Here is a 56,071-nt window from a genome sequence, read left to right on the forward strand (position 1 = left end):
TTTTGATTGATGTCACACCTGTTATCTAGTTTTGAGAGAACACTCTCAATTTGTTTGGTGGCGATAGCGAAGAGGTCACACCCGTTCCCATACCGAACACGGAAGTTAAGCTCTTCAGCGCCGATGGTAGTCGGGGGTTTCCCCCTGTGAGAGTAGGACGCCGCCAAGCAATTGCACGTTAGTGCAATTATGGAGGATTAGCTCAGCTGGGAGAGCATCTGCCTTACAAGCAGAGGGTCGGCGGTTCGAGCCCGTCATCCTCCACCATTCTTCATTATACATATCGGTTTACATATATGCCGGTGTAGCTCAATTGGTAGAGCAACTGACTTGTAATCAGTAGGTTGGGGGTTCAAGTCCTCTTGCCGGCACCACTTTTATATGGTATAATATTTAAGTCTATTGTAAGAAGAGCCATTAGCTCAGTTGGTAGAGCATCTGACTTTTAATCAGAGGGTCGAAGGTTCGAGTCCTTCATGGCTCACCATTTACATGTTGCGGATGTGGCGGAATTGGCAGACGCGCTAGAATCAGGCTCTAGTGTCTTTACAGACGTGGGGGTTCAAGTCCCTTCATCCGCACCATTTCTGCGGAAGTAGTTCAGTGGTAGAACACCACCTTGCCAAGGTGGGGGTCGCGGGTTCGAATCCCGTCTTCCGCTCCAACTATACCATCCACGCCGGGGTGGTGGAATTGGCAGACACACAGGACTTAAAATCCTGCGGTAGGTGACTACCGTGCCGGTTCAAGTCCGGCCCTCGGCATTAAGTTTTGCGCCCGTAGCTCAATTGGATAGAGCGTTTGACTACGGATCAAAAGGTTAGGGGTTCGACTCCTCTCGGGCGCGCCATGATCTACATGAAATCGGGAAGTAGCTCAGCTTGGTAGAGCACATGGTTTGGGACCATGGGGTCGCAGGTTCGAATCCTGTCTTCCCGACCATTCTTGGGGCCTTAGCTCAGCTGGGAGAGCGCCTGCTTTGCACGCAGGAGGTCAGCGGTTCGATCCCGCTAGGCTCCACTTGGTTTCTAAAAATATTTGGCGGTGTAGCTCAGCTGGCTAGAGCGTACGGTTCATACCCGTGAGGTCGGGGGTTCGATCCCCTCCGCCGCTACCAATGGACCTTTAGCTCAGTTGGTTAGAGCAGACGGCTCATAACCGTCCGGTCGTAGGTTCGAGTCCTACAAGGTCCACCACTATACGGAGGAATACCCAAGTCTGGCTGAAGGGATCGGTCTTGAAAACCGACAGGGGTGTCAAAGCCCGCGGGGGTTCGAATCCCTCTTCCTCCGCCATACATATTCCCAATCATCGCGGGGTGGAGCAGTTCGGTAGCTCGTCGGGCTCATAACCCGAAGGTCGCAGGTTCAAATCCTGCCCCCGCAACCAAATTTTAAAATGGTCCGGTAGTTCAGTTGGTTAGAATGCCTGCCTGTCACGCAGGAGGTCGCGGGTTCGAGTCCCGTCCGGACCGCCATTTAAATACTTAGGCTCGGTAGCTCAGTTGGTAGAGCAACGGACTGAAAATCCGTGTGTCGGCGGTTCGATTCCGTCCCGAGCCACCATTTATCAATATATATTTTGGCGGTTGTGGCGAAGTGGTTAACGCACCAGATTGTGGCTCTGGCATTCGTGGGTTCGATTCCCATCAATCGCCCCAAATAAAAATTGCGGGTGTAGTTTAGTGGTAAAACCTCAGCCTTCCAAGCTGATGTCGTGGGTTCGATTCCCATCACCCGCTCCATTTCTATATCGTCATGGGCCTGTAGCTCAGCTGGTTAGAGCGCACGCCTGATAAGCGTGAGGTCGATGGTTCGAGTCCATTCAGGCCCACCATGACTTTTATATTCCACAGTAGCTCAGTGGTAGAGCTATCGGCTGTTAACCGATCGGTCGCAGGTTCGAATCCTGCCTGTGGAGCCAAATGGAGAAGTACTCAAGTGGCTGAAGAGGCGCCCCTGCTAAGGGTGTAGGTCGTGTAAGCGGCGCGAGGGTTCAAATCCCTCCTTCTCCGCCATATGATTTCAGATATAAATTATAATTGTCGGCCCGTTGGTCAAGCGGTTAAGACACCGCCCTTTCACGGCGGTAACACGGGTTCGAATCCCGTACGGGTCATCCAGAAGCCTTGCATATCCTGCAAGGCTTTTTTGTTTTTATAAATCATGGATATGCCATAGGCTTCGTTCTTTATTTTAAAACAGGCAACAAAAATCTCCATATATTTCGTTTTTCTTCAGAAATTGAAGTTAATTGTCTATAAGTATAAGCGCTTTCAGGAAAGGGCTTTTTTTTATTTCTTCGAATAAATACTATAAATGAAAACTATGATGTCAGAAAGGATGATTACATGGCCGCTGCCAGCCCTACAGCACATGATGTTTATCTTTTTCACGAAGGCAGTCTGTTTAAAAGCTATCAGCTGTTTGGCTCGCATTTTCGTGAGCTGAATGGCACAAGCGGATATGAATTCTGTGTGTGGGCGCCTCATGCGTCGGAAGTACGAGTGGCTGGGGATTTTAACAGCTGGTCGGGAGAACAGCATGTGATGCACAGAGTGAATGATAATGGCATTTGGACGTTATTTATTCCGGGTTTAGGAGAAAAGGAACGATATAAATATGAAATCGTGACGAATTGCGGTGAGATCAGGCTGAAGGCAGATCCATACGCCATTTATTCAGAAGTCAGACCAAACACAGCGTCACTTACTTACGATTTGGAAGGGTACAGCTGGCAAGATCAAAAATGGCAAAAGAAACAGAAGACTAAGACGCTGTATGAGAAACCTGTTTTCATTTATGAACTGCATCTCGGGTCTTGGAAGAAGCATTCTGATGGCAGGCATTACTCCTATAAAGAATTAAGTCAGACGCTTATTCCGTATATCAAAGAGCATGGGTTTACCCATATTGAACTGCTTCCGGTGTATGAGCATCCATATGATCGTTCCTGGGGGTACCAAGGAACGGGGTATTACAGCCCGACAAGCAGGTTTGGCACACCGCACGATCTGATGAGGTTTGTTGATGAATGTCATCAACAAAATATCGGAGTCATTCTAGATTGGGTCCCTGGACATTTTTGTAAAGATGCACATGGCCTTTATATGTTTGATGGAGAACCGCTTTATGAATACAAAGAAGAACGTGATCGGGAGAACTGGTTATGGGGTACGGCAAATTTTGACCTGGGAAAACCAGAAGTTCATAGTTTTTTAATTTCGAATGCGTTGTACTGGGCGGAATTCTATCATATAGATGGATTTAGGGTTGATGCAGTGGCTAATATCTTGTATTGGCCAAATCAGGATGAACGCCACACGAATCCCTATGCTGTTGAATTTTTAAAAAAACTCAATCAAACCATGAGAGAGGCATATCCACAGGTGATGATGATCGCGGAAGATTCTACAGAATGGCCTCAAGTGACAGGTGCCGTTGAGGAAGGGGGGCTTGGTTTTCATTATAAATGGAATATGGGATGGATGAATGACGTACTGAAATACATGGAGACGCCGCCCGAAGAAAGGCGGCATTGTCATCAGCTTATCTCTTTTTCATTACTGTATGCGTTTAGTGAACATTTTGTGTTGCCGTTTTCTCATGATGAAGTCGTATACGGAAAAAAATCACTTCTTAATAAAATGCCTGGCGACTACTGGCAGAAATTTGCCCAGTATCGGCTTTTGCTGGGCTATATGACAGTGCATCCCGGAAAGAAATTGATCTTTATGGGATCAGAGTATGCCCAATTTGATGAATGGAAAGATACAGAACAGCTTGATTGGTTTTTGGACTCCTTCCCCATGCATCAGAAAGCCAGCGTTTTTACGAAAGATCTTCTCCGCTTTTACCAAAAAAGCAAAATCCTTTATGAACATGACCATCGTGCACAATCGTTTGAATGGATTGATGTCCATAATGAAGAACAATCAATCTTTTCTTTTATTCGTTATGGCAAAAAGCACGGTGAGGCGCTTGTCATCATTTGTAATTTTACACCCGTGGTCTATCATCAATATGATGTTGGAGTTCCTTTTTTTACTCAATACATCGAAGTGCTTAACAGTGACAGTGAAACATATGGAGGCTCAGGACAAATCAATAAAAAGCCGTTATCGGCCAAAAAGGGAGCTCTTCATCATAAACCGTGTTATATCACGATGACCATCCCCCCTTACGGCATCTCAATTTTACGGGCGGTTAAAAAAAGAGGAGAGATTAAAAGATGAAAAAACAATGTGTAGCCATGCTCCTTGCCGGCGGGAAGGGCAGCCGTCTCAGCGGATTAACAAAAAATATGGCCAAACCGGCTGTATCTTTCGGGGGAAAATACAGGATTATTGATTTTACTCTAAGCAACTGCTCCAATTCAGGCATAGACACAGTCGGGATTTTAACGCAATATCAGCCGCTTGAGCTGAATTCCTATATTGGAATCGGCAGTGCATGGGATCTTGATAGATATAATGGCGGAGTGACGGTTTTACCCCCTTATGCCGAGTCATCAGAAGTCAAATGGTATAAAGGGACGGCAAGCGCCATTTATGAAAATCTCAATTATTTGAATCAGTATGATCCTGAGTATGTACTGATTTTATCAGGGGATCACATATACAAAATGGATTACGGCAAAATGCTTGATTTTCACATTGAAAAGAAAGCAGATGTGACCATTTCTGTCATCGAAGTGGGCTGGGAGGAAGCAAGCCGGTTTGGGATCATGAAGGCCAATGCAGATGGAACGATCACACAATTTGATGAAAAGCCCAAGTTCCCTAAGAGCAATCTTGCCTCAATGGGAATTTATATCTTCAATTGGCCGCTTTTGAAACAGTATCTTGAGATGGACGATCAGAACCCTTATTCTAGCCACGACTTCGGCAAGGACATTATTCCTCTGCTTTTGGAGGAGAAAAAGAAGCTTTCCGCTTATCCGTTCAAAGGATATTGGAAGGATGTCGGAACAGTGCAGAGCTTGTGGGAAGCCAACATGGATTTGTTAAAAGAGGACTCGGAGCTGAAGCTGTTTGAACGCAAATGGAAAATTTACTCCGTCAATCCAAATCAGCCCCCGCAATTTATTTCATCTGATGCGCAGGTTCAAGATTCGCTTGTGAACGAAGGTTGTGTTGTTTATGGAAATGTGTCTCACTCCGTTCTTTTTCAAGGTGTGACTGTCGGTAAGCATGCGACTGTCAAATCATCCGTCATAATGCCGGATGTGACGATTGGGGAGCATGTAGTGATTGAAAATGCCATCGTTCCTAAGGGGATGGTGATCCCGGATGGCGCAGTGATTCGCTCCGAAAAAGATATTGAAGAGGTGCTGCTCGTTTCAGAGGAATTTGTAGAAAAAGAATTGATTTAATTACTGAACAGGGGGCAGAATCAGTGTTCAATAATCAAATGTTAGGTGTTATAGATGAAACCACATATAAGCATTCTCTTCAGGATTTAACAGCACAGCGGTCGCTTGGGGCGATCCCTTTTGCCGGCAGATACCGTCTGATTGATTTTATGCTATCCAATATGGTGAATGCGGATATTAGGAGTGTTGCAATTTTTCCGAAGTATCGTTACCGTTCGCTCATGGATCACCTTGGGGCAGGTAAGGAATGGGATTTGCATCGGAAAAAGGACGGTCTCTTTTTTTTCCCGTCTCCCCATCTTCATCACGAATACGATGAATTCGGTTCCTTTCGCCAGTTTTCGGACCATCTAGATTACTTCCACAGAAGCACGCAGCAATATGCTGTTATCTCCAACAGCCATACCGTATGCAACATTCAATTTCAATATGTGCTGAAACGCCATCAGGAGGTTGGCTGCGATGTCACCGAGGTATTTCAGGACGGCCAGTCGCTGCAAATTTATATCATGTCTACAACACTTTTAAAGGATCTGATCTACGGACACAGCGAAAAAGGCTATAAAACCATTCAAGAGGCTGTTGAAAAGGAAGCGTCCGCCTTGACCATTTGCCCTTATGAATATTCCGGTTATGCCGCTGTTATTGATTCGGTGGAAAAATATTATACCCACAGTATGGAACTCATTCAGCCTCGTTTTTGGCAGCAGGTGTTTTTGCCGCAGCAGCCGATCTACACAAAAGTGAAGGATGAACCGCCGACAAAATACGGAAAATACAGCACTGTCAAAAATTCTTTGGTGGCAAACGGCTGTGTGCTTGAAGGAGAGGTTGAAAACTGCATTTTGTTCAGGGCGGTCCATGTCGGAAAGGGAACGAAGCTGAAAAACTGCATTATTATGCAAAAAACGCAGATTGGCGAGGATTGTCTTCTTGAGCAGGTCATTTCTGATAAGGACGTTAAAATCGGCAAGGCGACGGAAGCTGCTGGAACAGCTGACCAGCCGCTTGTATTAAGAAAAGGTTTGGTGCAAGGAGAGCTGATGAATTCTTGAAGATATTATTTGCTGTGTCTGAATGCACCCCATTTGTTAAATCCGGAGGTCTTGCCGATGTAGCAGGTGCTCTTCCGAAGGCGCTTGCGAGATTAGGCAATGAGGTATATGTGATGCTGCCGAAGTACAGCCAAATACCTGAGCCATGGAAAAAGCGTATGAAAAAAAAGGCTGAGTGTACCGTAGCTGTCGGCTGGCGCCAGCAATATTGCGGAATTGAACATGTGGCAGAGGATGATGTGAATTATTACTTCATCGACAATGAGTACTATTTCAACAGGGATTCGTTGTACGGGCATTATGATGATGGTGAGAGGTTTGCCTTTTTTTCAAGAGCTGTACTGGAGGCTGCCAAAGTTGTGAATGTTCCAGCCGATATTGTTCATACTCACGATTGGCATACAGCGATGGTCAATTATTTGCTGAAAGAGGAGTATAGAAAGCATCCTTTTTATGAACGGATGAAAAGCGTACTCACGATCCACAACCTGCAGTTTCAAGGCATATTTCCTCCTGATGTCACACATGACTTGCTGGGTCTTGAGATGGATCATTTTCATTATGAAAGGTTAGAATGCAACGGTTTTGTTAATTTTATGAAGGCGGGCATCATTGCGGCTGATCATGTGACGACTGTGAGCCCTACTTACAGAAATGAAATCTTGACGCCGTATTATGGTGAGCAGCTGGAGCAGGTTTTGCAATATAGGGAAAATGATGTAACGGGCATATTAAACGGCATTGATGATACGTTCTATCAGCCAAAAAGCGATCCTTATATAGAGGCGCAGTACGACTCGGAGCAGCTTGCATGCAAGCTGGAAAACAAAACGAAGCTTCAGCGGCGGATGGGGCTTCCAGAGAAAAACGATATTCCGCTGATCAGTATGGTGACAAGGCTCACTAAACAAAAGGGGCTTGATCTTGTCCGCAGAATTATGCACGAGCTACTTGAGGAGCAAGACATACAGCTGGTTGTGCTGGGTACAGGAGAACGTGAATTCGAAGATTATTTTCGGTATGCAGAATTTGCTTTTCATGAGAAGTGCCGAGCTTATATTGGGTTTGATGAGCCGCTTGCCCACCAAATTTATGCGGGCTCTGATATGTTTTTGATGCCGTCGAAATTTGAGCCGTGCGGCTTAGGGCAGCTCATTGCTCTTCAATATGGCGCCATTCCGATTGTCAGGGAAACGGGCGGACTTTACGACACTGTCCGTTCCTATCAGGAGGAAGAGGGAACGGGCAATGGTTTTACATTTTCCGCCTTCAATGCGCATGACCTGAAATTTACGATTGAAAGGGCGCTGTCGTTTTATCGGCAACAGGATGTATGGCAGAGCATCATGAAGACCGCAATGAATGCAGATTACAGCTGGGGGAAGTCGGCTAAAGAGTATCAGCGCATTTTCGAGCATGTGACAAGGAGTGGACGGGATGTTCTCGAGTAAAGAACGCTTTGCAGATTTATTTTTAAAGCGGCTGGAAATGACGTGCGGAAAAAGCTTTAAAGATTCTGCCAAGCTGGATCAATATAAAACGTTGGGCAATATGGTCAGAGAGTATATCAGCGCAGATTGGATCAAGACGAATGAAAAAAGCAGATCCAATTCCGGGAAGCAGACATATTATCTATCAATCGAATTTCTGCTCGGTCAGCTCCTTGAACAAAACTTAATGAATCTTGGTGTTCGTGATGTTGTAGAAGCTGGTTTAAAGGAAATCGGCATCAATTTAGAGGAGATCCTTCAGATAGAGAACGATGCTGGTCTCGGCAACGGCGGGCTTGGCCGCTTGGCCGCTTGCTTTTTAGATTCTCTTGCTTCGTTGAACCTGCCTGGGCACGGGATGGGCATCCGTTATAAGCATGGCTTGTTTGAGCAAAAAATTGTAGACGGGCATCAGGTGGAGCTGCCTGAGCAATGGCTGAAAAACGGGAATGTATGGGAAGTAAGGAATGCGGATCAGGCAGTTGACGTTCCGTTTTGGGGCGAGGTGCATATGACAGAAAAAAGCGGGCGTCTGCATTTTCGCCATGAACAAGCGACAATTGTTACCGCTGTTCCTTATGATATACCGATCATCGGCTATGAAACGGGCACTGTCAATACGTTAAGGCTTTGGAACGCCGAGCCCTATGCGCATTATCACGGCGGTAATATTTTGTCTTATAAGCGGGAAACAGAAGCGGTTTCTGAATTTTTATATCCCGATGACACCCATGACGAGGGGAAAATTTTACGTCTGAAGCAGCAGTATTTTTTGGTATGCGCAAGCTTAAAAAGCATTGTGAACAATTACCGAAAAACACATAAATCTTTATCCGGCCTGCATAAAAAAGTGAGCATTCATATTAATGACACTCACCCTGCGCTTGCGGTGCCTGAGCTGATGCGGATTTTGCTCGATGAAGAGAACATGAGCTGGGAAGAAGCTTGGCATATCACTGTACATACGATTTCTTATACGAATCATACTACATTGTCAGAAGCGCTTGAGAAATGGCCGATTCATTTGTTTAGGCCGCTGCTTCCGCGCATGTATATGATTATTGAAGAGATCAATGAAAGGTTTTGCCGCGCAGTTTGGGAAAAGTATCCGGGAGACTGGAAAAGGATAGAGGACATGGCGATTACAGCGCATGGTGTTGTCAAAATGGCTCATCTGGCCATAGTAGGCAGTTACAGTGTGAATGGCGTTGCAAAAATTCATTCCGATATATTAAAGGAAAGGGAGATGCGCGACTTTCACTTGCTGTTCCCAAATCGTTTTAACAATAAGACGAATGGAATTGCCCACAGGCGCTGGCTGTTAAAAGCGAATCCAGGCTTGTCTGCCATCATTACAGAGGCGATCGGCGATGAATGGGTGAAACAGCCGGAATCACTGATCCGTTTAGAACCGTACGCCTCTGATCCTGCATTTATTGAACAGTTTCAAAACAACAAAAGCAAGAAAAAACAAGAGCTTGCCGATTTGATTTTTTGCACGGCAGGGGTGGTTGTGAACCCTGACAGCATATTCGACGTACAGGTGAAACGGCTTCATGCATATAAACGGCAGCTGTTGAATGTTCTTCACATTATGTATTTGTATAATCGCCTCAAGGAAGATTCGGGGTTTTCAATCTACCCGCAAACCTTTATTTTCGGGGCAAAGGCTTCACCAAGCTATTACTATGCCAAGAAAATCATTAAGCTGATCCATTCTGTTGCAGATAAAGTCAATTATGATCCAGCGGTCAAACAGCTGATCAAAATTGTTTTTTTAGAAAATTATAGAGTTTCTATGGCTGAGCGAATTTTTCCGGCGTCAGATGTAAGTGAGCAAATTTCAACCGCAAGCAAGGAAGCGTCTGGTACAGGAAATATGAAGTTTATGATGAACGGCGCTTTAACGATCGGCACGCATGATGGCGCTAATATCGAAATCCTTGAGCGGGTGGGCCCTGACTGTATTTACACATTCGGCTTAAAAGCGGATGATGTTCTATCGTATCAGGAAAACGGCGGCTATAGATCGAGGGAATATTATCAGCATGACCGGAGAATCAGGCAGGTAGTCGATCAGCTGATCAATGGTTTTTTTGAAGGAGAAACAGATGAGTTTGAATCGATCTATGACTCACTGCTCCCGCATAATGATGAGTATTTTGTGCTGAAGGATTTCAGCTCATATGCAGATGCGCAGGAGCGAATTCAAGCTGATTATCGAGAGCGAAGGAAATGGTCTGAGCGTTCGATTGTAAACATTGCTCATTCTGGATATTTCTCCAGCGACCGCACGATCCGGGAATATGCGAAGGACATTTGGGGCATCAAGCCGATGATATGAAAAAGCCGCTGTATAAGCGGCTTTTTTTGTTCACAGATTTATTGAATCGATGGTAAAGGATAAGAACGTCGCAAATGCACTCCATAAAAAATAAGGCAAAAGAAGATAGCTTGCGGCTCTGTTGTATTTTTTCGCAATGATCAGTAATACGATTGCTGTGATGGCGACCAGCAGACAGTCAAGCGATGCAGCCAGCAGATTTTTTTGCGTAAACTGGAAATAGCTGAATGCCTGATTGAGCACGTAATTTATTAATAGCGCAAACCAAAAGCTTTTTGCACCTTTAAATGAAAACGCAGCATATATAATGGCTGCTGAAAGGGAGATCAGGGCAAACAGGATGGCCCAAATGATGCCGATCGCAGTTCCGCTTGGCGTCCAGTCCGGTTTTTTCAATGAATTGTACCATTCTTGGTCCACAGGAAACAGGTAACCCGCGGCTGAAAACAGCGCATATGTAATCACAAAAACGGCTAAGGCGCCGACAATCTTTTTCATATTTGCTACCTCCGCATGTATTTATTTACCCTTTATCTTATAAAGATCAAACCCCCGATATGCGGGGGAAATGATGGTCTTAAATAAGCTGCTGCAATGCGTTTGCTTTAATGCGTTCATATTCAAAAGCTGATTCTAATTCTTCCTTCGGTAAAGCCGACTTGCGGACGTATTTTTCGCGAATGACATCGTAAAGCTCATAAGGAAACAGCATATCAATAAACATGACTTGTTTTTGTTCTTCAGTTAATGGGGCTCTGGATTCGTATGCGTTCAGCATGACATGAAATGTCTCGTCATCCCAAACGCCCGTCGTATCCAAAAGCGGAATAATCATTTTGCGCAAATCGCGAATAGGCAGATCAAATGAAACGGTATCTAAGTCAATGACCCAAATCTGTTCATTTTCCCCTAAGAGTGTATTTCCGGTTCCGTAATCCTGGTGGCAAAGGTTAGGGCTTTTTTTCAGCTGTTCAGTCCATGGAACATAGGTCGACTGCAAAAGCTGGTCTTTGATGCGCAGCCCGTCTTCAATAAAGCCATCTATCTCCTGAAGATAAAGCTGTGAGAAAGGATCTTCTTTTTCCGCCTCCGCCATCAGCTTCCATGTTTCCATCTGTTTGCACCGTTTCGTGTAGTGATTTGGCCAGCGACCTAATTTGGTAAATACGGGAACGCCATTTGGCGGCTGATATCCGACGGACGCTGTATGAAAATCAGCAAGGCCTTTCATGATAAACTCCAAGTCCTGCTTTACAGTCAGCTCAAACGGTCTTCCTTCGATCCAGTCATATACGACAAATAGAAATGAGCCGTGCTTGGAATATAGGCTGCCTTTTTTGTTTGGGAGTATGCCAGGAACATTCATTCCTTTTTTTGCTAAATAGTCCTGCGCGAAAATGGAAAACAACGCTTTCTTTTCTGGCCTGTGTATTCGTTTTAGACAAACCGCGCCGGAGTCTGTGTGGACCTTCCAGACTAGCGCCATCTGGTTTCCCTGAATGACGTCTATTTTTTCAGCCTGCACATCCCATCCTTGAAGCACATTTTCAGCCAGCTCCGTTAATTTTTTTGCATCTTCTGCTGATAAAGGAAGCTCTGATGAATTCCCCTCCTCAATGACTTCATGGTTTTCTGCCATTAAAGGACACATCCTTACCTGTTTTACTCCTACCTTATGAATCAAAAGGAAAAAATGATTGAGATATTTGACTATATTTAATAGATGAATATGGTTGTTTACCCGTTTTGTTTTTAGGGCAGTCCCATTCCGCACAAGTTGGTTGTTCAGCCGTATCATGATTCTAACTAGTTAAAAATCATGCAGGAATGGAGGCTATGTATGAAAATAGCACTGATCGCCACAGAGAAGCTTCCTGTCCCATCGGTTCGAGGAGGCGCCATTCAAATCTACCTCGAAGCGGTTGCCCCTTTAATTGCCAAAAAACATGAGGTGACTGTGTTTTCTATTAAAGATCCGAATCTCGCTGATAGAGAGAAGGTAGACGGTGTCCATTATGTGCATTTGGATGAAGACCGTTATGAAGAAGCCGTTGGAGAAGAGCTGAAAAAGAGCCGTTTTGATCTTGTGCATGTTTGTAATCGCCCAAGCTGGGTTCCGAAATTGAAGAAACAGGCGCCAGATGCTGTTTTTATTTTAAGCGTTCACAATGAAATGTTTGCTTACGATAAAATCAGCCAGGCGGAAGGCGAGATTTGCATCGACTCCGTAGCGCAGATTGTTACGGTCAGCGATTATATCGGACAGACGATCACAAGACGTTTCCCGTCAGCACGATCCAAAACAAAAACAGTGTATTCTGGTGTGGATTTAAAAGCGTACCACCCTCGCTGGACGAATGAAGGGCAGCGGGCTCGCGAAGAGATGCGAAGCGAGCTAGGGCTTCACGGCAAAAAAATTGTCCTTTTTGTCGGCCGGCTTAGCAAAGTCAAAGGCCCGCACATTTTATTGCAGGCTTTGCCGGACATCATTGAGGAGCACCCCGATGTCATGATGGTATTTATCGGGTCAAAATGGTTCGGAGATAATGAATTAAATAACTATGTCAAACATCTTCATACCCTCGGTGCGATGCAAAAGGATCATGTCACATTTATTCAATTTGTGAAGCCAAAGGACATTCCGCGCCTTTATACCATGTCAGATGTATTTGTATGCTCTTCGCAATGGCAGGAGCCTTTAGCAAGGGTGCATTATGAAGCGATGGCTGCGGGACTTCCAATTATCACAAGCAATCGGGGAGGCAATCCAGAGGTCATAGAGGAAGGGAAAAACGGCTACATCATTCATGACTTTGAAAATCCTAAACAATATGCCGAACATATCAATGATTTGCTGACTAGCTCGGAAAAGCGGGAACGGCTTGGGAAATACAGCCGCCGTGAGGCAGAAAGCAATTTCGGCTGGCAGAGGGTGGCTGAAAATCTGCTCAGCGTCTATGAAAAGAACAGATAGAAGGGGTGAACAGAGTGTACCAAAAAGAGCATGAAGAACAGATTGTGTCTGAAATTCTCAGCTATTATCCTTTTCATATTGACAATGTGGCACTGAAATCGAACAAAAGCGGACGCAAAATCTGGGAAGTTCAAACTGATCATGGCGCAAAGCTATTAAAAGAAGCGCAAATGAAACCGGAACGGATGCTTTTTATCACTCAGGCACATGCCCATTTACAAGAGAAAGGGCTGCCGATAGCGCCGATTCATCAAACAAAAAATGGCGGGAGCTGCTTGGGCACAGATCATGTTTCTTACAGCTTATATGACAAAGTGACAGGAAAAGAAATGATTTACTATGATGCAGAGCAAATGAAAAAAGTCATGTCGTTTGCCGGCCATTTTCATCATGCGTCAAAAGGATATGTTTGCACAGATGAAAGCAAGAAGAGAAGCAGGCTGGGAAAATGGCATAAATTGTACCGATGGAAGCTGCAGGAACTTGAAGGGAATATGCAGATCGCAGCATCCTATCCTGATGACGTATTTTCGCAAACTTTCTTAAAACATGCTGATAAAATGCTGGCAAGAGGAAAAGAAGCTCTTCAAGCGCTTGATGACTCAGAATACGAAACCTGGACAAAAGAAACGCTCGAGCATGGCGGATTCTGTTTTCAGGATTTTACATTGGCACGTTTGACTGAGATCGACGGGGAGCCTTTTTTAAAGGAGCTTCACTCGATTACCTACGATTTGCCTTCAAGAGACCTTCGTATTCTGCTGAATAAAGTGATGGTTAAGCTTTCTGTGTGGGATACTGATTTCATGGTTGCACTGCTTGCGGCCTATGACAAAGTGTATCCGCTCACAGAAAAACAGTACGAGGTACTTTGGATTGATCTCGCGTTTCCGCATTTGTTCTGTGCAATCGGCCATAAATATTATTTAAAGCAAAAGAAAACGTGGTCAGATGAGAAGTATAACTGGGCGCTGCAAAACATGATTTCTGTTGAAGAATCTAAAGATTCGTTTTTGGATAAACTGCCGGAACTGTATAAAAAGATAAAAGCGTATCGGGAGGCGTATTGACATGAGATCATCGAGACAAAAAGCCTCTATTTCTAAACTGGATCTCGACCAATTCGTATTTACACCGCCTGGATCGATGGGATGGCAGGCTCATGACTCAATCCCAGCTGAGAAGGAAGAAGAGGAGAAGCATTTAGATGTGGGCAGCATTCGAGAGCTCCCTCACATCAATGCACCGAAAGAATATCAAGAAGAAACGAAGGAAAAGGAAACAGATCACAAAATCGTCGATGATGAAGAAGAAACGAAATTCGAAACCACTCTAGAGCCTGAGGAGAAACGTGATTCGAAACACTCAGCGCCCCCATATGAAGAGGAAGAGGAGGAAGATGAAGAACCAGACTTAGCGGAGGAAGCTAGAGTGGAAATCATCATTCTTCCAAGTGATTCTAAACCAGCTCCATGGTTTTCTCCAACTGTAAAGCGCAAGGCATAAAGTCACTTTTATGCCTTTTTTTGAGCTCTCTGCAACAAAAAACAGCCCGTTTTGCAACGCGAGCTGTGTAGGTTTTATGATTTTGCTTTCACAAAAAGCTGATTGATAGATGATAAATCAAAGTTTTGCGTCAGAAAAGGCGGCGGGAATTGTTTGTTTTTCGGGGTCAAAACGGATTGGTAAACTGCATTTAGCCGTTTGGCAGCATGTGTAAAGGTAAATAAAGCTTCTACATGCTTACGGCCGTTTTTTGTCATTTTGTTCATTAATTCATGATCAGTAAAGGCTCTGTCAATTGCTTTTGCAAATGAAGAAGGTTTGTTGTAGCTGTCAATGACAAGGCCGGTGACTTCGTGTTTTACGACTTCTCCGTTTCCGCCCCGGTTTGTGGTAATTAAGGGCGTGCCGGCTGCCATTGCTTCATAATTCACACGGGCGAGGGGTTCATTCCACTGAGAGCTGCACACAAATACATCTGCCATCAGAAAAAGGTTTGGTATGTCGTCTGCGGGAATGAATTTTGTAAAGATCACGTGGTCTCTGTACGGCAGCGCCAGCTTGTGCAGATAGGTGACATATTGATTTTCGCTGTCATCGCTGAACCACTTTCCGCCTGCTATGACAAGTACAGCATCAGGATGCTGCTGTAAAATCCTTCTCATGCTGTGAATGAGAAGGTGAGGCCCTTTTGTCGGGCTTAAGCGGCCGGCGAATAAAATAACTTTTTTATCCTCAATGGCGTATTTTTTTCGGTATGTTTCTCTGACAGCCGCGCCTTTCGTCGTCCAGACGGGCGGATAAGAGTGTAAATCAACGCCCGAGTACACGACTTTTGTGATGTCCTCGGCTTCAGGGAAACGTTCAATGACGGTTTGTTTAATAAATTCGCTGACAGTTGTGATCATGGAGACATTGTCGAGTACTTCTTTTCCTTGCGCGAAGGTCATCTTTTTTTCAGAAAACATTTCGTTATGCAGGCTCAGAATGATCTTGCTGTTTGGTGAGGCTTTTTTATATAAAGAGACATTTAAAGGCCTGTTGAACACATGAATGAGGTCAAAGGAAGAGGCTCGCAGCTCTTCGGCTACCGCCTCTCGGTAATGCTCTTTTGGCAGATGGATATAATGTACGCCGTTTTTCGTTTCTCTTTTTGGAAGCGATGGATCTTCTATTGAAAAAATGGTCAGGTCGTACCGGCTGCTGAAATAGGGTGTGACACCATCAATCATCATTTGAATAGCGCCGCCGCGTACCGCGGGCGCCGGCAGCTTTTCTGTACAGATAAAAGCAAGCTTCATTTTCATTCCCCCTGATACAGCGACGATAAATAGGCAATTTCGTTAGTCAAGCCATCCTTTAAGGATGTGGCAGGATCATAATGCAAGAGCTGCTTTGCTTTTGAAATATCCGCCCAGGTGTTGCTCGGTTCCCCTGCTATTTTCTCCGAAAAGTGCAGTGTTGCTTTTTTACCGGAAATATCTTCAATGAGGGAGACAACCTTTAAGACTGAGGCACGTTCAGCACCGCCGATATTTACCGTTTCACCAATAAGGTGGGGTTTCCCAAGAACAGCGGTGATGCCTTTAACACAGTCACCGATGTAAGTAAAATCTCTTGACTGCTGCCCGTCACCGAAGATCGTGAGCGGTTTTTGCTGAAGGTGCTGCTTGATGAGCCGGTGAAAAGCCATATCCGGCCGCTGTCTTGGCCCGTAAACGGTAAAAAAACGGAGAACCACAATTGGAATGTCAAAGCTTTGTTGATACACATGGCAAAGCTTTTCACCAGTAAGCTTTGTTACCCCGTACGGAGATAAAGGGGAAAGCGATGTGTTCTCGCTGACTTTTCCTTGTTTTTCGCCATAGACGGAAGAGGTGGATGCAAAGACGAACGTTTGAATAGGATGTTCCCGGCATGCCTCAAGGAGTCTTTGGAGCGCTTGGATATTATGTGCGGCATAAGGGTGGAAATGATTACCCCAGCTTGAGCGGACACCCGGAATGGCCGCCAAATGAAAGATGACGTCCACTCCTTCCAGTAAGGGAGAAAGATCCGCAGTCAGCAAATTTTCCTTTATAAACGTAAATCGTTTTTCTTGCAGCAGGATTTTAAGGTTTTTTAATTTTAAGGAAAATGGAGTAGGACCGATAAAGTCATCGATTCCGATAACGTGATGTCTCATATCCTTCAGTAATTCTTCGCAGAGGTGGGAGCCGATAAAGCCCGCTGCTCCTGTGACGAGTATTTTCATGGACGGCCAACTCCCGTACAGATCAGGCCGCAAGCCTCGATCAGTTCTTTTTTTAGTACGTTGCGCCCGTCAATCACAAGACGCCCTTTCATGATATCTGCAGCCTTTTTCCAATCAAACGCTAAAAACTCGGGCCATTCTGTCGCCAAAAATAAAAAGTCACTCTCTTCGATCGCATCAAAAGCTTGAGAATGCTGAGTTACATGTTGCCGCAAATGTTCTGGAAGGACAGCTTCAGGATCATATGCATGAACATCACATCCCAGCTCTGCCAGCCTTTCGATTAGTCTGACGGCCTGAGAATTTCTGGTGTCATCGGTATGAGGTTTGAAGGAAATGCCGAGTACAGCTGCTTTCTTGCCTTGAAGTGTATCGAAGAATGACTGTATTTTTTTGATATACAGGCCGAGCTGGGTGTCATTAATGTGCTGCACGGCTTGAAGCAGGAAGGTCTCCGTGTTTTTTTCCTTGGCAGCAAATTGCAGCGCCTGCAGATCCTTTGGAAAACAAGAGCCTCCGTATCCGATGCCGGCCTGCAAAAAGTGCCTCCCGATTCTCGGATCTAGTCCGATAGCGCGGGAAATATCCGAGATATCTGATTGATAGGCTTCACATAAGCGGGCCATTTCGTTAATGAACGAGATTTTGGCCGCTAAAAAGAAATTATTGGCATATTTGATCAGCTCTGCTCCTGCTAAGCTTGTAACGATAAAAGGGGTATCAATGTGTTTGTAAATGGATTTGACGATTGCTGCCGATACGTGATCTTCCTCCTGAACACCGATGACTGTTTTGTCAGGATGCAGCATGTCATATAAGGCATTGCCTTCCCGCAGAAACTCCGGATTGGATACGATATTAAAGAGGTTTTTAGACACTCCGGAGGCAATCAGCTGTTTTGCTATGTTTTCATTTGTCCCGGGCGGAACAGTGCTTTTCGTAATGATGGTTTTATACGATCGGATTGCCTCGCTTAAATCACCGATGACGGACTGCAGGGCTTTCGTATCAGCTGATCCGTCCGAACGCGGCGGAGTTCCGACTGCGATAAAAATAACGGGACATTCCTCCATGCTCGATTTCACTTCAGAAGAAAACGAGAGATTGCCGCAACGAAGTATTGCATCTGAAAGCCCAGGCTCATAAAAGGGAATGACTCCTTTTTTCAGCTGCTCGATTTTTTTGACGTCTTTGTCTGTGCATATCATGTCATGTCCGATGGATGCCAGTGCCGCTGATAGGGTTAAACCGACATACCCGGCGCCAACCACACAAATTTTCATCACCTGAGCTCCTTTTCAAGATTACTGGTCATATATCAATATCCTATTAAAAAAGGGCTGGTTCGTGATTCCGCTTTCTGCCCAGTTGCGTCCGCCTAATTTCAGATGGACAAACATCGGGATGCGCTCTTGGAATATCATGTAATAAACATAAGCTGAGGGGAAAATACCATGATAAAAAAAGCGATCATTCCTGCCGGCGGATTCGGCACGAGAAATCTGCCGGTGACGAAGGTGATTCCGAAAGAAATGTTTCCGGTAGGGTCTAAGCCTGTGATTCATTATATTGTTGAAGAACTAAAGGAGTCAGGCATTGAGGACATTTTGATGGTTGTATCGAGCCATAAAAACCTGATTGTCGACTATTTTGATTCCTCTTTGGCACTCGAAGCTTTTCTGGCCTCCCGGGATAAACTGCATTTACTCAGTGAGCATCCCATTCCGGATATACGAATTCACTATGTGCGCCAGCCTTATGCAAAGGGTCTGGGTGATGCCATTTCTTACGGAAGGCCATTTGCAGGCGGAGAGCCTTTTGCCGTCGTTTTGCCCGATGATCTGATTTTTTCCGCCAATCAGCCGGCTTTGGGACAGCTGATTGAAGCGTATACGAAATATCAGTCCAGTGTGATCGGCTTAAAAGAAACAAAGACGGAGGATTTACATCATTACGGGGTGATAAAGGGGGAGCCTGTTGAAAAAGGGATTTATCGCATCCAGGATATTGTGGAAAAGCCTAAACAACCGCCATCTCATTTTGCTGCAGCAGGACGTTATATTTTCACACCGGATATCTTTGATAAGCTGGACGAATTAGAAGCTGATAACGGAGAAGAAGTGCAGGTAACGGATGCGATTAAAGCTTCACTCGGGGCATGCAATGTTTACGGGAAATTGCTAGAGGGCGAGCGGTATGACATCGGCCTGCAAAAGGATTATTTGAGGTTGATTTCCGATATGCTGAAAACGGAAAAGAACCCCCGATAATCGGGGGTTCAATCAGCGTGGAGATCGCCGAATGTTGTCATGATTCCCTCTTCGTCAAGTTCTTCCTCATAACGCTCATGGGCTCTGCTTTGATAAACGGTAATTTCTTTGCCGGTGATATCAGTAGCAATGAAATTTTCGTAAGACTCCGTATTGCCGATATTCTCTTCGGCATTCATCGTCATATCATCATAGCTGAGCGGAGGGTTTTCCATATCCTGCGGCGTTTGCGAGTTACCATATTTTTCGACATCCTGATAGGAATCCTCACTGTCATATGGCGCTCTGATTTCTTCATCATCGTCAAATTCAAATTGCCCGAATGGTGTTTCTTCTTCGATCGGACGGTCTTTGGAAACAACATCCTGTGATGAATACTCTGCGAGCGTCGTGGCAGTCGGAAGCGCTTCAAGACGTTCGTAAGGGATTTCCTTTCCGCTGACCTCACAAATACCGTACGTACCGTTTTCTATTGCCTTCAATGAATGCTCAATGTCCCGAAGGTGTTCTCGCTCATGTAAATCGAGAGCGATGTCTTTCTCACGCTCGTAAAGTTCGGTTGCATGATCGCCGGGGTGGTTATCATAAGCTGAAAGCTCACCCATTGAATCATAAGGAAAGGCTGAATTGAGCTGAAAATGGTCATTGTCTTTAAAACGGTTTAAGATATCTTTTTTCGTTTGTTCCAGTTCATTTTTTAAATGCTGCAGCTGGTCTTTTGTAAGCAATGTGATCGCCTCGTTTCTCTGTGATGCATACCTTTAGTATGAACAGATCGCCCGAGAACTTTCATAAATGCCGGATGGAGGAATATAGGAAGTTTTCCTTTTATGGTAAGCGGATACAAGCTTTGCTACCAGTGGAGAAAGAAATTTAAGCTTTGTTTCTTTTTCATTTCTGAAATTAGGTTTATAATAGGTAAGGCAGGCCATTTGGACTGCATGATCTGTGTTTGACACAAAGAAGACACAGGTGTATGGTATTAAAAGCATTTTAAGGATTATGGAGGAATGTCTCATGGTGACAACGGTGCAGCGTACGTTCCGAAAGGAAGTTCTACATGCATTACATAAAGCCAAAGAAGTCAACCATGCTGTCTTAATAAGCTATTCGAGACAAATCGAGTCTCTTGACCCTCTATCATTTTTCAATTACAGAGCAAAAAAATATACAGGCAATCGATTTTTTTGGTCAGATCCTGAAAGTGAATTGACAATAGTCGGTCTTGGCAAAGAAGCGGTTTTCCAGACAAATCAAAAAAACAGCGAGCGGTATCGTGAGGTTTTTGAACAATGGGAGCGCTTTAAAAAGACGGCTTTTCATATTTATGAAGAAGAAAAGCTGCAGCATTCTGCAGTGGGACCTGTGTTATTCGGAGGATTTTCTTTTGACCCTTGCGAAGAAAGAGGTTCACAATGGGACCATTTCTCGGAAGGGGATTTCTTTGTGCCTGCGCTTATGCTGACGATGACTGCTGAAGGCCCGTTCTTAACAGTCAACAGATGGGTAAAAGGAGAAGAAGATGCAGAGGCTGTTTTGGAAGGCTTACAAGCTTTTGCAGCGGAATTTATGATTCCCGGTTTCAAGCAAGAAGATCAAGCTGTGATTGCAGAAGTTCAAGAGCTGGATAAAGATGATTGGCTGAAAGCAATCGAAACGGCAACAAGCCAAATTAAGGAGAAACAATATGATAAGGTGGTTCTTGCCCGAGAGCTGCTGCTCACGTTTGACGGTCCAATTCAAATTGAACCGGTGCTTAAAGCGCTTCTGAACGATCAGCAGACAAGTTATGTTTTTGCAATTGAAAAGGAAGGCAAAACCTTTGTCGGCGCATCTCCAGAAAGACTGATCAAAAGGGACGGCAGCACTGTCATGTCTACTTGTCTGGCAGGCTCCATTAAACGAGGCGTGAATGAAGAAGAAGACCGCCGGATCGGGCTTGAACTATTAAACGATGAGAAAAACCTGCTTGAGCATGATATTGTCGTAAGCATGATTCATAACGCTTTTGAATCAGCCTGTTCGGAGGTTGAAAAGTCTGATGGGCCTGTATTGTACAAAACAAAAAGCGTTCAGCACCTATTTACGCCGATTGTCGGACAGCTGCGTGACTCTGCTTCGATTTTTGACTTAATTGAGAAGCTGCATCCCACTCCGGCGCTTGGGGGAGCACCTAAGGAAAAGGCTGTTGAAGTGATCAGAGAGATTGAGCCGATGACTCGCGGCTGGTATGCAGCCCCTATCGGCTGGATTGACAGCCAGGATAATGGAGAATTCGCAGTAGCTATTCGTTCCGGACTGATCGAAGGCAGTACAGCAAGGCTGTTTGCCGGGTGCGGTATTGTGGAAGACTCGGAACCAATCTCGGAATATGAAGAAACGCAGATTAAATTGAAGCCGATGATCTCTGCATTAGGAGGTGAGAGGCGTTGACTGTCAACCCGATTACTCATTACATCGGAAGTTTTATTGATGAATTCGCCCTTTCCGGAATTACAGACGCCGTCGTTTGTCCGGGCTCAAGATCCACACCGCTGGCTATTCTTGCTGCCGCGCACCCCGATATTAGCGTCCATGTCCAAATTGATGAAAGATCGGCCGGGTTTTTTGCATTAGGATTGGCAAAAGCGAAGCAGCGTCCCGTACTATTGATCTGTACATCGGGAACAGCCGCGGCCAACTTTTATCCGGCTGTGGTTGAAGCCCATTATTCAAGGGTGCCTATTATTGTGTTAACTGCTGATCGGCCTCATGAGCTGCGCGAAGTAGGCGCACCGCAGGCTATTAATCAGCACTTCTTATTCGGTAACTTTGTTAAGTTTTTCACAGACTCTGCTCTTCCTGAAGAGTCTCCGCAAATGCTGAGATACATCCGAACGCTGGCAAGCCGCGCTGCTGGAGAAGCACAAAAACGACCAATGGGGCCTGTCCATGTGAATGTGCCGCTGCGCGAACCGCTGATGCCGGATCTTTCGGATGAGCCGTTTGGAAGAATGAGGACAGGCCGTCATGTGTCTGTAAAAACGGGTATGCAGTCAATTAACCGCGAATCCCTGTCTGATGTGGCTGAAATGCTCGCAGAGGCTGAAAAAGGAATGATCGTCTGCGGAGAGCTCCATAGTGAAGCGGATAAGGAAAACATTATTGCGCTGTCAAAAGCGCTTCAGTATCCGATTTTAGCGGATCCGCTGTCTAATCTGCGGAATGGTGTTCATGATAAAAGCACTGTCATTGATGCGTATGATTCATTTTTAAAAGATGATGAGCTGAAGCTGAAACTTCGTCCTGATGTTGTCATCCGGTTTGGGCCGATGCCTGTTTCAAAACCGGTTTTCTTATGGCTTAAAGATGATCCGGCGATTCAGCAAATCGTGATTGACGAGGATGGAGGGTGGAGAGACCCGACACAGGCAAGCGCGCATATGATTCATTGCAATGCGTCTGTTTTTGCTGAGGAGATCATGGCAGGCCTTGCTGCTACCACCAGATCATCAGAGTGGCTTGAGAAGTGGCAGTATGTCAATGAGCGGTTCCGTGCGCATCTGCAAACAATCAGCAGTGAAGATGTTTCGTTTGAAGGCAATCTCTATCGAATCCTTCAGCATCTTGTGCCTGAAAACAGCTCGCTGTTTGTCGGCAACAGCATGCCGATCAGGGATGTTGATACGTTTTTTGAAAAGCAGGAACGCCCTTTCCGGATTTATTCAAACCGGGGCGCAAACGGGATAGACGGTGTCGTCTCCTCTGCGATGGGGGTATGTGAAGGAACAAAAGCGCCTGTTACCCTTGTGATTGGAGATTTATCTTTTTATCATGATTTAAACGGCCTGCTCGCGGCCAAAAAACTGGGCATTCCTCTTACTGTGATTCTTGTCAATAATGACGGCGGAGGGATCTTCTCCTTTTTGCCGCAGGCTTCTGAGAAGACACATTTTGAAGATTTGTTCGGCACACCGACTGGGCTCGATTTCAAGCATGCGGCTGCACTTTACGGCGGAACGTATTCATGCCCGGCTTCTTGGGATGAATTCAAAACAGCTTACGCGCCGCAGGCAGACAAGCCCGGACTCCATTTGATCGAAATCAAAACGGATCGCCAATCGAGAGTCCAGCTTCATCGCGATATGCTGAACGAGGCTGTGCGGGAAGTGAAAAAACAATGGGATCTGTAAACATAACGGTGTCAGATGGTGTCCGATATGCTGTGACAGACGTCGGGCCGGATGCTTCCGAAGCCGTCGTCTGTCTGCACGGGTTTACAGGCAGCAAACAATCATGGACTTTTCTTGATGAGATGCTGCCTGATTCCCGCGTGATCAAAATTGATTGTTTAGGGCATGGTGAAACCGATGCCCCACTGAATGGGAGAAGATACAGCACTAGTCGGCAGGTTTCTGACCTTGCCGAGATTTTTGATCAATTAAAACTTCACAAAGTGAAATTGATTGGGTATTCTATGGGAGGAAGGCTTGCTTACTCTTTTGCGATGACATATCCAGAGCGGGTATCGGCACTTGTGCTTGAAAGCACAACGCCGGGGCTCAAAACGCTTGGGGAACGGCGGGAGCGGATCATGCGGGACCGGAAGCTTGCTGATCTTATTTTGCGTGACGGGATCAAAGCGTTTGTTGACTATTGGGAGAACATTCCTTTGTTTTCATCCCAGCAGCGGCTGGCTGAAGATATTCGGCACAGGATACGATCGGGCCGTCTGCGGAACAATAAGATTGGGCTTGCGAACAGCTTAACCGGCATGGGCACCGGTTCACAGCCTTCCGTGTGGAGCCGTGTAAAAGAAATAGGCGTTCCTGTGCTCCTGATCTGCGGAGAGTGGGACGAAAAATTTTGCGCCATCAATCAAGAGGTGCATAAGATGCTTCCTTCTAGTAGAATAGAGATTGTTCCAAAAGCAGGACATACGGTCCATGTGGAACAGCCGCGATTGTTTGGTAAAATAGTGAGTGAGTTTTTGACAAGCATCTGACTCATTCACATAGAGAATAAAAGGAGGTCATCATATGGCTGAATGGAAAACAAAACGGACATACGATGAGATATTGTATGAAACGTATAATGGCATTGCAAAAATAACAATCAACCGACCTGAGGTACATAATGCGTTTACCCCTAAGACGGTTGCTGAAATGATTGATGCGTTTGCTGACGCAAGAGACGACCAAAACGTTGGGGTTATCGTGCTTGCCGGTGCAGGGGACAAAGCATTTTGTTCTGGCGGAGACCAAAAAGTGCGCGGTCACGGTGGATATGTAGGAGACGACCAGATCCCGCGTCTTAACGTATTGGATCTTCAGCGTTTAATCCGTGTCATTCCGAAACCGGTTGTCGCGATGGTGTCCGGATATGCGATCGGCGGAGGCCATGTGCTTCACATCGTATGTGACTTGACAATTGCTGCAGACAACGCAATTTTCGGACAAACAGGACCTAAAGTGGGAAGCTTCGATGCGGGTTACGGTTCTGGCTACCTGGCTCGTATTGTAGGACATAAAAAAGCACGTGAAATCTGGTACCTATGCCGTCAGTACAACGCACAGGAAGCATTGGACATGGGTCTTGTCAACACAGTAGTTCCTTTGGAACAGCTTGAAGAAGAAACGATTAAATGGTGTGAAGAAATGCTTGAAAAAAGCCCGACCGCACTACGCTTTCTTAAAGCTGCGTTTAACGCGGACACAGACGGACTTGCTGGAATTCAGCAGTTTGCAGGGGATGCTACCCTTCTTTACTACACAACAGATGAAGCAAAAGAAGGCCGTGATTCCTTTAAGGAAAAACGCAAACCTGATTTCGGACAGTTCCCTCGTTTCCCGTGATCAGCAATACTTAGTAAACCAACAGCTTGAGACTTTGCGGTCCAAGCTGTTTTCTTTTCAATACAGACATTTTACCTCGGAGATGATGACATGCTGACAGAACAGCCCAACTGGCTCATGCAGCGGGCACAGCTGACACCTGAGAGAATCGCTCTCATCTATGAAGACCAAACCGTGACATTTGCAGAATTGTTTGCCGCGTCTAAACGAATGGCGGAACAGCTTGCCGCTCATTCGGTTCGGAAAGGGGACACTGCGGCTATTTTGCTCCAAAACCGTGCTGAAATGGTATACGCTGTTCACGCTTGTTTTTTGCTTGGTGTTAAAGCGGTGCTTTTGAATACGAAGCTGTCAACACATGAAAGGCTGTTTCAGCTGGAGGATTCCAGCTCCGGCTTTTTACTGACAGATTCAAGCTTTGACAGAAAAGAGTATGAACATATCGTTCAAACGATTGATGTAGATGAATTGATGAAAGAAGCCGCGGGGGAAATGGAGATCCAGGCTTATATGCAAATGGATGCAACGGCAACGCTGATGTATACGTCAGGTACGACAGGAAAGCCCAAGGGAGTTCAGCAAACGTTCGGAAACCATTATTTCAGTGCGGTGTCGTCCGCGCTTAATTTGGGTATAACAGAACAAGACCGCTGGCTTATCGCATTGCCGCTCTTTCACATCAGCGGCTTGTCCGCATTATTTAAATCTGTGATCTATGGAATGACTGTCGTGCTTCACCAGCGTTTTTCCGTGAGCGATGTGCTGGATTCTATCAACAGGCATGAAGTGACAATGATATCTGCGGTGCAGACTATGCTGGCCAGTCTTTTGGAAGAAACAAGCCGCTGCCCTGAATCCATCAGATGCATTCTTCTCGGCGGCGGTCCTGCACCGCTGCCATTGCTTGAGGAATGCCGTGAGAAAGGATTCCCTGTCTTTCAGTCATATGGAATGACAGAAACATGCTCACAAATTGTTACCCTGTCGCCGGAATTTAGTATGGAAAAGCTCGGATCTGCGGGGAAACCGCTGTTTTCATGTGAAATCAAAATAGAGCGGGACGGACAGGCATGTGAACCGTTCGAACACGGTGAAATTATGGTCAAAGGCCCGAATGTCATGAAAAGCTATTTTAACCGAGAGAGCGCAAACGAAGCCTCCTTTCAAAATGGCTGGCTGAAAACAGGTGATCTTGGGTATTTGGACAATGAAGGCTTTTTATATGTATTAGACAGACGTTCAGATCTGATCATTTCTGGCGGAGAAAACATTTATCCGGCTGAAGTGGAGTCAGTGCTGCTTTCACACCCCGCTGTGGCCGAAGCCGGAGTTTCAGGGGCTGAGGACAAAAAATGGGGGAAAGTGCCTCACGCCTATCTTGTCCTTCACAAGTCTGTGAGCGCAGAAGAATTGAAGGCATACTGCAAAGAACGCTTGGCGAAGTATAAAATTCCGGCAAAATTCTTTGTGCTTGACCGCCTGCCGCGCAATGCGTCTAATAAGCTCTTGCGAAATCGGCTGAAGGATGCGCGTAAAGGAGAACTGCTATGATCGAAATAGAAAAAATTACGCTCTACCATTTGAGCATGAATTTAAAGAAACCGTTTAAAAACAGTATCGAAACGCTTCAAGAGCGTAAATTTCTGATCGTGGAAGCCATTGATACATCCGGTGTTACAGGCTGGGGAGAAGTTTCTGCTTTCTCTTCTCCTTGGTACACCGAGGAAACCATTGGAACGTGTTTGCATATGCTAAAAGATTTTTTTATTCCAAATGTCGTCGGCCGTGAGTTCAATCACCCTTCAGAAGTGCCGGACAGCCTGGCGCGGTATAAAGGAAACCGGATGGCAAAAGCTGGGCTTGAATCGGCTGTCTGGGATATCTATGCCAAAAAGAAGGGCATATCTCTTGCTGAGGCATTGGGCGGAACAAGAGATAAAGTCCCTGCCGGAGTGGTTGTCGGCCTGGCGCCCCTTGACGATATGCTGAAGGAAATTGAAAGCTATCAAAAAGAAGGTTATCAAAGAATAAAAATTAAAATTCAGCCTGGGCAGGATGTGGAATTGGTCAAGGCCATCCGCAGCCGGTTTCCAAACATCCCGCTCATGGCTGATGCCAATTCCTCCTATGAGCTGAAGGATATCAGCCGCTTAAAGGAGCTTGACGAATTCCAGTTAATGATGATTGAGCAGCCCCTTCAATCTGACGACATCGTTGACCACCGCCACTTGCAGAAACATTTGAAAACGGCCATTTGCCTTGATGAGAGCATTTGTTCAGTTGATGATGCGAGACGGGCGATTGAGCTAGGAAGCTGCAAAATTATTAATATAAAGCCTTCGCGTGTCGGAGGATTAACAGAAGCTTTAAAAATTCATGATTTATGCAAAGAGCATCATATGCAGGTGTGGTGCGGAGGAATGCTGGAAACCGGTATATCGAGAGCGCAGAACGTGGCGCTTGCTTCACTGCCTCAATTCACAATACCTGGCGATATTTCATCATCCTCACGCTATTGGGATGAAGATATTGTGACCCCTGATATTCGTATTGATAATGGATTTATTTCCGTGTCAAAACAGCCTGGTTTAGGGGTTGAGGTGAACCAGGACATTATGCGAAAATATGTGACCAAAATGGATGTTTTCACACAGCATGGTTAAGAAAAAAGCATTTTGCTATTTTGAATGAATGACACTGTGCTGTTACAGTAAAAGTGTTCGTTGAATACATCCCTTCTCGTTTGGACCGGCTGCTGACCCAGCCGGTTTTTTTATGTAAATGGAGCTTGACAAAAATGGCCAAACACGATAATTTTGCACAAGGGAAACTTTTTGTCCTTCGTAAATAAAATATGCTTTTGTCTAATTAAATGTCACATGTCTAAGAACTGACATCATAAGATAAAACAATCGGACATTAATGGCAAAGAGGAGGAGAAACATGAAACGAGGGCTGATAGCGGCAGTGCTTTTTGCGGCCTTTGGTTTAACGGGATGCGGAACGGATTCAGCCGGAAAAAGCGCTGATCAGCAATTACAAGTGACAGCGACAACATCTCAAATTGCCGATGCAGCAGAAAACATCGGAGGTAAGCATGTAAAAGTCACCTCTTTAATGGGACCGGGGGTTGATCCGCACCTTTACAAAGCTTCGCAAGGTGACACGAAAAAATTAATGTCAGCCGATGTTGTTCTGTACAGCGGGTTGCATTTGGAAGGGAAAATGGAGGACGTCCTCCAAAAAATCGGCGAACAAAAACAAGCAGCGGCAGTTGCTGAGGCCATTCCGAAAAACAAGCTTATTTCCGCGGGAGAAGGCAAGACGTTTGATCCCCACGTCTGGTTCAGCATTCCGCTATGGATCCATGCAGTGGATGAAATTGAAACACAATTCAGCAAAGCAATGCCTCAGCACGCAGATGACTTTCAGAAAAATGCCAAAGCATACAAACAAGATTTGCAATATTTAGATAAGTGGTCGCGCCAGGAGATCGCACACATTCCAGAGAAAAGCCGTGTGCTTGTGACTGCTCATGATGCGTTTGCGTACTTTGGGAATGAATATGGATTTAAGGTAAAAGGCCTGCAGGGACTAAGCACAGATTCGGATTACGGATTAAGGGATGTTCAGGAGCTGGTTGATCTTCTGACAGAAAAACAAATCAAAGCAGTGTTCGTAGAAAGCAGCGTATCTGAAAAATCAATCAATGCAGTGGTGGAAGGCGCTAAAGAAAAAGGTCATACCGTCACAATCGGCGGTCAGCTTTATTCGGATGCCATGGGTGAAAAGGGCACCAAAGAAGGCACATACGAAGGAATGTTCCGCCACAATATCAACACGATTACTAAAGCGCTTAAATAAAGAAAAGAGGTGAAGGATATGTTCCCTGTTGAGCTTGATAATGTGACGGTTGCTTATCATAAAAGGCCTGTACTGCAGGACATTTCGCTGCAGGTGCCGGAAGGGAAACTTATTGGCATTATCGGCCCAAACGGCGCGGGAAAATCAACTTTGATCAAAACCATTCTCGGTCTTGTGCCCCGGGCTTCAGGAGACATTTCTATTTACGGCAAAGACTATAAGGATCAGCGGACCAGAATCGGATATGTTCCGCAGCGTGGCTCGGTTGACTGGGATTTCCCCACAAGCGCGCTCGATGTCGTCCTAATGGGAAGATACGGAAGAATCGGTTTATTAAAGAGGCCAAAGAAAGCAGATGTGGAAATGGCGAAGGCTGCTTTAGCAAAAGTCGGGATGCTTGATTATGCGAATAGGCAGATCAGCCAGCTGTCAGGCGGCCAGCAGCAGCGGGTGTTTCTTGCCCGGGCACTCTGCCAGAACGCTGACATTTATTTTATGGATGAACCGTTTGCAGGTGTCGATGCAGCGACGGAGCGCGCGATTATGACGCTTTTGGCAGAACTCAAAGAAAAAGGAAAAACCGTTCTTGTCGTCCATCATGACTTGCAGACCGCCGAGGATTATTTCGATTGGATTTTACTGCTTCATTTAAGAAAAATCGCTTTCGGACCGGCGGAAAACGTTTTTACAATCGAAAACCTGCAAAAAACATATGGAGGAAGGCTTACGTTTTTAAAAGATAAAGTAATAGCAGAAGGGCATAAGGGGTGAGCACAATGATTGAAAGTTTGTGGCTGCAGCTCCAGCACCCGAACACACAGTGGGTGCTGGCGGGTACGCTTTTGCTCGGGGCGGCAAGCGGTGTTTTGGGAAGCTTTGTGCTGCTGAGAAAGCAAAGTTTAATCGGCGATGCGATGGCCCATTCAGCTCTGCCGGGCGTGTGTTTCGCTTTTCTGTTCACCGGGCAAAAATCACTGCCTTTCTTTTTGCTGGGTGCGGCTCTCGCCGGACTGCTCGGAACATTTTGTATTCAGCTGATTTCGCGGCTTTCAAAAACAAAGGAGGACTCGGCGATCGGGATAGTTCTTTCTGTGTTTTTTGGCGTTGGGATCGTTCTGCTGACATATATTCAGCAGCAGGGGGCGGGAAGCCAAAGCGGGCTTGATTCTTTTTTATTCGGCCAGGCTGCTTCATTGGTCAGACAGGATATCACCCTTATTGCAGGAATATCTGCTGTTCTGCTGCTCCTGTGTATTGTTTTCTTTAAGGAATTTACATTGATTACTTTTGATCTCGCGTTTGCAAAGGGGCTGGGAATCCCGGTGCGTTTTTTGAACGGGCTTTTGGCTAGTCTGATTGTCGGTGCTGTCGTTATTGGGCTTCAGACGGTTGGTGTGATATTAATGGCGGCTATGCTGATTACACCTGCCATAGCTGCAAGATATTGGACCGAACGATTGACAGGGATGATCGTCATTGCCGGGATCACTGGCGGGGTCAGCGGAGTGGCCGGAACCCTGCTGAGCACAACCATGAAGGGAATGGCGACAGGCCCATTAATAATCATATCTGCAACGCTGATCTTTCTTTTTTCAATGATTTGCGCGCCTAAGCGGGGGGTGGCCGCTAAAGCCATAAGGCTGATAAGGCTTCGGCGCAGAACAAGCAGGGAGCAAGTGCTGCTGACGATTTATGAACAGTATGAAAAGAAAGATCTTTGTGTAACAGCTGAGAGTGTAAGAAAGAAAAGGCGCCTATCTCCTTCATTATGCCTTAAGGCATTGACTGACTTGGAACAAGAGAGGTGCATTGAGTGTATCGAAAATGGAGTTTGGCAAATCACAAGCACTGGGATTGAAAAAGGCTACCACACAGCTTTGAAGCAGCGGATGTATGAAGTGTATCTCATGCATGAAATGGAGCTTGCCAATATAGAATTCGATCAGGGCTGCTTTGACCCGGATCGTTTGCCAGGAGAAACGAGAGAACGGCTTTTTTCATTATTAAAGCTGTATGGCCGGATGCCTGAGCTGCGAAAAGCGTCTCATGAAGCCGAGAAGGGACAGATCGCAAATGAGTTTTGAAGCATGGATTATAGCTACCGGTGTATTAGTCGGTGTAAGCTGTGCATTGATCGGCACATTTCTTGTGCTGAGAAGCATGGCGATGCTGGCCGACGCAATCAGCCATACCGTGTTGCTTGGCATTGTCGGCGCTTTTCTAGTGACGGGGAGTCTCGACGGGATTTCTATGTTTATCGGTGCAGCTGTTACCGGATTGTTAACGGCATTTTTGGTCCAGCTTCTTCATAGCAAGGGGGTTCAATCAGATGCTGCCATAGGAGTCGTGTTTACATCCTTATTTGCAATCGGCGTCATTTTACTTTCTGTTTATGGAGCGAATGTCCATCTCGATATTGAGCACTCGTTAATGGGAGAAATCGCTTTTGTGCCGTGGAATACGATGACGGTATTCGGAGTTGATATCGGGCCGAAAGCGTTTTGGATGCTGGCATCTGTTCTTATTTTAAACGTAGTGTTAATCAGTGTGTGCTATAAGGAGTTTAAAATCGCTTCGTTTGATCCTCAAATGGCTTTAGCCTTGGGAATACCGGTTTTGATGATTCATTACGTGCAAATGGGCATGCTGTCCTTAACGACTGTTGCTTCCTTTGATTCAGTGGGTGCTGTATTGGTTGTGGCCATGCTGATTGTTCCGCCTGCTGCGGCACATTTGCTGACAGACCGGCTTCTTTATATGCTGATTCTCAGCGCTTTGATTGGCGGGCTGTCGGCGGTCATGGGCTATTTCTTCGCAACGTGGCTTAATGTTTCGATTTCGGGAGCGATGGCGGCCATGACAGGTGTATGGTATGCAAGCGCCTTTTTGTTTTCACCCGCAAACGGGGTGATGACTAAAAAGCTGAGAACACTCAACATGCAAAAAGAAAGAGCTGGCTGACGCAGCTCTTTCTTTTAATTACAAATCATGCGGCTTAAACGTTTTGCAGTCTGTTTCCCGGCTGTTTTCAGCCGTTTCACCAGTATGGCTGACAACATAAATGGCATCAGCGGTGCATTTGTTTCCTTTGCCCCAATAAGAACAGTTGTTGACTTCGCATAGAATTTTCTGCTCCATGCCATCCCCTCCTTAAAAAGGTTCTGGGTTAGTATAGCCGGCAGGCTTCACCTCTATTCCTCCTGGCGGATATAGCGTTTATCTCGCATAAACATTTTCCAGAAGAAATAAAAGCCCGGAAATAGAATGATAAATGCTACGATATACGTCGCAAACAGCGCCCTGAACGTTGCTGGCTCTGTGAAGCCTGACATGACTGTCACATCAGGATAAATCATATACGGAAGATGCGCCCGCCCGTACGCGTAGCTTGCGAGAAAATACTGTATCCCAATCGCAACAAGTGCGAGACGCGGTTTTCCGATGTTTTGCCCAAAGCTTTTGTTAGGCAGAAAAAGAGCGATTCCAGCAATAACAAATGTAATGAACGATGCAATAATCCAAGTAAAATCATTCAGCATTCCGCTGTACAGCCAGTTTGCTTCATTCCGCATCGTCACCATAATGCATACAGCAAACAACAGTGAAATCGGGCCGGTAATCAGGGCGCTTTTTCTATAGGCTCGGTACGCATCCTGTTCCTCTGCCACATTTGAAACATCTGCAAGCAGCAGCGAGGACAAAAATAACGTGCTTAAAATCGCAAACCCGATAAATGAATAGGCGTTTGGGCTTGAAAAGATTTTAGACATATTTAAGTTATAGATTCCATCCGTTTTTTCTATAAACCCTCCGTGTGTCACAGGAAGCACCAAAATTAAAATAGCAGGAATGATAAAGCCGGAGATGCCGGAAATATATCTTAGCGTTTTCCGCTCCTTTGCTGTATTAGAAAAAACGAGAAATCCGCTTCGAATCGCTAAAAGCAGCAAAATCATGCTGCCGGGAATTAATAACACGGTGCCGAGCACAAATGTCGCACCGGGGAAAAAACTGAAAAGCGCCACGACGATGGCCACAATAAAGACGTTTGTGACCTCCCAAGTCGGGGACAAAAAGCGATTCGCAATATCGGTGGCCTTCATATGCTCCTTGTTTAAATAGATCATAGACCAAAATCCCGCTCCAAAATCCATTGTCGCCATGACGGCGTAAATAAACACAAAGCCCCAGATAATTGAGATGGCGATCAGAGCGTCAGTTGAAATCTCCATTTGTCGATCTTCCTTCCATTTGGTTTCCTGTTTGCGGAGCCATTACGACTCCGCTGTATTTAAATCTTCGTCAACCGGGTGCTTGCGGAAATAATACAGCAGTACGTAGACGACAGCTGCGCCTAACACGGCATAAACAAATGTGAAAAATAAGAACAGCACCCCGATCGAACCAGTCGTTGTTACGACATCTGACGTTTTCAGCAGATGATAGATGACCCAAGGCTGCCTCCCCGTACATGCGAAAATCCAGCCGAATTCAATGCCGATGAGACTAAAAGGGCCTGCTGTCATGAAAATAACCAAAAGCCACGTTGGGAAACGGTCTTTCTTGAGCACCTTTCTCCAGACCACACCGATAATGGAATAGAGAATCAACAGCATGCCTACTCCAACCATCGCATTAAACAGCGTGTGAATAAAAAGCGGCGGCCATTCATCTCTAGGAAATGCATTCAATCCCTTTACAACAGTGTCAAAACGGTTCGCTGCCAAAAAGCTTAAAGCCCATGGAATCTCGATAGCCCATTTTACTTTTTCTTCATTTGGGTCGGTAAAACCGCCGATAGCGAGCGGAGCGTGGGATCTTGTTTCAAACAGGCCTTCCGCACCGGCTAATTTTTCGGGCTGGTATTCGTACAGCATCTGTGCTGATTCGTGTCCGTTCAAAGCAGTCAGCAATGAAAAAATACCGCCGATCGTGAGTGCGAGCAAAAGGGCTTTCCGGTGAAAGCGATAGACCTTTTCCTTTTTTCTCGTCCGGATCATTTTATATGCGGCCACAGAAGCCACGATAAACGCACCTGTCATAAACGCGGACAGAACGACATGGCCTGCCGTGATAAAAAAGCTAGGATTAAAAAACGCAGCCCATGGGTCAACATCTGTAATTTTTCCATTTAAAATTTTAAAACCGGCGGGCGTACCTTCAAAGGCGTGAACATTCGTGATCAGAACAGCGGAAGCTGCGGCCCCGACTAACACAAAGAAAACAGCAACAATCCTCATTGCAGGTGATAAGCGGTCTGCTGCGTATACATAAATCGACATGAAAAGGGCTTCAACAAAAAAAGCATAGATTTCAATTTGAAACGGCAGGGACATGACCCGGCCGATGACTTCCATAAATCCCGGCCATAAAAGCGCGAGCTGAGTGCCCGCGATCGTTCCGGTCGGTATGGCGACCCCCAGCAAAACGGCTTGTGCTTTCGTCCATCTTTTCGCCATGATCGCATAATGGTCATCTTTCGTTTTTTGATAGATCAATTCCGCCACTAAAATCATGAGCGGCAGACCGACTCCAAGCGTTGCGAAAATGATATGAAAGCCCATTGTCGTGCCAAAAAGGCTTCTGGCCAAAACTAAATCATCCACAATCGTAAACCACCTTTCCAAAAAGACGTTCTGTATGTATTTTGGGTTTATTATTTGCTTCCTCGGTTAGATTATTCTTCCTATTCTTAAATGCCATGAGGTTTACGATGAGAGAACAGAGGGAAGGATGTAAGAAGATTGACAAAACGTTTGTGACGTTATAAAATAAAACGTAATTATTACGATTTATTGAAAGGAGATACACATGAAAGAAGGAATTCATCCAAAGAACCACAAAGTGATATTTCAGGATGTCAACAGCGGCTATCGTTTTCTCAGCACCTCTACTAAAACATCTAATGAAACAGCAGAGTGGGAAGACGGCAACACATATCCCGTCATTAAAGTAGAAGTAAGCTCTGATACGCATCCATTTTATACGGGACGCCAGAAATTCAATGAAAAAGGCGGACGAGTTGAGCAGTTCAAAAAACGCTATAACATGGGGAAATAAGGCAGACCTGAGGGTTTGTCTTTTTTTCTTGCCCAGTTTCATAAGATGACGAAAAGACAGATGCTGTGATATATTGAAGAGAAAAAAGACAAGGAAGGAATACAAGTAGCTATGAGCCTGCTAAATGATATTCTTGAATTTAACAAGACTTTTACTGAACAAAAGGAATACGAGAGGTATCAGACATCAAAATTTCCCGATAAAAAAATGGCGATTCTTTCTTGCATGGATACTCGTTTGGTGGAATTGCTGCCGCATTCGATGAATATGCGAAACGGTGATGTGAAAATCATTAAAAGTGCCGGTGCGCTTGTGACACACCCATTCGGAAGTATCATGAGAAGTTTACTCGTCGCAGTGTACGAGCTGAACGCCGATGAGGTATGTGTGATCGGGCATCACGATTGCGGCATGAGCAAAATCAGCAGCGAAAGCATGCTTAATAGAATCAGAGAAAGAGGGATTCCGGAGGAACGCATCGAAACATTAAAGTACTCCGGTGTTGACTTTGATCAATGGTTTAAAAGCTTTGATTCAGTAGAAGCAAGTGTAAAAGACAGCGTAGAAGTCATTAAACATCATCCGCTGTTCCCGGAAAACGTTCCAGTCCATGGTTTAGTTATTGATCCTGAAACAGGAAAACTGGATCTTGTCGTAAACGGCTATAACAATTAATGTTTTTGTTTCTTTTCAGGAACGGGATCGACTCCTCCCGGATGGAACGGGTGGCACTTTAAAATCCGTTTGATTGTCAGCCAGCCGCCTTTTAAAGCCCCATGTGTTTTAATCGCTTCGATTCCATATTGGGAGCAAGTCGGATAAAAGCGGCATGTTGGCGGCGTCAGCGGCGAGATGAATTTTTGATATCCTCTGATCAGACCGATAAATAGGGTTTTCATATTTCATTCAGCAACCTTTCTGATGCAAGTATAAGAAAAAAAACGCAGATTGAAAAGTTATTCGATTATTCTTATCGGAAAGGTATGTTATAATGAATGTACATTTTTAGAAAAGGGAGAGTGCCATTATGCCTTCAGTAGAAAGTTTTGAGCTTGATCATAATGCGGTTGTTGCTCCATATGTAAGACATTGCGGCGTGCATAAAGTTGGAACAGACGGCGTTGTAAATAAATTTGACATTCGTTTTTGCCAGCCAAATAAACAGGCAATGAAGCCTGACACCATTCACACACTCGAGCATTTGCTCGCGTTTACGATTCGTTCTCACGCTGAGAAATACGATCATTTTGATATCATTGATATTTCTCCAATGGGCTGCCAGACCGGCTACTATCTCGTTGTGAGCGGAGAGCCGACACCGGCGGAAATCGTTGATCTGCTTGAAGACACAATGAAGGAAGCGGTAGAGATTACCGAAATACCGGCTGCGAATGAAAAGCAGTGCGGCCAAGCGAAGCTTCATGATCTGGAAGGCGCTAAACGTTTAATGCGTTTCTGGCTTTCACAGGATAAAGAAGAATTGCTAAAAGTATTTGGCTAAAATAGAAAAGACCTTTTTGCTCAAGCGCAAAAAGGTCTTTTTTGTGACGTCTTATATTTTGTGTACCATTTGCTGTAAGCGTTTGCTACTATTTAGGTAAACGATGAAAGGGTGATAGCATGAAAAAGATGTTGGTTGTTCTGCTTTTTTCTGCTTTTTTGCTTAACGGATGCGGATCTGGTGAAAGCAAAGCAAATACAGCTGAGACGCCCGAGGTTTTGGATGTCAAGCTGACCGGGCCTGAAAAAATAAATCCCGGAGAAAGCGCTGCTTATGAAGCAGCCGTATCATACGGTGATGAAGCTGTGACGGATGCCGATGAAGTAGAGTTTGAAGTATGGAAAGAAGGGGAAAAAGACGCCAGCCAAATGTTTAAGGCGAAACAAGAAAAAGGCGTATACCGGTTGGAAACAACGTTTAAGGAAGATGGTATATACACTGTCCAATCCCATGTCACAGCAAAAAAACAGCATAGCATGCCGACCTTAAAAGTCCAAGTCGGAGATGCCGATGCTGCCAGCAATCAGTCAGAAGAGAAGCATTCACATCATCATTGATTGTGTGAATCAGAGTGATTTTCTTGCGGTGGATCAATGGTATGCTTTACATTATAGGCTTTTACAGTCGTCCAAATGGTTACCAGCAAAACAGCCAGCACAATCAAAATACTTATCGTAATGAGAAGCGTCATAACATTCCACCTCCCGTTTTTTAACAATTGTAGCATAATAGAAGAAATCGTGACAGATAAGGGTAAAAAAGAGGTTTTAGCGTACGATATTAAGGGTATACATAGTCATATAACAAGGAGGAGATACCATGTCAGAACAATTGATTCAAGCAGTGAACAAACAAGTAGCCAACTGGACAGTCATGTATGTGAAACTACATAATTATCACTGGTACGTGAAAGGGAAAGATTTCTTTACTCTTCATGAAAAATTTGAAGAGCTGTACAACGAAACCGCAACTTATATTGATGATTTAGCAGAACGTCTTTTGGCGCTGAACGGAAAACCGATTGCAACAATGAAGGAATCCTTAGAAACGGCTTCTGTCAAAGAAGCGTCTGGAAATGAAACAGCTGAACAAATGGTTCAAAGCGTATATGATGATTTTACGGTCATCGCGGAAGAGCTGAAAAACGGCATGGATTTAGCTGATGAAGTCGGTGACGAAACAACAGGGGACATGCTTCTGGCGATCCATCAAAATATTGAAAAACATAACTGGATGCTAAAAGCTTACCTAGGGTAAAAGAATGGCCGGACGTCTAAAAACAGACGTCCGGCTTTTCTTTTTGTATCTGAAAAATAGGCGACAACCAGTCCATTTTTCTGAAAAATCCAATCCGGTCGGCTTGTTTTCCATAGAATATCGTAAGGCCGTTTCTGTGAAAGGATGTTGGGATAAATGGATAGAGACTTTGGCATCTTTTCGTTTATAGCAGTCAGCGTTTCAGCAGCGGGTTTTTTCTTCGGAGGTTTTCAGTATTCATTTCTGATTTTGCTCTCTCTTATGGCAATTGAATTTATCAGTACGACTTTGAAGGAAACAATTATTCACAAACTGTCGTTTAAGAAGATATTTGCCCGGCTTGTCAAAAAATTAGTCACGCTGGCTCTGATCTCTGTATGCCATTTTTTTGATCAGCTGCTGAATACACAGGGGTCCATTCGTGACTTGGCTATTATGTTTTATATTCTTTATGAATCTGTGCAAATTGTTGTGACAGCCAGTTCTCTTGGCATACCGGTTCCTCAGATGTTAGTCGATCTTTTAGAAACGTTAAAAAATAAATTTAAACGCAAACCGTAACTTTTCACTGTTCGCGGGTCATAATAAAGCCCAGAGCGTCAGTCGCACTTTTCGGCAATAGGAATCGAAAAAAACTGTACGAGCTAGTCTGCATGCATAACCTGACGGCGTGCTGGGTTTCCCTTATTTTTTGATAAAAGGCTTCCGAAGAAACGTAACTGTGGTATGATGTATGGAAGATAGCTAGGAACGGATTTGAGGGATAAACATGTACGAGTTTAAAGATTATTATCAGAATACTGTTCAGCTTTCCTTTGACGATCAGCCTTTCTCGGACAGCCCGAAGCATGTCTGGGTGATTTGCCGTTTTGGCGGCAAATGGCTTTTAACAGAACATGAGGACAGAGGCTATGAGTTTCCAGGCGGGAAAGTAGAGCCGATGGAGTGCGCAGAAGAGGCTGCGCTCCGGGAAGTAAAGGAAGAGACGGGCGCGAGAGTCAAAAGCCTCAAGTATCTCGGACAGTATAAGGTTCTCGGTAAAGAAAAAGTGATTGTGAAAAATATATATTTTGCAGATATAGAAAAGCTTGAAGAGCAAGCTGATTACTTTGAAACGAAAGGCCCGGTTTTGTTTCACGAGCTTCCGGAGAACCTTTCCCGCAATAAAAAGTTCAGCTTTATTATGAAGGATTCCGTTCTTCCGATCAGTTTGAAAAAACTGAAAGAATCTGGATGGATCGAATAAAAAATCCGGCACATGTGCCGGATTTTTTATTATGTTCTGCCCTTCGTCCATTTCTTTTCCAGCAGCTCCACGCCCTGATACATCAGAGTGGCAAAGATGGCGATGATCAGCAGGCTTAAGAAGACGAGTGTGAAATTGAAGACTTGGAATCCGTAAATAATCATATATCCCAATCCAACCTTCGAAACGAGGAATTCCCCTACAATGACGCCAACCCATGATAAACCGACGTTTACTTTTAATGTTGAAATAATCGCGGGAGAGGATGCGGGCAGTATGACTTCTTTAAAAATAATCCATTTTTTTGCACCGAATGTTTTCATGACTTTCGTATAGTTTTCGTCGACCTCCTGAAAGGCGGTATACACAACGATGGTTGTGATAATGACGCTGATGATGGCTCCCATCGCAATAATGCTGATAAAACTGGGACCGAGTGCGACAATCAGGATAGGGCCCAGGGCCACTTTCGGCATTGCATTCAAAATCACAAGATACGGATCTAAAATCCTGGCAAGCCGATTGGACCACCATAACAAAGCGGCGAGGCACGTGCCCATAAACGTTCCAAGCAAAAAGCCTAGCACCGTTTCGAATAAAGTGACGCCGATGTGTGACAGTAATGAACCGTCACCGAGTTTCTCCAGCAATAAACGCCATACAGCTGATGGAGAGCTGAAGATCAGCGGATCGATCCAGCCTTGCCTGCTGGAGATTTCCCAGCCTGAGAAAAAGAGAATAAATATGGCAAGCTGAAAAGAATGGACATTCCACTTTTCCTTTTTTTGTTTGAATTGATACTGCTCGTGAAGCAGATCAATGGTTTCTTTGCTGTTTCTCAAGAGAATTCAGCTCCTTCCATATCGTTTGAAAAAGCGTCTGGAAGGATGGCTCCTGGCGGGCGTCAAAAGGCATCATCGAGGCCAATTCCTTAGGAATGGTAAAAATCTGATGGATGGTGCCCGGCTGATTCGAAAATAAAAAGATCGTATCGCTCATCGCTATCGCTTCCCCTATATCATGAGTGACAAGCACTGCTGTTTTTTGATATTCCTTTAATGTGCGGAATACCAGGTTTTCCAATGACAGCTTTGTCTGAAAATCAAGCGCGGAAAATGGCTCATCCAGCAAAAGCAGACTTGGATTTGGCGCAAGAGTCCTTGCAAGCGCGGCCCGTTGGCGCATCCCGCCTGACAGCTCTTTCGGATATTTTTTCTCCACATCTATGAGGCCGAACTCCGGCAATAGACCGAGTGCAGCGGCCTTGCTTTCTTCTGTCAGCGTGTCGGCGATTTTTAAACCGAGAAGCACATTTTCCTCGATAGATTTCCAGGGAAATAAGTAATCCTGCTGAAGCATATAGCCAATGTTATGTTCTTTTTGATTCGGCTCACGGCCTTCAATCAGAACTCTGCCTTCCGATGGCTCAATCAAACCGGCTATAATAGAAAGCAGTGTTGTTTTTCCGCAGCCGCTTGGGCCGAGAAATGAGATGAAATCACCTTTTTCGGCATCAAAATGAATATCCCGCACAGCCGTTGTTTTTTCTTTGATAGAAAAGTAAGTATGGGTTACATGGTCGACATGTAAGAAAGACATAGATGGCGCCTCCTATTTCTCCGAGGTGACTTTTTCAGCAATTTCTTTATTTACAAGCTGATTGTATGGAATGTGCTTCGGCAGTTCTCCCGCTTGATCCATAATGTCTTGAAGCAGCTCCCATTCTTTTTCGTTAAGCAGAGGATCTGGCGAATATGAATGCTGCTTTTTATAGCGCTCAATGGATGTTTCGATGACGTCTGGATCGGTATCATCAAATTCATCTTTAATGGCATCTGTGATGTCCTTTGCAGAATGATTTTTAACCCACTGCTGCGCCTTGTAAATGGCTTTTGTAAACTTGACGGCTGTGTCTTCATTGTTCTTCAGGTAGCTTTGTTTCGCCATAAAGGTCGTGTAAGGAACCTCGCCTGATTCTTCTCCGAATGAAGCCACGATATGGCCGATGCCTTTTTTCTCAAAGAGAGAAGCCTGCGGTTCAAAGAGCTGTACATACTCACCGGTTCCAGAAGCAAACGCATTGGCAATATTGGCGAAATCTATGTTCTGGATGAGGTCTATATCCTTATGCGGGTCAATCTTATGTTTGTTCAGCACATACTCGCCGACCATTTGAGGCATGCCGCCTTTTCGCTGGCCGAGAAACGTTTTTCCGTTTAGTTGATCCCAGTTGAAGTGTTCAACATCTTCTCTCGCTACAAGAAACGTCCCGTCTGTCTGAGTCAGCTGGGCGAAATTAATGACGGGGTCTTTAGCCCCTTGCGCCTCGACATAAATAGATGTTTCTGACCCGACAAGCGCGATGTCGGAGCCGTTTGAAAGAAGCGATGTCATCGTTTTGTCTCCGCCCCAGGTCGTATTCACATCGACATCAAGCCCTTCTTCCTTGAAAAATCCTTTAGACTCAGCAACATATAAAGGTGCGTAAAAAATAGAATGGGTCACTTCAGCCACTTTAACTTTGGTCAGCGTTTCTTCCTGTTTGCAAGCCGTCAGGGCGATCATCAGAAAGATACTGCCGACACAGGCGAAGCCCAGCCTTAACCATCTGTTCACATAGACAACCTCCTTATTTAGCATCAAGTTAATATCCTTTTTTGCTTTACATATCGTATGATGGGTATAAAAATGTGTGAATGCCTAATCGGGTTCTCCGGATGTAATTTTGGAGTAAGGAAAGCATATAGAAAAAAGGAGGCGGCTGTTTTGATTGTAGAGAAAAGAAGATTTCCGTCGCCAAGCCAGCATGTGCGTTTGTATACGGTCTGCTATCTGTCAAATGGATTACGGGTAAAGGGGCTTCTGGCTGAGCCGGCGGAACCGGGACAATATGACGGATTTTTATATTTGCGCGGCGGGATTAAAAGCGTGGGCATGGTTCGGCCGGGCCGGATTATCCAGTTTGCATCCCAAGGGTTTGTGGTGTTTGCTCCTTTTTACAGAGGAAATCAAGGAGGAGAAGGCAATGAGGATTTTGCCGGAGAAGACAGGGAGGATGCATTTTCTGCTTTTCGCCTGCTTCAGCAGCACCCAAATGTCAAGAAGGACAGAATTCATATCTTCGGGTTTTCCCGCGGCGGAATTATGGGAATGCTCACTGCGATCGAAATGGGAAGGCATGCGGCTTCACTTGTTTCCTGGGGAGGCGTCAGTGATATGATCCTTACATACGAGGAGCGGCAGGATTTGCGGCGAATGATGAAAAGAGTCATCGGCGGAACACCGAAAAAGGTGCCTGAGGAATATCAGTGGCGAACACCGTTTGATCAAGTAAATAAAATTCAGGCTCCCGTGCTGTTAATCCATGGAGAAAAAGACCAAAATGTTTCGATTCAGCATTCCTATTTATTTGAAGAGAAGCTAAAACAATTGCATAAGCCGGTTGAGACGTGGTATTACAGTACATTCACACATTATTTCCCGCCAAAAGAAAACCGGCGTATCGTTCGGCAGCTTACACAATGGATGAAAAACCGCTGACAATGAAATATGGTATGATAAAGAAAAAAGAGAACGAAAGGGGATCTCACTTTGGGAATGCCTGTTGAATTTAATACACTGATTGTGACAAAAGGAAAAGAAGTTCGCATAGATGAAAATATATTCACGTTAGAGAAGGACGGATACCGCGTATATCCGATGGAGATTCCGATGGATGTGCGCAAAACAAAGCTTGGAGAAAAGTCGGGCACAGCTGAAGTACAGAAGCTTCAATGGGAAGACGGCCGGACCATCATTACGTACAAGCTGACTTCTTTGCATTCTGTCAATTAAAACAAGCCAAGAGCGTAATTGCTCTTGGCTTTTGCTTTTTAAACGAGAGGGCCGCCTGCCTGTGCAATGGCATCTGTATGTGCGAACTTTTTAAAATTCTCTTTGAATTCATTTGCAAGGTAGACTGCCTTTTCTCTGTATTCTTCCTTGTTGGCCCACGTGTTTTCAGGCTGAAGGATATGATCAGGAACGCCAGGAACATGAGCCGGAATGTGCAGGCCAAAAATATCGTCAGTTATCATTTCTGCACCCTCTAATTTACCTTCAATCGCAGCTTTGACCATCGCTCTCGTGTAAGAAAGCTTCATTCGTTCGCCTGTGCCATAGCCGCCTCCGGTCCAGCCGGTATTGACCAAGTAAACGTCTGCGCCATGTTCATCGATCTTTTTGCCGAGCATTTCAGCATAGACGTGAGCAGGAAGCGGCAGGAACGGTGAGCCGAAGCAAGTGGAGAACGTCGTTTCAGGTGACGTCACACCCCGTTCGGTTCCGGCAAGCTTGCTCGTGTAACCGCTCAAGAAATGATACATCGCCTGCTCCTTCGTCAGTTTGCTGATCGGGGGCAGGACACCGAAGGCATCAGCCGTCAAAAATACAATTGCAGACGGATGGCCTGCCATGCTTGGAGTCACGATGTTATCAATCATATGAATCGGGTAAGCTGCCCGCGTGTTTTCAGTATAGAAGGAATCATCATAATTGGCTTCGCGTGTGTCTTCATCAACAACGACATTCTCGAGAACTGATCCGAAACGGATTGCGTTAAAGATTTGCGGCTCCTTCTCCTCGCTTAAGTGAATGCACTTAGCGTAGCATCCGCCTTCAATATTAAAGACGCCTGTATCAGACCAGCCATGTTCATCGTCACCGATCAGCTTGCGGTCAGCATCGGCTGAAAGGGTGGTCTTTCCTGTTCCTGACAGTCCGAAGAAAAGGGCGACATCACCTTTTTCACCGACATTGGCGGAGCAGTGCATGGATAAAATATCTCTTTCAGGCAGCAGGAAATTCATAATGGAGAAAATGGACTTCTTCATTTCTCCGGCATACTCTGTTCCCCCGATTAAAATCGTCCGTTTTTCGAAAGAGACAATAATAAACGTTTCGGAATGAGTGCCGTCTGTTTTTGGATCCGCTTTGAAATGCGGAGCAGAAAGAATGGTAAACGGCTGTTCAACTGTTTTCTTATCATTGCCTTCCGGACGGATGAACAGCTGCCGCGCAAATAAATTGTGCCATGCGAACTCATTTACGACAGTGATCGGCAGCCTGTATTTCTCGTCTGCTCCGGCAAATCCTTCGAAAACAAACAGCTCATCTCGCTGTTTCAGGTAGCTGACAACTTTCGTATACAGCCGATCAAACGCTTCTTCTGAAATCGGCTGATTCACCGGGCCCCAATCGATCTTATTTTTCGTGCTTTCTTCCTCCACGATGAATTTATCTTTAGGTGAACGTCCTGTGTAAGCGCCTGTTGTCGCGCGAACAGCACCCGTGGATGTTAAAATGCCTTCGTTTCGGGAGAGTACTTTTTCTGTTAGCTGTGCTGCTGATAAATTATGACGCACATTTGGACTTGTTAATAAGGCTTGTAAATCAGCGGTCAAATCAACTGAGTTCATATGAAACCTTCCTTTATCGTTTTTTTGTGTTTTGCTAATTGTGAATTAGTATAACATATATTTTCAAATAGTCTATACTATTTATCATTTTTTGTGTGTGTATTTCCATTGTTTTCCCTCAATATAGGTGCCTATTTCTTCTGAATCATATTGACATTGCAAACCCTTTTACGATAAGATATTTCATTGAGCGGATACTCTTATCCCGAGCTGGCGGAGGGACAGGCCCTATGAAGCCCAGCAACCGGTTTCTCTGTTATTTATTATGTTCAACTGTGTGAGACAACCAAGGTGCTAACCTGTTGCAAGGTTGTATGATTCCTTGAGCGATAAGAGTGAAAGGCACAAAGACCAAACCCTTTCCTCGATGGAAAAGGTTTTTTTATTTCATAAATATGCCAATTAACATTCTCTAATATAACGTTACATTGTATAAGAGGGAGCGAGTTCCGTATCATATATGCAAGGTCTATCGGGAGACCTTGTGCAGGAGGAAGCAAATCATGAGTAAAAATCGTCGTTTATTTACATCAGAATCTGTTACGGAGGGGCATCCGGATAAAATCTGTGACCAGATTTCTGACAGCATTTTAGATGAAATTTTAAAGAAAGACCCTAACGCGCGTGTTGCTTGTGAAACATCTGTGACAACTGGTTTGGTTCTTGTTAGCGGAGAGATCACAACATCTACGTATGTTGACATTCCGAAAACGGTGCGCCAAACCATTAAAGAAATCGGATACACACGTGCGAAATACGGATTTGATGCGGAAACTTGTGCGGTTTTAACATCAATTGATGAACAGTCTGCTGATATCGCAATGGGTGTAGACCAAGCGCTTGAAGCCCGTGAAGGTACAATGAGCGAAGAAGAAATTGAAGCGATCGGTGCTGGTGACCAAGGTTTAATGTTCGGTTATGCGTGCAACGAAACGAAAGAGCTTATGCCTCTTCCAATTTCACTTGCTCATAAATTAGCCCGCCGCCTAAGTGAAGTCCGTAAAGAAGATATTCTTCCGTACCTTCGCCCTGACGGCAAAACTCAGGTAACGGTTGAGTACGATGAAAATAACAAGCCTGTCCGCATTGACGCGATTGTGATTTCAACCCAGCATCACCCTGAAATTACACTTGAGCAAATTCAGCGCAACATTAAAGAACATGTAATCAATCCGGTTGTTCCTAAAGAGTTGATTGATGAAGAAACAAAATATTTCATCAACCCAACAGGACGTTTCGTAATCGGAGGCCCTCAAGGGGATGCGGGACTTACAGGACGCAAAATCATCGTTGATACGTACGGTGGCTATGCACGCCACGGCGGAGGAGCGTTCTCAGGAAAGGATGCGACGAAGGTAGACCGTTCTGCGGCTTATGCAGCAAGATATGTTGCGAAAAACATCGTTGCGGCTGAGCTTGCTGATTCTTGCGAAGTACAGCTTGCTTACGCGATTGGTGTTGCACAGCCTGTGTCAATCTCAATCAACACATTCGGTTCCGGAAAAGCTTCTGAGGAAAAACTGATTGAAGTTGTCCGCAATAACTTTGATTTACGACCTGCAGGCATTATCAAAATGCTTGATTTACGCCGTCCGATCTACAAACAAACTGCTGCGTACGGCCACTTTGGACGTCACGATGTTGACCTTCCATGGGAGCGTACAGACAAAGCGGAGCAGCTGCGTAAAGAAGCGTTAGGAGAATAATTTTATAGCCGCTTACTGGTTAAGCGGCTTTCCCTTTTTTATCGTTGTATTCATGTTTATTTTTTTACATAACTGTGAAACCAAATACTATTCACAGCGTCTATAAATAGGGGTTCAATGATGACAATTTTAATTATGGAGGCAATACTATGTGTGGATTTGTCGGGGTTTTTAACAAGCATCCGTTAGCTCAAACCGCTGATCAAGAAGAACTAATCAAACAAATGAACCAAATGATCGTTCACCGCGGTCCTGACAGTGATGGATATTTCCATGATGAGCACGTCGGATTCGGATTCAGACGTCTCAGCATTATTGATGTAGAAAATGGCGGACAGCCTTTATCATATGAAGATGAAACATATTGGATTATCTTTAACGGGGAAATCTATAACTATATTGAACTGAGAGAAGAGCTTGAAGCAAAGGGGTACACATTCAACACGGATTCGGACACAGAGGTTCTTCTTGCGACTTACCGTCATTATAAAGAAGAAGCGGCGTCCAAACTGCGCGGTATGTTTGCCTTTCTGATTTGGAATAAAAACGATCATGTGCTTTATGGAGCAAGAGATCCATTCGGCATTAAACCGTTGTACTACACAACAATCAATGATCAGGTTTATTTTGCCTCAGAGAGAAAAAGTTTAATGGTTGCTCAGAATGATATTGAAATAGATAAAGAGGCATTGCAGCAGTACATGTCTTTCCAATTTGTTCCTGAACCAAGCACGCTTGATGCCCATGTAAAAAAAGTAGAGCCGGGTTCACAGTTCACAATCCGCCCGGACGGCGATATCGCATTCAAAACGTATTTCAAAGCGAACTTCAAGCCGGTTCAGACTGAAGAAGACAAGCTTGTGAAAGAAGTCAGAGACGCGATCTATGACTCTGTAAACGTTCATATGAGAAGTGACGTTCCTGTCGGTTCATTCCTGTCAGGCGGAATTGATTCTTCCTTTATTGTATCTGTTGCGAAGGAATTTCATCCAAGCTTAAAAACATTCTCAGTCGGCTTTGAACAGCAGGGCTTCAGTGAAGTTGATGTAGCGAAAGAAACTGCAGCGGCGCTGGGCATTGAAAATATCAGCAAAGTCATTTCGCCTGAGGAATACATGAATGAGCTTCCGAAGATCGTATGGCATTTTGATGACCCGCTTGCTGATCCGGCAGCAATTCCGTTGTACTTTGTTGCAAAAGAAGCGAAAAAACATGTAACGGTTGCTTTATCAGGTGAAGGAGCGGATGAGCTCTTCGGCGGATATAACATTTACCGCGAACCGCTTTCGCTTAAACCGTTTGAACGGATTCCATCCGGCCTGAAAAAGATGCTTTTGCACGTTGCTGCCGTTATGCCTGAAGGTATGAGAGGAAAGAGTCTGCTTGAGCGAGGCTGTACTCCGCTTCAGGATCGTTACATCGGTAACGCGAAGATCTTTGAAGAGTCTGTCAAAAAACAGCTGTTGAAGCATTATAATCCGAACCTTTCATATCGCGATGTGACGAAGACTTACTTTACAGAAAGCAGCTCGTACAGCGATATCAACAAAATGCAGTATGTCGATATCCACACTTGGATGCGCGGCGACATTTTGTTAAAAGCGGATAAAATGACGATGGCAAATTCTTTGGAACTGCGTGTGCCGTTCTTAGATAAAGTCGTATTTGACGTCGCTTCAAAAATTCCTGATGAGCTGAAAACGAAAAACGGCACGACGAAGTATCTTCTTCGCAAGGCAGCTGAAGGAATTGTGCCTGAGCACGTATTAAACCGCAAAAAGCTTGGTTTCCCTGTACCGATCCGTCATTGGCTGAAAAACGAAATGAACGAATGGGTGCGGAATATTATTCAAGAAAGCCAAACGGATGCTTATATCCATAAGGATTATGTCCTTCAGCTTCTTGAAGACCATTGTGCGGACAAGGCTGATAACAGCCGTAAAATCTGGACTGTACTGATCTTTATGATCTGGCACAGCATCAATATTGAAAAACGGTATATGCCTGAAGAGCTGAGCCATCAGCCTAAAGAAGTCATCTTTGTGTAACAGACAACAAGGCTTTCGATTAGTCGAAAGCCTTGTTATTATCCTTTTATTTCTCCATCATCATTGATTTACCCAATCCACACGAAATATTCAGAAAAATGATTTAATGATATTTTTTTCTAGGGGAGAAGAAGCATGCAAAAACAAAAACAAGAGCTGCACCGCGGACTCGAAGAAAGGCATATTTCTTTAATGTCTTTAGGAGCTGCCATAGGAGTGGGATTGTTTCTAGGCTCCGCATCAGCTATTCAATTAGCAGGGCCAGGTATTTTGGTAGCATATGCCGCAAGCGGCTTGGTCATGTTTTTTATTATGAGAGCGCTTGGGGAAATGGCCATTCAAAAACCGGTTGCCGGTTCCTTCAGCAGGTATGCGCGTGATTATTTGGGACCGCTTGCAGGCTATTTAACAGGGTGGAACTACTGGTTTTTATGGGTTGTCACCTGTATGGCTGAAATTACTGCTGTTGGCATCTATATGGGGTTCTGGTTTCCTGATGTGCCAAACTGGATTTGGGCATTATCGGCGCTGATCATTATGACGGGTGTTAATTTCCTGGCTGTCAAAGCTTACGGGGAGCTGGAATTTTGGTTCGCATTGATTAAGATTGTCGCGATCCTATCTATGATTGCTGTCGGTTTATTGATGATTATTGCAGGAGTCGGCAATGGGGGCATTGCAACTGGAATCAGCAATTTATGGAACAACGGAGGATTTTTCCCTCATGGAATAAAAGGGGTTTTATTGTCACTTCAAATGGTGATGTTCGCCTATTTAGGGATTGAAATGATCGGGGTGACGGCTGGCGAAGTGAAAAACCCGCAAAAATCGTTAGCCAAAGCAATCGATACAGTATTTTGGCGGATTTTGATTTTTTATGTAGGCGCTTTATTTGTCATTATGTCTATTTATCCGTGGCAGGAAATTGGCTCCCAAGGAAGCCCATTTGTTCTCACATTTCAAAAAGTGGGCATTCCATCAGCTGCAGGCATCATTAACTTTGTCGTGTTGACAGCCGCGCTGTCTTCATGCAATAGCGGTATTTTCAGCACAGGGCGGATGCTGTTTAACCTGGCGGAACAGAAAGAGGCGCCACAAGCATACGGTCAGTTGACGAAAGGCGGCATCCCGGGTAAAGCTGTTCTGGCTTCAGCGGGCGCTTTATTAGTCGGAGTGCTGTTAAACTACGTTGTCCCTGCAAAGGTATTTACCTGGGTTACAAGTATTGCGACGTTCGGAGCGATTTGGACGTGGGCGATCATTTTGCTTTCTCAAATCAAATACAGGAAAAGTTTGAAGCCCGAAGAAAAGAAACACTTAAAGTACAAAATGCCTTTCTTTCCGTTTACGTCTTATGTGTCATTGGCGTTTCTAGCATTCGTTGTCATTCTTATGGCTTACAGCCCTGATACAAGAGTAGCCGTGATTATCGGGCCGATATGGTTTCTCATCTTGCTTGCCGTTTACTATGGAAAAGGTTTTCATAAAAAAAATGCGGCTAATGACAGCGAACGAAATATCAGCTGACAAAAAGAGCTCCCAGTGGGCTCTTTTTGTGTGCTCATAGAAAATAGAGAACAGGAAAGAATAGGTATGGGTTTTTGCAGAGGCTGTTTATAATTTTGTGATAAGATAAAAGTCATACGTTTAATGCGACATGTGAACGTTTTATGGAAAAATCGAAACCCGAACTGTCATGACGTCCGGGTTAACGATGGTTATTGCTTTCAAATATAATTTGAAAAATGGTAAAGTAAGACGAAGCAGGTCTTATGTTTGTTGAAGTGATTTATAATATTGGCCCTTTTCTACATATTCTGACCGTATTCTTTGCATATCTTTTCGGTCTTCTTCCGTCAAAGGGCGGATGACTTTTGCAGGGCGGCCAAAGGCGAGATGGCCAGGCGGAATGATTTTTCCGGGCGGAACCAGACTGCCGGCACCAATAAAGGCGCCTTCGCCAATTTCGGCTCCGTCTAAAATGATTGAGCCCATGCCAATTAAGGCGTTCTTGCGGATGACAGCGCTGTGAAGTGTAACCTGATGGCCTATCGTGGCGTCATCTTCAATGAGAAGCGTCTGGTTCGGGCTTTGGTGGAGGCAGCTCAAATCTTGGATATTGACTCTGTTTCCGATTCTGGTCGGCGCAACATCTCCCCTTATGACAACAGAAAACCAAACGCTGGACTGTTCTCCGATCACGACATCACCGGTAATTGTTGCATTATCAGCTATAAAGGCTGTTGGGTGGATATCTGGCATGTGTTCCTTATAAGGGTAGATCATCAGATTCATCCTTCTTTCTCTATTTAAATTTCGTATGAGGTGAAGAGCATGTGGACCTGGAAAGCAGACAGACCTGTTGCAGTGATTGTAATCATTCACGGGGCAAGTGAATATCACGGACGATATAAATGGCTGATTGAAATGTGGCGATCTTCGGGTTATCACGTTGTCATGGGCGATTTGCCTGGACAGGGAACAACGACAAGGGCGAGAGGGCATATTCGCTCTTTTCAAGAATACATTGATGAAGTAGATGCTTGGATAGATAAAGCGCGAACCTTTGATCTGCCGGTTTTTCTTTTAGGTCACAGCATGGGCGGTCTGGTCGCGATTGAATGGCTTAAACAACAAAGAAATCCCCGCATTACGGGAATTATTTTATCATCACCGTGTCTCGGACTGCAAATTAAAGTCAATAAAGCGCTTGACCTTGCATCAAGAGGCCTGAATGTCATCGCTCCGTCGCTTAAGGTTGATTCGGGATTATCAATTGATATGGCGACGCGCAATGAGGACGTCATCGAGGCTGACCAAAATGATTCGTTATACGTCAGGAAAGTTTCTGTCAGATGGTACAGAGAGCTTTTAAAGACAATTGAATCAGCGATGGTGCCGACAGATGCATTTTTGAAAGTGCCGCTTCTTGTGATGCAGGCCGGTGATGATAAGCTTGTTGATAAAACGATGGTCATCAAGTGGTTTAATGGTGTTGCTTCTCATAATAAAGCGTACAGAGAGTGGGAAGGGCTTTATCATGAGATCTTTAATGAACCCGAAAGAGAAGATGTCTTTAAAGCAGCAAGAGCGTTTACTGATCAATATATTTGAACTAGTTGGGGGTGCATGTGTTGACAGTACCGGAACATCCTTTTGGATTGATGGCAAAGGTATATCGAGATATTTTTCCGCTCGTTCATCAAGAGCTGGACATATGGAAGCAAAAATCAGAATCGATTCATAACAGTGAGTTAAAAGCGCAGGCAACCGCAAGTATTCGGGACAAAACGTTTCACTGTGAAGGCGGCGGAATACTGGCTTTATTGTCAGGCAGCCAAAAACAGAAATGTGTCGAGTTTATCATCGCGTATCAAACGATTAGTGATTATTTGGACAATCTGTGTGACCGCAGCACCTCACTTGACCCGCAGGACTTTCGGATGCTCCATGCCTCAATGCAGGACGCACTGACAGTAGGGGCTGAACTGCAAAACTATTATCAATTCAGAGAAGAACAGGATGACAGCGGATATTTGCATGAACTGGTTAAAACGTGCCAGCGTGTTCTCGGCTCCATTGAGCACTATGACATGATTAAACCTTATCTGCTTGAACTGTGCGGCTATTATTGCGATTTGCAGGTGCATAAGCATGTCATTGAGCATGAACGTGTTCCGCGGCTTGAAAAGTGGTTTACTCAATATGAATCAGAGCTCCCTGAGATGGAATGGTATGAATTTTCAGCCTGTGCAGGTTCAACGTTAGGCATTTTCTGTCTAGTTGCGTATTCGTTCCAGCCTGATTTCACAGAAAGCACCGCTAAAAAAATCCGCGACAGTTATTTTCCTTACATACAGGGCCTTCATATTCTGCTTGATTATTTAATTGATCAAGAGGAGGACTTGCTGGAAGGAGACTTGAATTTCTGCTCGTATTATCAGTCTCATGAAGAGATGATGAATCGGCTTGAACACTTTATCCATAAAGCCGACGAGCATTTACAAGGCATTCCGCATGAAAACTTCCATCGTTTAATCAATCGAGGCTTGCTTGGCGTTTATTTGTCGGATGATAAAGTGGCGGGCCAAAAGGAAATGGGCCGGCTCGCAAGGAAGCTGATCAAAGCCAGCGGAAAAACTTCCTTTTTCTTTTATATCAACGGCAGAGCCTACCGGAAATTTCAAAAAATGTCCTGGATGAAAAGCTCAAAGAAAAAAGCTCAAATCATTTGCTGATCTGAGCTTTTTTTTCGATGGCGACAATAAATGGCGGGTCATTTTGCTGATTGATAAATCCGTATGTTAATACACGGGCTGTTTGCTGGTCCAAGTCCCGGCAAAACTCAAGCACATCGTTTTTTTCCGCTTTGCCTTCCGGGTGGCCATGATAGACGACGAGAACGATCAGGCCTTCGTCTTTCATGATGCTGAGAAGCTGTTCAATTGCTTTGATCGTTGAACTGCCGTTTGTTGTAATGGATTTGTCCCCGCCCGGCAAATAACCGAGGTTAAATACCGCGGCCGCCACTTTGCCATGTGTTTCAGGCGGAAGGGATTCAGCGATTTTGTCATGGCTTTTGTGAAATAATGTTGTCCGCGCTTGATAAGTCTCACCGAGCCGTTCCTGTGTATTGGCCACGGCTGATTCTTGAATGTCAAAAGCGTACACATGGCCGTTTTGACCGACAAGCTCCGCTAAAAACTGTGTATCATGTCCGTTGCCCATCGTTGCATCTACAACGATATCTCCTTCTCCCGCGGCCATTTTCAGCAGTTCTTTGCTGTAAGGAAGAATTTTCTTCAAAATCATAGCGCTGATTCCTCCTCAAGCCGTTGAAACAACTTCCCTTGATAGCTGCCTCGATTTTCCAGCTCTTTATTAATGGCGCCAAGCACTTCCCATTTGTTGACGCTCCACATTGGCCCAATCATCAATTCGATCGGACCGTCACCTGTAATGCGGTGGACGATCATTTCCGGCGGAATGATCTCAAGCTGATCGCAGACGAGCTGCACATAATCATCTTGAGAAAGGAATTCCAGCTTTCCCTTTTCATATTGCTTGACCATTGGCGTGCCTTTCAGTAGGTGAAGCAGATGGATTTTAATGCCCTGAACGTCCAAATCTGCGACGGCCTTTGCCGTATCCATCATCATGTCCCGGTCTTCCAAAGGCAGCCCGTTGATAATATGCGAGCAGACACGTATGCCGTGTTTTCTTAATTTATTGACGCCTTCCACATAACAGTTAAAATCATGTGCGCGGTTGATCAGAAGTGCAGTCCGTTCATGAACTGTTTGAAGCCCCAGCTCCACCCACAAATACGTACGTTCATTCAGCTCTGCCAAGTAATTAACGACATCATCAGGCAGACAGTCCGGGCGTGTGGCGATCGAAATGCCAACCACATCATCTAAGGCGAGGACGGATTCGAATTTCTCACGAAGCACATCAACCGGGGCATGCGTGTTGGTGAAAGCCTGAAAATAAGCGATGTATTTGCCGTCCTTCCATTTTTCGTGCATGCGGTTTTTGATGTCATGGAATTGCGTAATTAAATCATCGGCCCGGTTCCCGGCAAAATCGCCGGAGCCTGCTGCGCTGCAAAACGTACAGCCTCCGTGGGCAACGGTGCCATCCCGGTTTGGACAGTCAAAGCCTCCGTCAAGCGCCACCTTAAATACCTTATGGCCGAAATAATCTCTAAGATGATAATTCAATGTATGATAGCGTTTTTCCGTATTTGAATAAGGAAAAGGATTGTTCTGCATCACAATTCATGTGCCTCCTTGCGTACGATTGCATCCTAAAATTGTAGCACGCATTTCACAAGAGAACAAATGAATATCGACCATAAATTACTTTATTGAACAAAGTCAGATGAGGCTACAATATGAATGATGGATGATTTCCATTACCAAGAGGAGGGGTTACTGTGGCAACAAGACAATCAGTAGATGAACATCTCCAGCAATGTATGCAGGCCTATGATTATGCTGAAGAACAGCTGAAAATCGCTTCTAAACAAGAGCATTATAACGATCAAGAATATAGTGATGCGCAAATGCAGCTAGAAGATGCGGTAAATGCCTTGAATAAACTCTGGCTGTCGTCAAATGATCAGCAGAGAGGACAGCTGTACAGAATGAGGCTTCAGCTTCAAGTTTTGCAAAATAATATGATCCTGCAGCACCCTCTTGATGTGTAGGAAACGGACCCTTTTAAAAGGGTCCGTTTTTTTGTAAAAAAAGGATTGACTTTGTGAGTCAAAGTATTTATTGTATTAAGTGTACTAATTGAAGTAATACACTATAGACACTAATATAACATCATTTATATATTGACATTAAGGGAGGCCAGTTATGAAACATAAAAAACGAAACAAACGTAACGTGCCAATGCTGATTGCGGCATCTGTGATCGCTTGTTCTTTTTTTCTTGTTCTCGTGATGATCGGTTTTGAATGGCAAAAAAGCATAATTGATCATTTTTATCTATAAAGGTTCAGATCGTATAGAAAGTAGGGAAGTAAATGATTCAAATCGATCCAAGAAGCTCAACACCCATTTACGAACAAATTATTCAGCAAATGAAAGAGCTTTGTTTGAAAGGGATCATGAAGCCTGGTGATAAGCTTCCTTCTGTCAGAGAATTGGCAACGATCATTATTGCGAATCCGAACACTGTCAGCAAAGCGTATAAAGAGCTTGAGCGAGAGGGGATTATTGAAACGCTGCGGGGCAGAGGGACCTATATATCGGAGAATGCAAAAACGACACTGGTTGAAGGGAAGATGACGATGATTAAAGAGCAACTCAAACAGCTCATCATCGATGCACACTATGCAGGGGTTGAGCTGGAAAAACTGCACGAATGGATAAAGGAAATCAGCGCTGATGTGAAGGGAGGCAAAAAAAATGATTGAACTGCGGCAGCTGTCAAAAACGATTGACGGCAATCAAGTATTAAAAGATGTTTCATTAACAATCGAAAAAGGAGAAATCTTTGGATTGCTTGGACGCAACGGATCGGGCAAAACGACGATGCTTCGCTTAATCCAGCAAATCATTTTCGCTGACAGCGGAACGATTTTATTTGACGGCGTAGAAATCAAAAAGCACCCGAAGGTCAAACAAAATATCATCTATATGCCTGTTCAAAATCCGTTTTACGATAAGTATACATACAAGCAGCTTGTCGATATCCTGAGAAGAATATATCCGAAATTTGATGTCACGTACGCGAATGAACTGATGAACAGATACGAAATTCCGGAAACGAAAAAATACCGTGAGCTGTCGACAGGCATGAAAAAACAGCTGTCGCTCGTTCTGTCGTTTGCGGCAAGACCGGCGCTGATTCTCCTGGATGAGCCGACGGACGGTATTGATGCGGTAACTAGACATGATGTGCTGCAGCTGATGGTCGATGAAGTGGCAGAGCGTGATACGAGTATCCTGATTACGTCCCATCGGCTTGAAGACATAGAGCGGATGTGCAACCGAATTGGTTTTCTTGAAGATAACAGCCTGACCAACGTCATGGATCTTGATGAGTTAAAAGAAGAATACATTAAAATTCAAATGGCCTTCGATACAGATGTCAATTTGGCCATCAGAGAGCAAAACATTCCGATGCTCGATCAGGCTGGCGTGTTTTACACAGTGCTGATTCCGAAAAGCGATGAGGAGAAAAAGAGCTTTTTGAGAGAGCTGAAGCCAAAAGTATGGAATGAGCTTCCTGTCAACTTGGAAGAAGTGTTCATTGCGAAGTTTGGAGGGAAGCGGAGATGGTAGACCGAGGTCTCCTCTATCGAGAGTGGAAACAGAATCA

At 44.8% G+C, this 56,071-nt stretch carries 56 protein-coding genes, 21 tRNA genes, 1 rRNA gene and 1 riboswitch (1 of these 79 cut by a window edge); of the genes, 60 read left to right on the top strand and 18 right to left on the bottom strand.

Annotated elements, in window-relative coordinates:
- The first annotated feature begins 53 nt into the window (after positions 1-53).
- The 27 genes from rrf to glgP all read left to right on the top strand — a co-directional run bounded on the left by rrf (position 54) and on the right by glgP (position 10,262).
- Positions 54-169, top strand: a 5S ribosomal RNA gene (gene rrf, locus BLL41_RS04410).
- Between the two features lie 22 nt (positions 170-191).
- Positions 192-267, top strand: a tRNA-Val gene (locus tag BLL41_RS04415).
- Positions 268-298: 31 nt separating this feature from the next.
- Positions 299-374, top strand: a tRNA-Thr gene (locus BLL41_RS04420).
- A gap of 37 nt (positions 375-411) precedes the next feature.
- A tRNA-Lys gene (locus BLL41_RS04425) sits at positions 412-487 on the top strand.
- 10 nt (positions 488-497) lie between these two features.
- Positions 498-584: transfer RNA gene (locus BLL41_RS04430), tRNA-Leu, on the top strand.
- A gap of 5 nt (positions 585-589) precedes the next feature.
- A tRNA-Gly gene (locus BLL41_RS04435) sits at positions 590-664 on the top strand.
- 14 nt (positions 665-678) lie between these two features.
- Positions 679-764 (top strand) — tRNA-Leu (locus tag BLL41_RS04440).
- Positions 765-773: 9 nt separating this feature from the next.
- A tRNA-Arg gene (locus tag BLL41_RS04445) sits at positions 774-850 on the top strand.
- Between the two features lie 15 nt (positions 851-865).
- Positions 866-942, top strand: a tRNA-Pro gene (locus tag BLL41_RS04450).
- A gap of 5 nt (positions 943-947) precedes the next feature.
- Positions 948-1,020: transfer RNA gene (locus BLL41_RS04455), tRNA-Ala, on the top strand.
- A 20-nt stretch (positions 1,021-1,040) separates the two neighbouring features.
- Positions 1,041-1,117 (top strand) — tRNA-Met (locus tag BLL41_RS04460).
- A 2-nt stretch (positions 1,118-1,119) separates the two neighbouring features.
- Positions 1,120-1,196, top strand: a tRNA-Ile gene (locus tag BLL41_RS04465).
- A gap of 6 nt (positions 1,197-1,202) precedes the next feature.
- Positions 1,203-1,295 (top strand) — tRNA-Ser (locus BLL41_RS04470).
- 17 nt (positions 1,296-1,312) lie between these two features.
- Positions 1,313-1,389 (top strand) — tRNA-Met (locus tag BLL41_RS04475).
- 11 nt (positions 1,390-1,400) lie between these two features.
- Positions 1,401-1,477: transfer RNA gene (locus BLL41_RS04480), tRNA-Asp, on the top strand.
- A 12-nt stretch (positions 1,478-1,489) separates the two neighbouring features.
- A tRNA-Phe gene (locus tag BLL41_RS04485) sits at positions 1,490-1,565 on the top strand.
- Between the two features lie 19 nt (positions 1,566-1,584).
- A tRNA-His gene (locus BLL41_RS04490) sits at positions 1,585-1,660 on the top strand.
- A 10-nt stretch (positions 1,661-1,670) separates the two neighbouring features.
- Positions 1,671-1,744: transfer RNA gene (locus BLL41_RS04495), tRNA-Gly, on the top strand.
- 15 nt (positions 1,745-1,759) lie between these two features.
- Positions 1,760-1,836 (top strand) — tRNA-Ile (locus BLL41_RS04500).
- Between the two features lie 12 nt (positions 1,837-1,848).
- Positions 1,849-1,923, top strand: a tRNA-Asn gene (locus tag BLL41_RS04505).
- Positions 1,924-1,926: 3 nt separating this feature from the next.
- A tRNA-Ser gene (locus tag BLL41_RS04510) sits at positions 1,927-2,017 on the top strand.
- A 29-nt stretch (positions 2,018-2,046) separates the two neighbouring features.
- Positions 2,047-2,118 (top strand) — tRNA-Glu (locus BLL41_RS04515).
- Between the two features lie 232 nt (positions 2,119-2,350).
- Complete coding sequence (glgB, locus tag BLL41_RS04520; RefSeq protein ID WP_071576929.1) at positions 2,351-4,234, top strand: 1,4-alpha-glucan branching enzyme; 1,884 nt, start codon at positions 2,351-2,353, stop codon at positions 4,232-4,234.
- Positions 4,231-5,373: a glucose-1-phosphate adenylyltransferase gene (locus tag BLL41_RS04525; RefSeq protein ID WP_071576930.1), complete on the top strand. Its 1,143-nt coding sequence runs from the start codon at positions 4,231-4,233 to the stop codon at positions 5,371-5,373. Before glgB ends, BLL41_RS04525 begins: the two co-directional genes overlap by 4 nt.
- A gap of 23 nt (positions 5,374-5,396) precedes the next feature.
- Entirely contained in the window at positions 5,397-6,428 is a 1,032-nt protein-coding gene (glgD, locus tag BLL41_RS04530; protein ID WP_083427935.1) for a glucose-1-phosphate adenylyltransferase subunit GlgD, read from the top strand.
- Positions 6,425-7,879, top strand: coding sequence for a glycogen synthase GlgA (glgA, locus tag BLL41_RS04535; RefSeq protein WP_071576931.1), 1,455 nt, complete (start codon positions 6,425-6,427; stop codon positions 7,877-7,879). The genes glgD and glgA overlap by 4 nt, the downstream gene beginning before the upstream one ends.
- Entirely contained in the window at positions 7,866-10,262 is a 2,397-nt protein-coding gene (glgP, locus tag BLL41_RS04540) for a glycogen phosphorylase GlgP (RefSeq protein WP_071576932.1), read from the top strand. The genes glgA and glgP overlap by 14 nt, the downstream gene beginning before the upstream one ends.
- Positions 10,263-10,292: 30 nt before the next feature.
- Here glgP and BLL41_RS04545 read toward each other — a convergent pair whose 3' ends face one another.
- Both BLL41_RS04545 and cotI read right to left on the bottom strand, forming a co-directional pair.
- The gene (locus tag BLL41_RS04545; RefSeq protein WP_071576933.1) at positions 10,293-10,760 is read right to left on the bottom strand and encodes a TspO/MBR family protein; all 468 of its coding nucleotides are present in this window, start codon (positions 10,758-10,760) and stop codon (positions 10,293-10,295) included.
- A gap of 79 nt (positions 10,761-10,839) precedes the next feature.
- A complete protein-coding gene (cotI, locus tag BLL41_RS04550; RefSeq protein WP_083427936.1) occupies positions 10,840-11,913 on the bottom strand; it encodes a spore coat kinase CotI in 1,074 nt (357 codons plus the stop codon).
- Positions 11,914-12,102: 189 nt separating this feature from the next.
- Here cotI and cotSA point away from each other — a divergent pair, with 189 nt between their 5' ends.
- Genes cotSA through BLL41_RS04565 form a run of 3 tightly spaced genes read left to right on the top strand, consistent with a single transcriptional unit; the run spans position 12,103 to position 14,742 of the window.
- Complete coding sequence (gene cotSA, locus BLL41_RS04555) at positions 12,103-13,236, top strand: spore coat protein CotSA (protein ID WP_071576935.1); 1,134 nt, start codon at positions 12,103-12,105, stop codon at positions 13,234-13,236.
- A 14-nt stretch (positions 13,237-13,250) separates the two neighbouring features.
- Positions 13,251-14,306: a spore coat putative kinase CotS gene (gene cotS, locus BLL41_RS04560; RefSeq protein ID WP_071576936.1), complete on the top strand. Its 1,056-nt coding sequence runs from the start codon at positions 13,251-13,253 to the stop codon at positions 14,304-14,306.
- Position 14,307: 1 nt separating this feature from the next.
- Positions 14,308-14,742 carry a hypothetical protein gene (locus BLL41_RS04565; protein ID WP_071576937.1) on the top strand — a complete coding sequence of 145 codons (435 nt, stop codon included), beginning with the start codon at positions 14,308-14,310 and terminating at the stop codon, positions 14,740-14,742.
- Between the two features lie 74 nt (positions 14,743-14,816).
- Here the strand turns inward: BLL41_RS04565 and BLL41_RS04570 are convergent, their stop codons facing one another.
- The 3 genes from BLL41_RS04570 to BLL41_RS04580 are packed head-to-tail and all read right to left on the bottom strand — an operon-like array spanning position 14,817 to position 18,276.
- Positions 14,817-16,040 (bottom strand): glycosyltransferase family 4 protein, encoded by a 1,224-nt coding sequence (locus tag BLL41_RS04570; protein ID WP_071576938.1) that lies wholly within the window; start codon positions 16,038-16,040, stop codon positions 14,817-14,819.
- Between the two features lie 2 nt (positions 16,041-16,042).
- Positions 16,043-16,993, bottom strand: coding sequence for an NAD-dependent epimerase/dehydratase family protein (locus BLL41_RS04575; RefSeq protein ID WP_071576939.1), 951 nt, complete (start codon positions 16,991-16,993; stop codon positions 16,043-16,045).
- Positions 16,990-18,276, bottom strand: coding sequence for a UDP-glucose dehydrogenase family protein (locus BLL41_RS04580; protein ID WP_071576940.1), 1,287 nt, complete (start codon positions 18,274-18,276; stop codon positions 16,990-16,992). Before BLL41_RS04580 ends, BLL41_RS04575 begins: the two co-directional genes overlap by 4 nt.
- Positions 18,277-18,447: 171 nt before the next feature.
- On the opposite strand from BLL41_RS04580, the gene BLL41_RS04585 reads away from it, so the two are divergent.
- Positions 18,448-19,263 carry a UTP--glucose-1-phosphate uridylyltransferase gene (locus BLL41_RS04585; protein WP_071576941.1) on the top strand — a complete coding sequence of 272 codons (816 nt, stop codon included), beginning with the start codon at positions 18,448-18,450 and terminating at the stop codon, positions 19,261-19,263.
- A gap of 8 nt (positions 19,264-19,271) precedes the next feature.
- On the opposite strand, the gene BLL41_RS04590 is transcribed toward BLL41_RS04585, so the two are convergent.
- Positions 19,272-19,991, bottom strand: a complete 720-nt coding sequence (locus BLL41_RS04590) for a yteA family sporulation protein (protein ID WP_069840191.1) — start codon at positions 19,989-19,991, stop codon at positions 19,272-19,274.
- 289 nt (positions 19,992-20,280) lie between these two features.
- Here BLL41_RS04590 and BLL41_RS04595 point away from each other — a divergent pair, with 289 nt between their 5' ends.
- The 10 genes from BLL41_RS04595 (at position 20,281) to mntD (ending at position 31,922) form a co-directional block, all read left to right on the top strand.
- Positions 20,281-21,696 carry an isochorismate synthase gene (locus tag BLL41_RS04595; protein WP_071576942.1) on the top strand — a complete coding sequence of 472 codons (1,416 nt, stop codon included), beginning with the start codon at positions 20,281-20,283 and terminating at the stop codon, positions 21,694-21,696.
- On the top strand, positions 21,693-23,435 hold the full coding sequence (menD, locus tag BLL41_RS04600) for a 2-succinyl-5-enolpyruvyl-6-hydroxy-3-cyclohexene-1-carboxylic-acid synthase (protein WP_071576943.1): 1,743 nt from the start codon (positions 21,693-21,695) through the stop codon (positions 23,433-23,435). The genes BLL41_RS04595 and menD overlap by 4 nt, the downstream gene beginning before the upstream one ends.
- Positions 23,423-24,247, top strand: coding sequence for a 2-succinyl-6-hydroxy-2,4-cyclohexadiene-1-carboxylate synthase (gene menH, locus BLL41_RS04605; protein ID WP_071576944.1), 825 nt, complete (start codon positions 23,423-23,425; stop codon positions 24,245-24,247). Before menD ends, menH begins: the two co-directional genes overlap by 13 nt.
- Before the next feature lie 34 nt (positions 24,248-24,281).
- Positions 24,282-25,097 carry a 1,4-dihydroxy-2-naphthoyl-CoA synthase gene (menB, locus tag BLL41_RS04610; RefSeq protein WP_003229054.1) on the top strand — a complete coding sequence of 272 codons (816 nt, stop codon included), beginning with the start codon at positions 24,282-24,284 and terminating at the stop codon, positions 25,095-25,097.
- Between the two features lie 90 nt (positions 25,098-25,187).
- On the top strand, positions 25,188-26,648 hold the full coding sequence (locus BLL41_RS04615; RefSeq protein ID WP_071576945.1) for an o-succinylbenzoate--CoA ligase: 1,461 nt from the start codon (positions 25,188-25,190) through the stop codon (positions 26,646-26,648).
- A complete protein-coding gene (gene menC, locus BLL41_RS04620) occupies positions 26,645-27,760 on the top strand; it encodes an o-succinylbenzoate synthase (protein WP_071576946.1) in 1,116 nt (371 codons plus the stop codon). Before BLL41_RS04615 ends, menC begins: the two co-directional genes overlap by 4 nt.
- 280 nt (positions 27,761-28,040) lie before the next feature.
- Positions 28,041-28,961, top strand: a complete 921-nt coding sequence (gene mntA, locus BLL41_RS04625) for a manganese ABC transporter substrate-binding protein/adhesin MntA (RefSeq protein ID WP_071576947.1) — start codon at positions 28,041-28,043, stop codon at positions 28,959-28,961.
- Positions 28,962-28,979: 18 nt separating this feature from the next.
- A complete protein-coding gene (gene mntB, locus BLL41_RS04630; RefSeq protein WP_071576948.1) occupies positions 28,980-29,732 on the top strand; it encodes a manganese ABC transporter ATP-binding protein MntB in 753 nt (250 codons plus the stop codon).
- 5 nt (positions 29,733-29,737) lie between these two features.
- A complete protein-coding gene (locus BLL41_RS04635; protein ID WP_071576949.1) occupies positions 29,738-31,045 on the top strand; it encodes a metal ABC transporter permease in 1,308 nt (435 codons plus the stop codon).
- Positions 31,035-31,922, top strand: coding sequence for a manganese ABC transporter permease MntD (gene mntD, locus BLL41_RS04640; RefSeq protein WP_071576950.1), 888 nt, complete (start codon positions 31,035-31,037; stop codon positions 31,920-31,922). The genes BLL41_RS04635 and mntD overlap by 11 nt, the downstream gene beginning before the upstream one ends.
- 18 nt (positions 31,923-31,940) lie before the next feature.
- On the opposite strand, the gene BLL41_RS04645 is transcribed toward mntD, so the two are convergent.
- From BLL41_RS04645 to BLL41_RS04655, 3 genes are read right to left on the bottom strand one after another with little or no spacing between them, the layout of a single operon-like run.
- On the bottom strand, positions 31,941-32,099 hold the full coding sequence (locus tag BLL41_RS04645; RefSeq protein ID WP_003229069.1) for a DUF1540 domain-containing protein: 159 nt from the start codon (positions 32,097-32,099) through the stop codon (positions 31,941-31,943).
- Positions 32,100-32,152: 53 nt separating this feature from the next.
- Complete coding sequence (locus tag BLL41_RS04650; RefSeq protein ID WP_014477746.1) at positions 32,153-33,193, bottom strand: cytochrome d ubiquinol oxidase subunit II; 1,041 nt, start codon at positions 33,191-33,193, stop codon at positions 32,153-32,155.
- A gap of 42 nt (positions 33,194-33,235) precedes the next feature.
- On the bottom strand, positions 33,236-34,567 hold the full coding sequence (locus tag BLL41_RS04655) for a cytochrome ubiquinol oxidase subunit I (protein ID WP_003229073.1): 1,332 nt from the start codon (positions 34,565-34,567) through the stop codon (positions 33,236-33,238).
- Positions 34,568-34,772: 205 nt separating this feature from the next.
- Here BLL41_RS04655 and BLL41_RS04660 point away from each other — a divergent pair, with 205 nt between their 5' ends.
- Together BLL41_RS04660 and BLL41_RS04665 are read left to right on the top strand one after the other, a co-directional pair.
- Positions 34,773-35,021, top strand: a complete 249-nt coding sequence (locus tag BLL41_RS04660) for a type B 50S ribosomal protein L31 (RefSeq protein ID WP_003219346.1) — start codon at positions 34,773-34,775, stop codon at positions 35,019-35,021.
- A 111-nt stretch (positions 35,022-35,132) separates the two neighbouring features.
- On the top strand, positions 35,133-35,696 hold the full coding sequence (locus BLL41_RS04665; protein ID WP_071576951.1) for a beta-class carbonic anhydrase: 564 nt from the start codon (positions 35,133-35,135) through the stop codon (positions 35,694-35,696).
- Here the strand turns inward: BLL41_RS04665 and yidD are convergent.
- On the bottom strand, positions 35,693-35,920 hold the full coding sequence (gene yidD, locus BLL41_RS04670) for a membrane protein insertion efficiency factor YidD (protein ID WP_071576952.1): 228 nt from the start codon (positions 35,918-35,920) through the stop codon (positions 35,693-35,695). The genes BLL41_RS04665 and yidD overlap by 4 nt on opposite strands.
- A 128-nt stretch (positions 35,921-36,048) precedes the next feature.
- Here yidD and BLL41_RS04675 point away from each other — a divergent pair, with 128 nt between their 5' ends.
- Both BLL41_RS04675 and BLL41_RS04680 read left to right on the top strand, forming a co-directional pair.
- The gene (locus BLL41_RS04675) at positions 36,049-36,522 is read left to right on the top strand and encodes an S-ribosylhomocysteine lyase (protein ID WP_014114882.1); all 474 of its coding nucleotides are present in this window, start codon (positions 36,049-36,051) and stop codon (positions 36,520-36,522) included.
- 119 nt (positions 36,523-36,641) lie between these two features.
- Positions 36,642-37,079 (top strand): FixH family protein, encoded by a 438-nt coding sequence (locus BLL41_RS04680; protein ID WP_071576953.1) that lies wholly within the window; start codon positions 36,642-36,644, stop codon positions 37,077-37,079.
- Here the strand turns inward: BLL41_RS04680 and ytzI are convergent.
- Positions 37,073-37,213 (bottom strand): YtzI protein, encoded by a 141-nt coding sequence (ytzI, locus tag BLL41_RS04685; RefSeq protein ID WP_003229081.1) that lies wholly within the window; start codon positions 37,211-37,213, stop codon positions 37,073-37,075. The two genes, BLL41_RS04680 and ytzI, sit on opposite strands and share 7 nt — an antisense overlap.
- Positions 37,214-37,341: 128 nt before the next feature.
- On the opposite strand from ytzI, the gene BLL41_RS04690 reads away from it, so the two are divergent.
- The 3 genes from BLL41_RS04690 to ytkD all read left to right on the top strand — a co-directional run bounded on the left by BLL41_RS04690 (position 37,342) and on the right by ytkD (position 39,025).
- Positions 37,342-37,779, top strand: a complete 438-nt coding sequence (locus BLL41_RS04690) for a Dps family protein (protein WP_071576954.1) — start codon at positions 37,342-37,344, stop codon at positions 37,777-37,779.
- 156 nt (positions 37,780-37,935) lie between these two features.
- Entirely contained in the window at positions 37,936-38,340 is a 405-nt protein-coding gene (locus tag BLL41_RS04700; RefSeq protein ID WP_071576955.1) for a phage holin family protein, read from the top strand.
- Positions 38,341-38,548: 208 nt separating this feature from the next.
- Positions 38,549-39,025 (top strand): RNA deprotection pyrophosphohydrolase, encoded by a 477-nt coding sequence (gene ytkD, locus BLL41_RS04705; RefSeq protein WP_071576956.1) that lies wholly within the window; start codon positions 38,549-38,551, stop codon positions 39,023-39,025.
- 29 nt (positions 39,026-39,054) lie between these two features.
- Here the strand turns inward: ytkD and BLL41_RS04710 are convergent, their stop codons facing one another.
- The 3 genes from BLL41_RS04710 to BLL41_RS04720 are packed head-to-tail and all read right to left on the bottom strand — an operon-like array spanning position 39,055 to position 41,641.
- Positions 39,055-39,867 carry an ABC transporter permease gene (locus tag BLL41_RS04710; protein ID WP_071576957.1) on the bottom strand — a complete coding sequence of 271 codons (813 nt, stop codon included), beginning with the start codon at positions 39,865-39,867 and terminating at the stop codon, positions 39,055-39,057.
- Positions 39,842-40,624 (bottom strand): ABC transporter ATP-binding protein, encoded by a 783-nt coding sequence (locus BLL41_RS04715; protein WP_071576958.1) that lies wholly within the window; start codon positions 40,622-40,624, stop codon positions 39,842-39,844. The genes BLL41_RS04710 and BLL41_RS04715 overlap by 26 nt, the downstream gene beginning before the upstream one ends.
- A 12-nt stretch (positions 40,625-40,636) precedes the next feature.
- A complete protein-coding gene (locus BLL41_RS04720) occupies positions 40,637-41,641 on the bottom strand; it encodes an ABC transporter substrate-binding protein (protein ID WP_071576959.1) in 1,005 nt (334 codons plus the stop codon).
- A 150-nt stretch (positions 41,642-41,791) separates the two neighbouring features.
- On the opposite strand from BLL41_RS04720, the gene BLL41_RS04725 reads away from it, so the two are divergent.
- Both BLL41_RS04725 and BLL41_RS04730 read left to right on the top strand, forming a co-directional pair.
- Positions 41,792-42,565, top strand: a complete 774-nt coding sequence (locus BLL41_RS04725) for an alpha/beta hydrolase family protein (RefSeq protein WP_071576960.1) — start codon at positions 41,792-41,794, stop codon at positions 42,563-42,565.
- Positions 42,566-42,616: 51 nt separating this feature from the next.
- The gene (locus BLL41_RS04730) at positions 42,617-42,859 is read left to right on the top strand and encodes a DUF2584 domain-containing protein (protein ID WP_071576961.1); all 243 of its coding nucleotides are present in this window, start codon (positions 42,617-42,619) and stop codon (positions 42,857-42,859) included.
- Between the two features lie 38 nt (positions 42,860-42,897).
- On the opposite strand, the gene pckA is transcribed toward BLL41_RS04730, so the two are convergent.
- A complete protein-coding gene (gene pckA / locus BLL41_RS04735) occupies positions 42,898-44,481 on the bottom strand; it encodes a phosphoenolpyruvate carboxykinase (ATP) (RefSeq protein ID WP_071576962.1) in 1,584 nt (527 codons plus the stop codon).
- A 197-nt stretch (positions 44,482-44,678) separates the two neighbouring features.
- Positions 44,679-44,817: riboswitch (SAM riboswitch) on the top strand.
- A gap of 167 nt (positions 44,818-44,984) precedes the next feature.
- Between pckA and metK the strand changes: the two genes are divergently transcribed.
- The 3 genes from metK to alaP all read left to right on the top strand — a co-directional run bounded on the left by metK (position 44,985) and on the right by alaP (position 49,762).
- Positions 44,985-46,187 (top strand): methionine adenosyltransferase, encoded by a 1,203-nt coding sequence (gene metK / locus BLL41_RS04740; RefSeq protein WP_014665081.1) that lies wholly within the window; start codon positions 44,985-44,987, stop codon positions 46,185-46,187.
- Positions 46,188-46,336: 149 nt separating this feature from the next.
- Positions 46,337-48,235, top strand: a complete 1,899-nt coding sequence (asnB, locus tag BLL41_RS04745; RefSeq protein ID WP_071576963.1) for an asparagine synthase (glutamine-hydrolyzing) — start codon at positions 46,337-46,339, stop codon at positions 48,233-48,235.
- A 135-nt stretch (positions 48,236-48,370) separates the two neighbouring features.
- Complete coding sequence (gene alaP / locus BLL41_RS04750; RefSeq protein WP_014665079.1) at positions 48,371-49,762, top strand: alanine permease AlaP; 1,392 nt, start codon at positions 48,371-48,373, stop codon at positions 49,760-49,762.
- 243 nt (positions 49,763-50,005) lie between these two features.
- Here alaP and BLL41_RS04755 read toward each other — a convergent pair whose 3' ends face one another.
- Positions 50,006-50,521 carry a gamma carbonic anhydrase gene (locus tag BLL41_RS04755; RefSeq protein WP_071576964.1) on the bottom strand — a complete coding sequence of 172 codons (516 nt, stop codon included), beginning with the start codon at positions 50,519-50,521 and terminating at the stop codon, positions 50,006-50,008.
- Between the two features lie 48 nt (positions 50,522-50,569).
- Here BLL41_RS04755 and ytpA point away from each other — a divergent pair, with 48 nt between their 5' ends.
- Positions 50,570-51,349: a phospholipase YtpA gene (gene ytpA, locus BLL41_RS04760; protein WP_071576965.1), complete on the top strand. Its 780-nt coding sequence runs from the start codon at positions 50,570-50,572 to the stop codon at positions 51,347-51,349.
- 20 nt (positions 51,350-51,369) lie between these two features.
- The gene (gene tbcS / locus BLL41_RS04765; protein WP_071576966.1) at positions 51,370-52,473 is read left to right on the top strand and encodes a tetraprenyl-beta-curcumene synthase; all 1,104 of its coding nucleotides are present in this window, start codon (positions 51,370-51,372) and stop codon (positions 52,471-52,473) included.
- Here the strand turns inward: tbcS and mnmM are convergent.
- Positions 52,463-53,047, bottom strand: coding sequence for a tRNA 5-(aminomethyl)-2-thiouridylate-methyltransferase MnmM (mnmM, locus tag BLL41_RS04770; protein WP_069840176.1), 585 nt, complete (start codon positions 53,045-53,047; stop codon positions 52,463-52,465). The genes tbcS and mnmM overlap by 11 nt on opposite strands.
- On the bottom strand, positions 53,044-54,012 hold the full coding sequence (gene mnmL / locus BLL41_RS04775) for a tRNA modification radical SAM protein MnmL/YtqA (RefSeq protein ID WP_071576967.1): 969 nt from the start codon (positions 54,010-54,012) through the stop codon (positions 53,044-53,046). The genes mnmM and mnmL overlap by 4 nt, the downstream gene beginning before the upstream one ends.
- A gap of 161 nt (positions 54,013-54,173) precedes the next feature.
- Between mnmL and BLL41_RS04780 the strand changes: the two genes are divergently transcribed.
- From BLL41_RS04780 to ytrC, 5 genes are all read left to right on the top strand, one after another.
- Positions 54,174-54,446, top strand: a complete 273-nt coding sequence (locus BLL41_RS04780) for a YtzC family protein (protein ID WP_071576968.1) — start codon at positions 54,174-54,176, stop codon at positions 54,444-54,446.
- A 154-nt stretch (positions 54,447-54,600) separates the two neighbouring features.
- Entirely contained in the window at positions 54,601-54,738 is a 138-nt protein-coding gene (locus BLL41_RS22510) for a hypothetical protein (protein WP_003229119.1), read from the top strand.
- A gap of 32 nt (positions 54,739-54,770) precedes the next feature.
- On the top strand, positions 54,771-55,163 hold the full coding sequence (gene ytrA / locus BLL41_RS04790; protein WP_003229121.1) for a GntR family transcriptional regulator YtrA: 393 nt from the start codon (positions 54,771-54,773) through the stop codon (positions 55,161-55,163).
- Positions 55,156-56,034, top strand: coding sequence for an ABC transporter ATP-binding protein YtrB (ytrB, locus tag BLL41_RS04795; RefSeq protein WP_071576969.1), 879 nt, complete (start codon positions 55,156-55,158; stop codon positions 56,032-56,034). Before ytrA ends, ytrB begins: the two co-directional genes overlap by 8 nt.
- Positions 56,028-56,071, top strand: partial view of an ABC transporter permease YtrC gene (gene ytrC / locus BLL41_RS04800; protein WP_071576970.1) — the beginning only. The gene runs 940 nt beyond the window's last position; the window shows 44 of its 984 coding nt (coding positions 1-44); the start codon lies at positions 56,028-56,030; its stop codon lies off the right edge, out of view. Before ytrB ends, ytrC begins: the two co-directional genes overlap by 7 nt.

The organism is Bacillus sp. FMQ74, assembly GCF_001875785.1.
GTDB lineage: Bacteria > Bacillota > Bacilli > Bacillales > Bacillaceae > Bacillus > Bacillus stercoris.

Bases quoted from the DNA above. Each gene is read 5' to 3' on its own strand.
- BLL41_RS04545 (WP_071576933.1), bottom strand. From the start codon at position 10,760: ATGAAAAAGATTGTCGGCGCCTTAGCCGTTTTTGTGATTACATATGCG.
- BLL41_RS04525 (WP_071576930.1), top strand. From the start codon at position 4,231: ATGAAAAAACAATGTGTAGCCATGCTCCTTGCCGGCGGGAAGGGCAGC.
- glgB (WP_071576929.1), top strand. From the start codon at position 2,351: ATGGCCGCTGCCAGCCCTACAGCACATGATGTTTATCTTTTTCACGAA.
- BLL41_RS04690 (WP_071576954.1), top strand. From the start codon at position 37,342: ATGTCAGAACAATTGATTCAAGCAGTGAACAAACAAGTAGCCAACTGG.
- BLL41_RS04700 (WP_071576955.1), top strand. From the start codon at position 37,936: ATGGATAGAGACTTTGGCATCTTTTCGTTTATAGCAGTCAGCGTTTCA.
- BLL41_RS22510 (WP_003229119.1), top strand. From the start codon at position 54,601: ATGAAACATAAAAAACGAAACAAACGTAACGTGCCAATGCTGATTGCG.
- mnmM (WP_069840176.1), bottom strand. From the start codon at position 53,047: ATGATTTTGAAGAAAATTCTTCCTTACAGCAAAGAACTGCTGAAAATG.
- ytrA (WP_003229121.1), top strand. From the start codon at position 54,771: ATGATTCAAATCGATCCAAGAAGCTCAACACCCATTTACGAACAAATT.
- BLL41_RS04680 (WP_071576953.1), top strand. From the start codon at position 36,642: ATGAAAAAGATGTTGGTTGTTCTGCTTTTTTCTGCTTTTTTGCTTAAC.
- BLL41_RS04665 (WP_071576951.1), top strand. From the start codon at position 35,133: ATGAGCCTGCTAAATGATATTCTTGAATTTAACAAGACTTTTACTGAA.
- cotSA (WP_071576935.1), top strand. From the start codon at position 12,103: ATGAAAATAGCACTGATCGCCACAGAGAAGCTTCCTGTCCCATCGGTT.
- BLL41_RS04575 (WP_071576939.1), bottom strand. From the start codon at position 16,993: ATGAAAATACTCGTCACAGGAGCAGCGGGCTTTATCGGCTCCCACCTC.
- BLL41_RS04595 (WP_071576942.1), top strand. From the start codon at position 20,281: ATGGTGACAACGGTGCAGCGTACGTTCCGAAAGGAAGTTCTACATGCA.
- mntD (WP_071576950.1), top strand. From the start codon at position 31,035: ATGAGTTTTGAAGCATGGATTATAGCTACCGGTGTATTAGTCGGTGTA.
- BLL41_RS04585 (WP_071576941.1), top strand. From the start codon at position 18,448: ATGATAAAAAAAGCGATCATTCCTGCCGGCGGATTCGGCACGAGAAAT.
- mntA (WP_071576947.1), top strand. From the start codon at position 28,041: ATGAAACGAGGGCTGATAGCGGCAGTGCTTTTTGCGGCCTTTGGTTTA.
- BLL41_RS04635 (WP_071576949.1), top strand. From the start codon at position 29,738: ATGATTGAAAGTTTGTGGCTGCAGCTCCAGCACCCGAACACACAGTGG.
- ytzI (WP_003229081.1), bottom strand. From the start codon at position 37,213: ATGACGCTTCTCATTACGATAAGTATTTTGATTGTGCTGGCTGTTTTG.
- BLL41_RS04615 (WP_071576945.1), top strand. From the start codon at position 25,188: ATGCTGACAGAACAGCCCAACTGGCTCATGCAGCGGGCACAGCTGACA.
- pckA (WP_071576962.1), bottom strand. From the start codon at position 44,481: ATGAACTCAGTTGATTTGACCGCTGATTTACAAGCCTTATTAACAAGT.
- BLL41_RS04650 (WP_014477746.1), bottom strand. From the start codon at position 33,193: ATGGAGATTTCAACTGACGCTCTGATCGCCATCTCAATTATCTGGGGC.
- menB (WP_003229054.1), top strand. From the start codon at position 24,282: ATGGCTGAATGGAAAACAAAACGGACATACGATGAGATATTGTATGAA.
- BLL41_RS04565 (WP_071576937.1), top strand. From the start codon at position 14,308: ATGAGATCATCGAGACAAAAAGCCTCTATTTCTAAACTGGATCTCGAC.
- ytrB (WP_071576969.1), top strand. From the start codon at position 55,156: ATGATTGAACTGCGGCAGCTGTCAAAAACGATTGACGGCAATCAAGTA.
- metK (WP_014665081.1), top strand. From the start codon at position 44,985: ATGAGTAAAAATCGTCGTTTATTTACATCAGAATCTGTTACGGAGGGG.
- menH (WP_071576944.1), top strand. From the start codon at position 23,423: ATGGGATCTGTAAACATAACGGTGTCAGATGGTGTCCGATATGCTGTG.
- BLL41_RS04755 (WP_071576964.1), bottom strand. From the start codon at position 50,521: ATGATCTACCCTTATAAGGAACACATGCCAGATATCCACCCAACAGCC.
- BLL41_RS04675 (WP_014114882.1), top strand. From the start codon at position 36,049: ATGCCTTCAGTAGAAAGTTTTGAGCTTGATCATAATGCGGTTGTTGCT.
- BLL41_RS04715 (WP_071576958.1), bottom strand. From the start codon at position 40,624: ATGTCTTTCTTACATGTCGACCATGTAACCCATACTTACTTTTCTATC.
- BLL41_RS04570 (WP_071576938.1), bottom strand. From the start codon at position 16,040: ATGAAGCTTGCTTTTATCTGTACAGAAAAGCTGCCGGCGCCCGCGGTA.
- BLL41_RS04580 (WP_071576940.1), bottom strand. From the start codon at position 18,276: ATGAAAATTTGTGTGGTTGGCGCCGGGTATGTCGGTTTAACCCTATCA.
- cotI (WP_083427936.1), bottom strand. From the start codon at position 11,913: ATGTGTCCTTTAATGGCAGAAAACCATGAAGTCATTGAGGAGGGGAAT.
- menC (WP_071576946.1), top strand. From the start codon at position 26,645: ATGATCGAAATAGAAAAAATTACGCTCTACCATTTGAGCATGAATTTA.
- ytpA (WP_071576965.1), top strand. From the start codon at position 50,570: ATGTGGACCTGGAAAGCAGACAGACCTGTTGCAGTGATTGTAATCATT.
- BLL41_RS04660 (WP_003219346.1), top strand. From the start codon at position 34,773: ATGAAAGAAGGAATTCATCCAAAGAACCACAAAGTGATATTTCAGGAT.
- asnB (WP_071576963.1), top strand. From the start codon at position 46,337: ATGTGTGGATTTGTCGGGGTTTTTAACAAGCATCCGTTAGCTCAAACC.
- mntB (WP_071576948.1), top strand. From the start codon at position 28,980: ATGTTCCCTGTTGAGCTTGATAATGTGACGGTTGCTTATCATAAAAGG.
- alaP (WP_014665079.1), top strand. From the start codon at position 48,371: ATGCAAAAACAAAAACAAGAGCTGCACCGCGGACTCGAAGAAAGGCAT.
- glgP (WP_071576932.1), top strand. From the start codon at position 7,866: ATGTTCTCGAGTAAAGAACGCTTTGCAGATTTATTTTTAAAGCGGCTG.
- yidD (WP_071576952.1), bottom strand. From the start codon at position 35,920: ATGAAAACCCTATTTATCGGTCTGATCAGAGGATATCAAAAATTCATC.
- ytkD (WP_071576956.1), top strand. From the start codon at position 38,549: ATGTACGAGTTTAAAGATTATTATCAGAATACTGTTCAGCTTTCCTTT.
- BLL41_RS04645 (WP_003229069.1), bottom strand. From the start codon at position 32,099: ATGGAGCAGAAAATTCTATGCGAAGTCAACAACTGTTCTTATTGGGGC.